45 protein-coding genes and 1 pseudogene are annotated in these 46743 nt (G+C 70.7%); 31 read left to right on the top strand and 15 right to left on the bottom strand.

The window, feature by feature from the left end; all coding sequences use genetic code 11:
• The 7 genes from Tther_RS06000 to cobA form a co-directional block, all read left to right on the top strand.
• Nucleotides 1-439 (top strand): sirohydrochlorin chelatase (locus tag Tther_RS06000; protein ID WP_342781760.1); only part of this gene is annotated, 439 nt, incomplete at its 5' end.
• A gap of 77 nt (nucleotides 440-516) precedes the next feature.
• On the top strand, nucleotides 517-2256 hold the full coding sequence (locus Tther_RS05995; protein ID WP_143901919.1) for a nitrite/sulfite reductase: 1740 nt from the start codon (nucleotides 517-519) through the stop codon (nucleotides 2254-2256).
• An 11-nt stretch (nucleotides 2257-2267) separates the two neighbouring features.
• Complete coding sequence (locus Tther_RS05990; RefSeq protein ID WP_143901917.1) at nucleotides 2268-2753, top strand: DUF934 domain-containing protein; 486 nt, start codon at nucleotides 2268-2270, stop codon at nucleotides 2751-2753.
• Nucleotides 2746-3549: a phosphoadenylyl-sulfate reductase gene (locus Tther_RS05985; protein ID WP_425472809.1), complete on the top strand. Its 804-nt coding sequence runs from the start codon at nucleotides 2746-2748 to the stop codon at nucleotides 3547-3549. Before Tther_RS05990 ends, Tther_RS05985 begins: the two co-directional genes overlap by 8 nt.
• Nucleotides 3546-4505 (top strand): sulfate adenylyltransferase subunit CysD, encoded by a 960-nt coding sequence (gene cysD / locus Tther_RS05980; RefSeq protein WP_143901915.1) that lies wholly within the window; start codon nucleotides 3546-3548, stop codon nucleotides 4503-4505. Before Tther_RS05985 ends, cysD begins: the two co-directional genes overlap by 4 nt.
• Before the next feature lies 1 nt (nucleotide 4506).
• Entirely contained in the window at nucleotides 4507-5799 is a 1293-nt protein-coding gene (locus Tther_RS05975) for a sulfate adenylyltransferase subunit 1 (protein WP_143901913.1), read from the top strand.
• A gap of 1 nt (nucleotide 5800) precedes the next feature.
• The gene (gene cobA, locus Tther_RS05970; protein ID WP_143901911.1) at nucleotides 5801-6553 is read left to right on the top strand and encodes a uroporphyrinogen-III C-methyltransferase; all 753 of its coding nucleotides are present in this window, start codon (nucleotides 5801-5803) and stop codon (nucleotides 6551-6553) included.
• Here the strand turns inward: cobA and Tther_RS05965 are convergent.
• The 3 genes and pseudogenes from Tther_RS05965 to Tther_RS05955 all read right to left on the bottom strand — a co-directional run bounded on the left by Tther_RS05965 (nucleotide 6534) and on the right by Tther_RS05955 (nucleotide 9736).
• Nucleotides 6534-7352, bottom strand: a complete 819-nt coding sequence (locus tag Tther_RS05965) for a sulfite exporter TauE/SafE family protein (protein ID WP_143901909.1) — start codon at nucleotides 7350-7352, stop codon at nucleotides 6534-6536. The two genes, cobA and Tther_RS05965, sit on opposite strands and share 20 nt — an antisense overlap.
• A gap of 56 nt (nucleotides 7353-7408) precedes the next feature.
• A pseudogene (locus Tther_RS05960) lies at nucleotides 7409-8897 on the bottom strand (FGGY family carbohydrate kinase).
• Between the two features lie 29 nt (nucleotides 8898-8926).
• Nucleotides 8927-9736, bottom strand: coding sequence for a DeoR/GlpR family DNA-binding transcription regulator (locus Tther_RS05955; protein ID WP_143901907.1), 810 nt, complete (start codon nucleotides 9734-9736; stop codon nucleotides 8927-8929).
• Between the two features lie 111 nt (nucleotides 9737-9847).
• Here Tther_RS05955 and glpD point away from each other — a divergent pair, with 111 nt between their 5' ends.
• The 6 genes from glpD (at nucleotide 9848) to ugpQ (ending at nucleotide 16436) form a co-directional block, all read left to right on the top strand.
• Nucleotides 9848-11413: a glycerol-3-phosphate dehydrogenase gene (gene glpD / locus Tther_RS05950; RefSeq protein ID WP_143901905.1), complete on the top strand. Its 1566-nt coding sequence runs from the start codon at nucleotides 9848-9850 to the stop codon at nucleotides 11411-11413.
• A 114-nt stretch (nucleotides 11414-11527) separates the two neighbouring features.
• A complete protein-coding gene (gene ugpB, locus Tther_RS05945) occupies nucleotides 11528-12847 on the top strand; it encodes a sn-glycerol-3-phosphate ABC transporter substrate-binding protein UgpB (protein ID WP_143901903.1) in 1320 nt (439 codons plus the stop codon).
• 10 nt (nucleotides 12848-12857) lie between these two features.
• Entirely contained in the window at nucleotides 12858-13739 is an 882-nt protein-coding gene (gene ugpA, locus Tther_RS05940) for a sn-glycerol-3-phosphate ABC transporter permease UgpA (RefSeq protein ID WP_143901900.1), read from the top strand.
• A gap of 7 nt (nucleotides 13740-13746) precedes the next feature.
• A complete protein-coding gene (gene ugpE, locus Tther_RS05935) occupies nucleotides 13747-14601 on the top strand; it encodes a sn-glycerol-3-phosphate ABC transporter permease UgpE (RefSeq protein ID WP_143901898.1) in 855 nt (284 codons plus the stop codon).
• 12 nt (nucleotides 14602-14613) lie between these two features.
• The gene (locus Tther_RS05930) at nucleotides 14614-15630 is read left to right on the top strand and encodes a sn-glycerol-3-phosphate import ATP-binding protein UgpC (RefSeq protein ID WP_143901896.1); all 1017 of its coding nucleotides are present in this window, start codon (nucleotides 14614-14616) and stop codon (nucleotides 15628-15630) included.
• 11 nt (nucleotides 15631-15641) lie between these two features.
• Nucleotides 15642-16436 carry a glycerophosphodiester phosphodiesterase gene (gene ugpQ / locus Tther_RS05925; protein ID WP_143901894.1) on the top strand — a complete coding sequence of 265 codons (795 nt, stop codon included), beginning with the start codon at nucleotides 15642-15644 and terminating at the stop codon, nucleotides 16434-16436.
• 60 nt (nucleotides 16437-16496) lie between these two features.
• Here the strand turns inward: ugpQ and mnmH are convergent, their stop codons facing one another.
• On the bottom strand, nucleotides 16497-17564 hold the full coding sequence (gene mnmH, locus Tther_RS05920; RefSeq protein ID WP_143901892.1) for a tRNA 2-selenouridine(34) synthase MnmH: 1068 nt from the start codon (nucleotides 17562-17564) through the stop codon (nucleotides 16497-16499).
• Between the two features lie 24 nt (nucleotides 17565-17588).
• Here mnmH and selD point away from each other — a divergent pair, with 24 nt between their 5' ends.
• The gene (gene selD / locus Tther_RS05915) at nucleotides 17589-18665 is read left to right on the top strand and encodes a selenide, water dikinase SelD (RefSeq protein WP_143901890.1); all 1077 of its coding nucleotides are present in this window, start codon (nucleotides 17589-17591) and stop codon (nucleotides 18663-18665) included.
• Between the two features lie 35 nt (nucleotides 18666-18700).
• Here the strand turns inward: selD and Tther_RS05910 are convergent, their stop codons facing one another.
• Complete coding sequence (locus Tther_RS05910; RefSeq protein ID WP_185975016.1) at nucleotides 18701-19675, bottom strand: metal ABC transporter solute-binding protein, Zn/Mn family; 975 nt, start codon at nucleotides 19673-19675, stop codon at nucleotides 18701-18703.
• A 91-nt stretch (nucleotides 19676-19766) separates the two neighbouring features.
• Between Tther_RS05910 and Tther_RS05905 the strand changes: the two genes are divergently transcribed.
• A complete protein-coding gene (locus Tther_RS05905; protein ID WP_143901888.1) occupies nucleotides 19767-20273 on the top strand; it encodes a Fur family transcriptional regulator in 507 nt (168 codons plus the stop codon).
• 35 nt (nucleotides 20274-20308) lie between these two features.
• On the opposite strand, the gene Tther_RS05900 is transcribed toward Tther_RS05905, so the two are convergent.
• Nucleotides 20309-20773 carry a rhodanese-like domain-containing protein gene (locus Tther_RS05900; RefSeq protein WP_143901886.1) on the bottom strand — a complete coding sequence of 155 codons (465 nt, stop codon included), beginning with the start codon at nucleotides 20771-20773 and terminating at the stop codon, nucleotides 20309-20311.
• A 65-nt stretch (nucleotides 20774-20838) separates the two neighbouring features.
• Complete coding sequence (gene glmS / locus Tther_RS05895; RefSeq protein ID WP_143901884.1) at nucleotides 20839-22761, bottom strand: glutamine--fructose-6-phosphate transaminase (isomerizing); 1923 nt, start codon at nucleotides 22759-22761, stop codon at nucleotides 20839-20841.
• A gap of 136 nt (nucleotides 22762-22897) precedes the next feature.
• Between glmS and Tther_RS05890 the strand changes: the two genes are divergently transcribed.
• Both Tther_RS05890 and Tther_RS05885 read left to right on the top strand, forming a co-directional pair.
• Nucleotides 22898-23419 (top strand): Lrp/AsnC family transcriptional regulator, encoded by a 522-nt coding sequence (locus Tther_RS05890; RefSeq protein WP_143901882.1) that lies wholly within the window; start codon nucleotides 22898-22900, stop codon nucleotides 23417-23419.
• A 44-nt stretch (nucleotides 23420-23463) separates the two neighbouring features.
• A complete protein-coding gene (locus tag Tther_RS05885) occupies nucleotides 23464-23922 on the top strand; it encodes an SH3 domain-containing protein (RefSeq protein WP_143901880.1) in 459 nt (152 codons plus the stop codon).
• Between the two features lie 34 nt (nucleotides 23923-23956).
• Here Tther_RS05885 and glmU read toward each other — a convergent pair whose 3' ends face one another.
• A complete protein-coding gene (gene glmU / locus Tther_RS05880) occupies nucleotides 23957-25363 on the bottom strand; it encodes a bifunctional UDP-N-acetylglucosamine diphosphorylase/glucosamine-1-phosphate N-acetyltransferase GlmU (protein WP_143901878.1) in 1407 nt (468 codons plus the stop codon).
• Between the two features lie 238 nt (nucleotides 25364-25601).
• Here glmU and Tther_RS05875 point away from each other — a divergent pair, with 238 nt between their 5' ends.
• The 3 genes from Tther_RS05875 to Tther_RS05865 are packed head-to-tail and all read left to right on the top strand — an operon-like array spanning nucleotide 25602 to nucleotide 28324.
• On the top strand, nucleotides 25602-26537 hold the full coding sequence (locus Tther_RS05875; protein ID WP_143901876.1) for a ketopantoate reductase family protein: 936 nt from the start codon (nucleotides 25602-25604) through the stop codon (nucleotides 26535-26537).
• A 54-nt stretch (nucleotides 26538-26591) separates the two neighbouring features.
• Nucleotides 26592-27440, top strand: coding sequence for a formyltetrahydrofolate deformylase (gene purU / locus Tther_RS05870; protein WP_143901875.1), 849 nt, complete (start codon nucleotides 26592-26594; stop codon nucleotides 27438-27440).
• 14 nt (nucleotides 27441-27454) lie between these two features.
• A complete protein-coding gene (locus tag Tther_RS05865; RefSeq protein WP_143901873.1) occupies nucleotides 27455-28324 on the top strand; it encodes a LysR substrate-binding domain-containing protein in 870 nt (289 codons plus the stop codon).
• A 13-nt stretch (nucleotides 28325-28337) separates the two neighbouring features.
• Here Tther_RS05865 and Tther_RS05860 read toward each other — a convergent pair whose 3' ends face one another.
• Nucleotides 28338-28763 (bottom strand): Hsp20/alpha crystallin family protein, encoded by a 426-nt coding sequence (locus Tther_RS05860; protein ID WP_143901871.1) that lies wholly within the window; start codon nucleotides 28761-28763, stop codon nucleotides 28338-28340.
• Between the two features lie 261 nt (nucleotides 28764-29024).
• On the opposite strand from Tther_RS05860, the gene Tther_RS05855 reads away from it, so the two are divergent.
• The 4 genes from Tther_RS05855 to Tther_RS05840 are packed head-to-tail and all read left to right on the top strand — an operon-like array spanning nucleotide 29025 to nucleotide 33651.
• Nucleotides 29025-30524, top strand: a complete 1500-nt coding sequence (locus Tther_RS05855) for an FAD-linked oxidase C-terminal domain-containing protein (protein WP_143901869.1) — start codon at nucleotides 29025-29027, stop codon at nucleotides 30522-30524.
• A 48-nt stretch (nucleotides 30525-30572) separates the two neighbouring features.
• Nucleotides 30573-32303 carry a sensor histidine kinase gene (locus tag Tther_RS05850; RefSeq protein WP_143901867.1) on the top strand — a complete coding sequence of 577 codons (1731 nt, stop codon included), beginning with the start codon at nucleotides 30573-30575 and terminating at the stop codon, nucleotides 32301-32303.
• Between the two features lie 37 nt (nucleotides 32304-32340).
• Nucleotides 32341-33276, top strand: coding sequence for a delta(1)-pyrroline-2-carboxylate reductase family protein (locus Tther_RS05845; RefSeq protein WP_143901865.1), 936 nt, complete (start codon nucleotides 32341-32343; stop codon nucleotides 33274-33276).
• Between the two features lie 30 nt (nucleotides 33277-33306).
• Nucleotides 33307-33651, top strand: a complete 345-nt coding sequence (locus Tther_RS05840) for a RidA family protein (RefSeq protein ID WP_143901863.1) — start codon at nucleotides 33307-33309, stop codon at nucleotides 33649-33651.
• Nucleotides 33652-33694: 43 nt separating this feature from the next.
• On the opposite strand, the gene Tther_RS05835 is transcribed toward Tther_RS05840, so the two are convergent.
• Nucleotides 33695-34114, bottom strand: a complete 420-nt coding sequence (locus tag Tther_RS05835; RefSeq protein WP_143901861.1) for an Lrp/AsnC family transcriptional regulator — start codon at nucleotides 34112-34114, stop codon at nucleotides 33695-33697.
• Nucleotides 34115-34269: 155 nt separating this feature from the next.
• On the opposite strand from Tther_RS05835, the gene Tther_RS05830 reads away from it, so the two are divergent.
• Nucleotides 34270-35334 carry an ornithine cyclodeaminase gene (locus tag Tther_RS05830; protein WP_143901860.1) on the top strand — a complete coding sequence of 355 codons (1065 nt, stop codon included), beginning with the start codon at nucleotides 34270-34272 and terminating at the stop codon, nucleotides 35332-35334.
• Nucleotides 35335-35442: 108 nt separating this feature from the next.
• Here Tther_RS05830 and Tther_RS05825 read toward each other — a convergent pair whose 3' ends face one another.
• The gene (locus Tther_RS05825) at nucleotides 35443-35907 is read right to left on the bottom strand and encodes an Lrp/AsnC ligand binding domain-containing protein (RefSeq protein ID WP_143901858.1); all 465 of its coding nucleotides are present in this window, start codon (nucleotides 35905-35907) and stop codon (nucleotides 35443-35445) included.
• 126 nt (nucleotides 35908-36033) lie between these two features.
• Between Tther_RS05825 and putA the strand changes: the two genes are divergently transcribed.
• Nucleotides 36034-39666 (top strand): bifunctional proline dehydrogenase/L-glutamate gamma-semialdehyde dehydrogenase PutA, encoded by a 3633-nt coding sequence (gene putA, locus Tther_RS05820; protein ID WP_143901856.1) that lies wholly within the window; start codon nucleotides 36034-36036, stop codon nucleotides 39664-39666.
• A gap of 3 nt (nucleotides 39667-39669) precedes the next feature.
• Here the strand turns inward: putA and Tther_RS05815 are convergent, their stop codons facing one another.
• Complete coding sequence (locus Tther_RS05815) at nucleotides 39670-40389, bottom strand: YggS family pyridoxal phosphate-dependent enzyme (protein WP_143901854.1); 720 nt, start codon at nucleotides 40387-40389, stop codon at nucleotides 39670-39672.
• 10 nt (nucleotides 40390-40399) lie between these two features.
• On the opposite strand from Tther_RS05815, the gene Tther_RS05810 reads away from it, so the two are divergent.
• From Tther_RS05810 to Tther_RS05800, 3 genes are read left to right on the top strand one after another with little or no spacing between them, the layout of a single operon-like run.
• Nucleotides 40400-41443 carry a type IV pilus twitching motility protein PilT gene (locus tag Tther_RS05810; protein ID WP_143901852.1) on the top strand — a complete coding sequence of 348 codons (1044 nt, stop codon included), beginning with the start codon at nucleotides 40400-40402 and terminating at the stop codon, nucleotides 41441-41443.
• Nucleotides 41444-41476: 33 nt separating this feature from the next.
• On the top strand, nucleotides 41477-42613 hold the full coding sequence (locus tag Tther_RS05805) for a PilT/PilU family type 4a pilus ATPase (RefSeq protein ID WP_143901850.1): 1137 nt from the start codon (nucleotides 41477-41479) through the stop codon (nucleotides 42611-42613).
• Between the two features lie 23 nt (nucleotides 42614-42636).
• Nucleotides 42637-43560 (top strand): NAD(P)-dependent oxidoreductase, encoded by a 924-nt coding sequence (locus Tther_RS05800; protein ID WP_143901835.1) that lies wholly within the window; start codon nucleotides 42637-42639, stop codon nucleotides 43558-43560.
• Between the two features lie 41 nt (nucleotides 43561-43601).
• Here Tther_RS05800 and Tther_RS05795 read toward each other — a convergent pair whose 3' ends face one another.
• From Tther_RS05795 to Tther_RS05785, 3 genes are read right to left on the bottom strand one after another with little or no spacing between them, the layout of a single operon-like run.
• Nucleotides 43602-44276 carry a BON domain-containing protein gene (locus tag Tther_RS05795; protein ID WP_425472808.1) on the bottom strand — a complete coding sequence of 225 codons (675 nt, stop codon included), beginning with the start codon at nucleotides 44274-44276 and terminating at the stop codon, nucleotides 43602-43604.
• Nucleotides 44273-44878, bottom strand: coding sequence for an SIS domain-containing protein (locus Tther_RS05790; protein ID WP_143901833.1), 606 nt, complete (start codon nucleotides 44876-44878; stop codon nucleotides 44273-44275). The genes Tther_RS05795 and Tther_RS05790 overlap by 4 nt, the downstream gene beginning before the upstream one ends.
• A gap of 21 nt (nucleotides 44879-44899) precedes the next feature.
• A complete protein-coding gene (locus Tther_RS05785) occupies nucleotides 44900-45325 on the bottom strand; it encodes a YraN family protein (protein WP_143901831.1) in 426 nt (141 codons plus the stop codon).
• Nucleotides 45326-45338: 13 nt separating this feature from the next.
• Here Tther_RS05785 and rsmI point away from each other — a divergent pair, with 13 nt between their 5' ends.
• Nucleotides 45339-46274, top strand: coding sequence for a 16S rRNA (cytidine(1402)-2'-O)-methyltransferase (gene rsmI / locus Tther_RS05780; protein ID WP_425472807.1), 936 nt, complete (start codon nucleotides 45339-45341; stop codon nucleotides 46272-46274).
• Nucleotides 46275-46300: 26 nt separating this feature from the next.
• On the top strand, nucleotides 46301-46672 hold the full coding sequence (locus Tther_RS05775) for a DUF502 domain-containing protein (protein WP_143901829.1): 372 nt from the start codon (nucleotides 46301-46303) through the stop codon (nucleotides 46670-46672).
• Nucleotides 46673-46743 lie beyond the last annotated feature (71 nt).

Raw genomic sequence — 46743 nt, 5'->3', positions numbered from 1 at the left:
GTGTCGGTTGCACCGACCAAGCCCACGCGGGTGGTGCGGCGCCGCGGGAAGGACGGCCGGACTGATTTTGTTGGCCCATGGCGCACGCGATGCGGCCTGGGCCGCGCCGTTCGAGCGCGTGGCCGCCGCCGTGCGCGCCGCGCGCCCGGGGCTGGCGGTGGCGCTGGCCTACCTGGAATTCATGGCCCCCGACCTACCCAGCGCCGGTGCCGCCCTGGCGCAGGCCGGCTGCCGCCACGTCACCGTGCTGCCGTTGTTTTTGGGCGTGGGCGGCCATGTGCGCAAGGACCTGCCCGTGCTGCTGGAGCGCCTGCGCGCACAGCACCCCGGGGTGCGCTGGACCCTGGCCCCAACGATTGGGGAGGATGCACGGCTGGTGGCGGCGATCGCCGCCATCGCCCTCGACGCCGCCGACGCTGAATATGACGTCCGGTTATAGATATCAAACAATCTTTTCGTTTGTTTTTTCATAACCAAAACAGAGAATCGCGGGCATCGATGACTTGATGCCACGCGATGTACCGGTACTCCGACTTCGACCGCCGCTTCCTTCGCCAGCGCGCCGCACAGTTTCGCGATCAGCTGCAACGCCACCTGCGCGGCGAGCTCAGCGCCGACGACTTCAAGCCTCTGCGGCTGCAAAACGGCTGGTATGTGCAGCGCCACGCGCCCATGCTGCGCGTGGCCATCCCGTATGGCGAGCTCAGCAGCCACCAACTGCGCACGCTGGCGCGCGTGGCACGCGAGTTCGACCGCGTCCGCGAAGGCCCGTTTGCCGGTCAGGGCGGCTATGGCCACTTCACCACGCGGCAAAACATTCAGTTCAACTGGATCCCGCTGGCGCGCGCGGCCGACGTGATGGACGTGCTCGCCGAGGCCGACTTGCACGGCATCCAGACCAGCGGCAACTGCATCCGCAACATCACCACCGATGCGCTGGCCGGCATCGCCCCGGACGAGGCGGTGGACCCCCGCCCCTACTGCGAGCTGCTGCGGCAGTGGAGCACGCTGCACCCGGAGTTCGCCTTTTTGCCGCGCAAGTTCAAGATTGCGGTCACGGGCGCGGCCGATGACCGCGCCGCCATCGCCTGGCACGACATCGGCTTGCACGTGCACCGCGACGCCCAGGGCGCGGTGGGCTTTCGCGTGCGTGCCGGTGGCGGCATGGGGCGCACCCCGTTGATCGCGCCCGAGCTGCGCGCCTTCGTGCCGTGGCAGGAGATCCTGCTCTACCTGGAGGCGATCCTGCGCGTCTACAACCAGTACGGGCGGCGCGACAACCTCTACAAAGCGCGCTTGAAAATCCTGGTCAAGGCCGAGGGCCAGCGCTTCGTGGACGCGGTGGAGGCCGAATACCAAGCCCTGCGCGACGACGACGCGCTGGGTGCGGCGCTGCGCCTGAGCGATGCGGCCCTGGCCGCGGTGCAGGCCCACTTTGCGCCGCCACCGAGCGCCATACCGTCCGCCGCCGCCAACGCCGCACCGGCCGCGCCCGCCGATGGCGCGCTGCCGGCCGCCTACCACCGCTGGCGCGCGCGGCAGGTGCTGCCGCACCGCATCCCCGGTCTGTGCGCGGTCACGCTCTCGCTCAAACGCGCCGGCCTGCCACCGGGCAACGCCACGGCCGAGCAGCTCGACGCCGCCGCCGAGCTGGCGCAGCGCTACAGCGCCGGTGAGGCGCGCGTGACCCACGAGCAAAACCTGCTGCTGCCCTGGGTGCGCGAGGCGGACCTGCCCGCGCTGTGGCAGGCAGCACAAGCGGCCGGCTTTGGCGCCGCCAACCACGGGCTGCTGACCGACCTGATCGCCTGCCCGGGCGGCGACCTGTGCGCACTGGCCAACGCACGCACGCTGCCGATTGCCGCCGCGGTGCTGGAGCGCTACCAGGACCCGCACGAGCTGGAAGCCATCGGCGAGCTGGCGCTGCACATGAGCGGCTGCATGAACTCGTGCGGCCACCACCACAGCGGGCACATCGGCATTTTGGGCGTGGACAAGGATGGCAGCGAGTGGTACCAGCTCACGCTGGGTGGCTCGGACGGCCAAACGCGCCATGGGTCGGCGCGCGCCGGCCGCGTGGTCGGCCCCGCCTTTGCCGCGGACGAGATCGTCGACGCCATCGACGCGGTGCTGGCCACCTACCTGGAGCAGCGCGCACCGGGCGAGCGCTTTTTGGACACGCTCGCACGCCTGGGGCTGGAGCCGTTTCGCGCCGCCACCGACGCCGTGCGCCAAACCACCGCCACCACCGTTTGAGCGAGCCCCCCATGACGACGCTGCACTTCATCGATCCCCGCACCGATGGCTGGCGGCCCGCGCCGGACGAACCGGTGCCGCACCCAGCACCTGGCCTGCTGCTGCGCCACGACCAGTGGCGCGCGCTGCGCACGCGCTGGCCGGCGGAAGTCCCCGTGGGCGTGGTCTGGCCCAACGACATCGACATCGCCGAACTGGCGCCCGATCTGCACCGGCTGGACCTGATCGCCTTGCAGTTCCCGCGCTGGACCGACGGCCGTGCCTACAGCCAGGCCCGGCTGCTGCGCGGGCGCTGGCGCTGGCGCGGCCAGCTGCGCGCGGTTGGCGACGTCATCGCCGACATGGCGCCGCTGCTGTGGCGCTGCGGCTTCGACGGCGCGCAGCTGCGCGCGGGCGAATCGGTGGCCGTCGCGCAACGCGCGCTGCGCGCCTTCGACGGCCACTACCAGCCCGATGTGCGCACCGCCCCCACCGCAACGGAGACCCCCCATGGCTGACGTCATGTCCCTGTCGATCGACATCCCCCCGCCCCAGCCGGGCCGCGCGATCGCGCTCTACGCGCGCGAAACGCCTGGCCACGCGGCGCGTGTGGCGGCCACGCTGCAACGCCTGCGCGACGCGGCGGCCACCCACCCGGGGCGCATCGTGCAAGCCACCAGCCTGGGCGCCGAGGACATGGTGCTGACCGATCTGATCGTGCGCCACCGGCTGCCCATCGCCATCGCCACGCTCGACACCGGGCGGCTGCACGCCGAAACGCTGGCGCTGATCGAGCGCGTGCAGGCCCACTACGGCGTGGCGGTGGAGGTCTGGCAGCCCGACGCTGCGGCGGTGGAGGCCTTCGTGCGCGAGCACGGGCCGGACGCGATGTACCGCAGCCGCGACCTGCGCCACGCCTGCTGCGCGCTGCGCAAGCTGGCCCCGCTGCAGCGCCTGCTGGTGGGCCGCAGCGCCTGGATCACCGGCCTGCGGCGCGAGCAATCGGCGCACCGTGCCGAGGTGCCGTGGCAAGAGGCCGATGCCCAGGGCCGCACCAAGTTCAACCCGCTGGCCGACTGGTCGTGGGCGGACGTGTGGCATTACATCGCGCGCCACGGCGTGCCCTACCACCCGCTGCACGACGCCTTCATGCCCAGCATCGGCTGCGCCCCGTGCACCCGCCCCATCGCTGTGGGCGAGGACTTCCGCGCGGGCCGCTGGTGGTGGGAGCAGGACGACACCCGCGAGTGTGGCCTGCACCTGCCCACGCGCGCGACCCCCAACCCCCTTGCCACCGAGGAAGGCACCGCATGAACGCCCCCACCGCCCCCCACCATCTGTTACCCGACATCGACTGGCGCCACCTGGACGCCCTGGAGGAAGAAGCCATCTACCTGCTGCGCGAGGCCGTGGCCGCCTTCGAGCGCCCGGCGCTGCTGTTTTCGGGTGGCAAGGACTCGTGCGTGGTGCTGCACCTGGCGCGCAAGGCCTTCCAGCAGCGCCAGCCCGACGGCAGCTGGGCCGGCCGGCTGCCGCTGCCGCTGGTGCACATCGACACCGGCCACAACTTCCCCGAGGTCATCGCCTTTCGCGACGCATGGGTGCGCCGCCACGGCGACACGCTGATCGTGGGGTCGGTGGAGGACTCGATCGCGCGCGGCACGGTGCGGCTGGCCGACCCGCTGGCCTCGCGCAACGCGCACCAAAGCGTCACGCTGCTCGAGACCATCGAGGCGCACCGCTTCGACGTGCTCATCGGCGGCGCGCGCCGCGACGAGGAAAAGGCGCGCGCCAAGGAGCGCATCTTCTCGCACCGCGACGCCTTTGGACAGTGGCAGCCCAAGGCCCAGCGGCCCGAGCTGTGGACCCTGTTCAACACGCGCCTGCAGCCGGGCGAGCACATGCGCGCCTTCCCGATCAGCAACTGGACCGAGCTGGACGTGTGGGCCTACATCGCGCGCGAGGACATCGCGCTGCCCTCGCTGTACTGGGCGCACGAACGCGCCGTGGTACGCCGCCAGGGTCTGCTGGTGCCGGTGACGCCGGTCACGCCAGCGCGCGCGGGCGAGACCGTCGAGACCGTGCGCGTGCGCTTTCGCACCGTGGGCGACATGACCTGCACCTGCCCGGTCGAAAGCGACGCCGACAGCGCCGCGGCCATCGTGGCCGAGACGCTGCGGGTAGCGATCAGCGAGCGCGGCGCCACCCGGGTGGACGACCGCACCAGTGATGCCGCCATGGAGCGGCGCAAGCGTGAAGGGTATTTTTGACATGAACGCCACCACCACCCACCGCACCGAGCACGCGCGCCACGCGGCGCTGCGCTTTTTGACCGCCGGCAGCGTCGACGACGGCAAGAGCACCCTGATCGGCCGGCTGCTCTACGACAGCCGCGCCCTGTTGGCCGACCAGGTGGACGCGCTGCGGCGCCACAGCCGCGACGGCGGCGCGCTGGACCTGTCGCTGCTGACCGACGGCCTGGAGGCCGAGCGCGAACAGGGCATCACCATCGACGTGGCCTACCGCTACTTCGCCACACCGCGGCGCAAGTTCATCATCGCCGACGCCCCGGGCCACGAGCAATACACCCGCAACATGGTGACGGCCGCCGCCGGCAGCCACGCGGCGGTGGTGCTGGTCGATGTGACCAAGCTCGACCTGTCCCAGCGCCCGCTGGTGCTGCTGCCGCAGACGCGGCGTCACGCTCTGCTGGCGCACCGCCTGGGCGTGCCGCACCTGGTGTTTGCGGTCAACAAAATCGACGCCGTCGCCGATCCCGCCGCCACCTTCGCCGCCGTGCGCGCGGCGCTCGAGCATTTTGCCCAGCGCGCCGGGCTGGAGCCGGCCGGCATCGTGCCCGTCTCGGCGCTGCGCGGCGACAACGTCACCCAGCCGCTGCGGGCCGAGTGGTACGACGGCCCGTCGCTGCTGGCGCTGCTGGAATCGCTGCCCGTGCTGCTGCCCGACGCCGACTTGCCCTGGCGGCTGCCGGTGCAATGGGTGGCGCGCGCGGGCGACGGCACCGGACACCAGCCGCGCGTGTACTGGGGCCGGCTGGCCGCCGGGACGGTGCGCGTCGGCGATGCGGTGGCGGTATTTCCCTCCGGCGAGGCGGCCCGCGTGGCGCAGGTGCTGCACCACGGCGGCACCCCGTTGAGCGCCGGCGAAGCCGGTCAGTCGATCGGACTGGTGCTGGATCGGGCGCTGGACGTCTCGCGCGGCGACTGGCTCGCTGCCCCCGGCGCGCTCAGCGGCCAGCGGCGCTTTGGCGCCACCCTGGCCTGGCTGGACACCGAACCCGCCATCGTCGGGCGGCGCTACTGGCTGCGCCACGGCCACCGCTGGGTGCAGGGGCGCATCGCGGCGATCGAGCACCGCCTCGACATCGACACGCTCGCACCCACCGAGGCGCAACAGCTCGGCGTCAACGACATCGGCCAGGTGGTGGTGGAGGCAGCCGAGCCGCTGCCGCTGACCGCGTTCGACGGCAACCCGGACGGCGGCGCCCTGATCGTCGTCGATCCGGCCACCCACCGCACCAGTGGCGCGCTGCTGGTCAACTGAGATGGCGACCGTTGCCTTCATCGGCGCCGGGCCCGGCGCCGCCGACCTGATCACGGTGCGCGGCGCGCGCTGGTTGGCCCAAGCCGACGTGGTGCTGGCCGACGCGTTGACCGACCCCGCGCTGCGCGACTGGGCCCCGCGCGCGCGCTGGATCGACGTGGGCAAGCGCGGCTTTGACCGCGCCACCGGGCAGGAGGTGATCCACGCCCTGCTGCTGCACCACGCCGCCAGCGGGGCGTGCGTGGTGCGCCTCAAAGGGGGCGATCCCAGCGTCTTTGGCCGGCTGGAGGAGGAGCTGGCCGTGGTGCGCGCGGCCGGACACGAGGCGGTGGTGGTCCCCGGCGTGACCGCCGCCCTGGCCGCGGCGGCCGATGCGCAGCGGCCACTGACCCGGCGCGGGCGCGGGCGCAGCGTCGCGCTGACCACGGCCATGACGCGCGAGCACGACCTGGGCGCCGGCCGCCACGCCGACACCGAGGTGTTTTACATGGCGGGCAAGCAGCTGCCCGGGCTGGCGCGGCAGTTGGCGGCGGCGGGCTGGCCGGCCACGACGCCCGTGGCCGTGGTGTCGCGCGCTGGCTGGCCCGACGCCATCCACACCCAGCACACGCTGGCCTTGCTGGCGCAGGCCAGCATGCTGCACCGCGGGCGCCCGACGGTGGTGCTGGTAGGCGTCGGGGCCGAGGACCCCAGCGCCGCCGCGCCGGTGCCGCCCGCTGCGGGCGCGACGGCACTCAGGCCAGCACCAGCTTGAAGCCAACCCAGGTCAACAACAACGACAGCAGCGAGCGCACCAGCGCCACCGGCGCCCACTGCACCAGCCGGCTGCCCAGCCAGATGCCGGGCAGCGAACCCGTCAGCAGCCAGCCCAGCAAGCCCCAGTCCACCGATCCCAGCGACGCATGGCCCAGGCCCGCCACCAGCGTCAGCGGCACGGCATAGGTGACATCGGCGGCCACCAGGCGCGCCAGGGGCAGGTGCGGGTAGAGCAGCATCAGCACCGCGACACCGATGGCCCCGGCGCCCACCGAGGTCAGGGTCACCAGCGCCCCGATCAGCGTCCCCAGCGCCAACGGCGCCCAACGCCAGCGCGGGCGCTGCTGCTCGGCCTCCGGCACATCGGCGTGCACCACGGCGCGTGACCCCGTGGCGGTGCTGCGCCACCACCAGCCGGCGCGGACCACCTTGTAGAGCGTGGCCGCCGCGGTCAGCCACAGCATGATGCCCAGCGTCACTTTCATCGCGGCGTGCACCGCCGGATGGGCCGTGCCCACCTGCGCCAAGGCCAGCAGCATCAGGCCCGCGCCCGCCACACCACCGCCGGTCAGCTGCGCCACCACCCGCCAGGGCACCAGCCGGTGGCGCGCAAACGACACCGCGCCGGCGCTCTTGGTCAAAGCGGCAAACAACAAATCCGTGCCCACCGCCAGATGCGGTTGCACCCCGAAACCGTAGATCAGCAGGGGGGTCATGAGCGAGCCCCCACCAACGCCGGTCAGACCGACGATCAACCCAACGGCCGCGCCGCCCCCGATGTACGCCCATTCGATCATGGGGCACGACTCTAGGCGCGATGCCATCAAACCCCAACGATTTTTTTGCTCTTTCCTTATTCCCTTTGGGCATGTTCATCCACGCCGGCCAGCACCTGCCGCACCGCGCGCTGCCAACGGGCCTGCTCGGCCTGGGCCCATGCGCGCGGGCGCGCCGGATCGAAACGGCGCTGCACCCGCCACAGCGCGCGCAGCTCGTCCACCCCGCGGTACACACCCGCTTGCAGGCCCGCCAGCCACGCAGCCCCCAGCGCGGTGGTTTCGGTCACCTCGGGCCGCACCACCGGTACCCCGAGCAGGTCGGCCTGAAACTGCAGCAGCACGTCGTTGACCGCCGCGCCACCATCGACGCGCAGCTCCTGCAGCGCCCCGGCCCCCGCGGCCCGGGCGTCGGCTTCCATGGCCTGCAGCAGCTCCAGGGTCTGAAAGGCGATCGACTCCAACGCCGCGCGCATGCGGCTGCCAGTGCGGCGCGCCCAGCCCGGTGAAGGCCGGCACCAGCGTCACGCCAGCGCTGTCGGGCACGCTGGCGGCCAGCGCCTGCACTTCGGCGCTGGCGCGGATGGCTTGCAGCCCGTCGCGCAGCCATTGCACCACCGCGCCGCCCACGAAGACGCTGCCCTCCAGCGCAAACGCGGGCTGCCCGGATGGCCACGGCGCCGCCGCCGTGGTCAACAGGCCATGGTGCGACGGCACGGGGTGGCGCCCGGTGTGCAGCAGCATGAAGCAGCCCGTGCCATAGGTGTTCTTGGCCAGCCCGGCATCGAAGCAGGCCTGGCCAAAGAGCGCGGCCTGCTGGTCACCCGCCACGCCGCCGATGGGCAGCGCCGGCGGCAGATCGAGGTCATCGGCCTGCAGCACCGCGGCATCCACCTCGCCAAACGGGTGGGCGCTGGGGTGCACCGTGGGCAGCCAGGCCGCAGGCAGATCGAACGCGCGCAGCAGTTCGTCGCTCCAGGCGCCGGCGCGCAGGTCCCACAACAGGGTGCGCGCGGCATTGCTGACGTCGGTGGCGTGCACCCGGCCCCCCGTGAGGCGGTGCAGCAGCCAGCTGTCCACCGTGCCAAAGGCGAGCTCCCCCGCCTCGGCCCGCGCACGCAGCCCGGGCATGCGGTCCAGCAGCCATGCCAGTTTGCCGGCTGAGAAATACGCATCGAGCCGCAGCCCGGTCACGGCTTGCGCCCGCGGCTCCAGGCCGGCGGCGCGCCAGCGCGCGCAGGCCTCCTCGGCACGGCGGTCCTGCCAGACGATGGCGCGGTGCACGGGCCGGCCCGTGGCGCGCTCCCACACCACGGTGGTCTCGCGCTGGTTGGTGATGCCCAGCGCGCGCACCTGCCGCGCACGCGGGCCAAGCTGGCGCAGCACCGCCACCAGCGTATCGCGTTGCGTGGCCCAAAGCTGCTCGGGGTCGTGCTCGACCCAGCCGGGCTGGGGGTAGTGCTGCGTGATCTCCTGCTGGGCCTGGGCGACGATGCGGCCGTCGAGGTCGAAGGCGATCGTGCGCGAACTCGTCGTCCCTTGATCCAGCGCCAACAACAGGGCCATGGTCGTCGTCCTCGTGTGGCAACGCCGCGCTAGCGCGGCGGCAATGCGTCGGCCACCACGCAGGCCACATCGGCCTCGCGCAGCAAGGCGTCAAAAGGGGGGGGTGGCGGCCGGTCGGTGTAGACGCGCGTGAGCGCGCTGACGTGACCCACCTCCACCATGGCCGCACGGCCAAATTTGCTGTGGTCGGCGCACAGCCACACCTGACGCGCCTGCTCCAGGATGGTGCGCGCGGCCTTGACCTCTCGCACGTCGTAATCGCGCAGCGTGCCATCGGTCTCGATGCCGGAGATGCCGATGAGCGCGATGTCGACGCGAAACTGCCGCAAAAAGTCGATGGTCGCCTCGCCCACGATGCCGCGGTCGCGCGCACGCACCACCCCGCCCGCAATGATCACCTCGCAGTCCGGGTTGTCCGAGAGGATGGCGGCGACATTGAGGTTGTTGGTGATGACGCGCAGGCCCCGGTGCTGCAGCAGGGCGCGGGCCACGGCCTCGGTGGTGGTGCCGATGTTGAGGATGAGCGAACAGCCCGCCGGCACGTCGCGGGCGACGGTGCGCGCAATGGCCTCCTTGGCGGCGGCGTTGAGGGTCTGGCGCTGGCGGTAACCGAGGTTTTCGACCGTGGACACCGGCATGCGCACCCCGCCGTGGTAGCGCGCCAGCAGCCCCTGCTGTTCGAGCTCGCGCACATCACGCCGCACCGTCTGCAGCGTCACGCCAAAGCGCTGGGCCAGGGACTCGATGGTCATGGCCCCGGCCTGCCGCACGGCGGCCAACAGCGCGCTTTGGCGCGGATTGAGCGCGCGCCGGCGGCGCGCAACGGGGCTGTCGGGCATGCGCGAATGGTAACGCCGCCGGTGCGCGCAACCATGCGGGAAATCCCGCCAAACAACACAAACGATCATAAACGAATACAATCAAACGTAAACCGACAGCTTCGCTTTGCCATGTCCGCGCCCACAGCCCCGTCCGAACCCGCCCCGGCGTTGGCCGTCGATGTGCTGATCGTCGGCGGAGGGATCAACGGCTGCGGCATCGCGCGCGACCTGGCCGGCCGGGGCGTGCGCGTCCTGCTGTGCGAGCAGGACGATCTGGCCGCGCACACCTCGTCGGCCTCCTCCAAGCTGATCCACGGCGGCCTGCGCTATCTGGAATATGGCGAGCTGCGCTTGGTGCGCAAGGCGCTGGCCGAGCGCGAAGTGCTGATGCGCATGGCCCCCCACCTGATCGAGCCGCTGCGCTTTGTGATGCCGCACGACGCGGCGATGCGCCCGGCATGGATGATCCGCACGGGCCTGTGGCTGTACGACCACCTGGCGCGGCGCGCGTGGTTGCCGGCGTCCCAGGCCCTCGACCTGGCGCGCGACCCGGCCGGTGCGCTGCTGCAGCCCCAGTGGCGGCAAGGCTTTGCTTATGCCGATGGCTGGACCGACGACGCGCGGCTGGTGGTGCTCAACGCGCTGGATGCGGCCCAACGCGGCGCGCAGGTGCGCACCCGCACGCGCTGCGAGCGGCTGCAGCGCCACGGTGCGGGCTGGATCGCCACGCTCACCGACGCAGCCGGGCAGCCGCTGACGGTGCAGGCGCGCGTCGTGGTCAACGCCGCCGGCCCCTGGGCCGAGCGGCTGCTGCGCGAGCGCGCCGGCTTGCCGCCCCGGCGCCACCTGCGGCTGGTGCGCGGCAGCCACATCGTCGTGCCACGACTGCCCGGGCACACCGACGCCTACCTGCTGCAGGCGCGCGACCGGCGCGTGGTGTTCGTGCTGCCGTTCGAACAGCGCTTCAGTCTGATCGGCACCACCGACGTCGAACACACCGACGACCCCGGGCAGGCCAGCATCGCCCCGGAGGAGATCGACTACCTTTGCCGCGAGGTCAACCGCTACCTGCGCACCCCCATCGCCGCCAACGACGTGGTGTGGCACTACAGCGGGGTGCGGCCGCTGTTGGACGACGGGGGCGACGCCGCCGCCGTCACGCGCGACTACCGGCTCGAGCTCGACACGGTCGACGGCGCTGCGCTGTTGACGGTGTGGGGTGGCAAGATCACCACCTACCGCACGCTGGCGCGCGAGGCGGTGCAGCGGCTGCAGCCGGTGCTGGGCCTGGCGCGCGTGGACGACTGGACCGCGCACACCCCTTTGCCCGGTGGGGACATGGACCGCGTCGTCGGCCCCTGCGCCACCCCGATGGCGGCGCGCCAGCGCCTGCTGCAGCACCTGCGGGCGCGTTGGCCCTGGCTGGACGCCGCCACGGCGGCGCGCTGGGTGCGCGCCTATGGCACGCTGGTGTTGCCATGGCTGCAGGACGCGCGCGGCGCGCACGATTTGGGCCGCGAGGTCGCGCCCGGCCTGTACGAGGTGGAGCTGCAGCACGGGGTGGAGCACGAGTGGGTGCACAGCGCTGACGACGTCCTGTGGCGGCGCAGCAAGCTGGGCTTGCACCTGACGCCCCGCGCGACGGCAGCGGTGCAGGACTGGCTGCAGCGGCACGGCCGCGCCACCCTGGGATAAACCCCAAGGGGGGTGGGCACGCGCACCACGTGTCACTAAACTGTCACCATGCGTTCGGATACTCGCGGAGCGTTTCTGGTCTTTTCGTATCCGTTCCCATTTCAAGGAGTCGCGATGAACAAGCCCCTCAAGCGCTGGCTGGCGGCCAGTGCCCTGGCGCTCGGCGTCACCAGCGCCCATGCGCAAACCGAAATCGTCTGGTGGCACTCGATGGGCGGCGCCCTGGGCGAGTGGGTCAACGATTTGGCCAAATCGTTCAACGACAGCCAGAAGGACTACAAGGTGGTGCCCGTCTTCAAGGGCAGCTACGACGAGTCGATGACGGCCGCCATCGCGGCCTTTCGCGCCGGCAACGCGCCGCACATCCTGCAGGTGTTCGAAGTCGGCACCGCCACCATGATGGCCAGCCGCAACGCCATCGTGCCCGTGGCCGAGGTGATGAAAAAAGCCGGTGTGACCTTCGACCCCAACGCCTACGTGGACGCGGTCAAGGGCTACTACACCGCGCCCAACGGGCAGATGCTGAGCTTCCCGTTCAACAGCTCCACCACGGTGCTGCACTACAACAAGGACGCTTTCAAGGCCGCCGGGCTGGACCCGAACAAGCCGCCCAAGAGCTGGCCGGAAGTGGCGCTGGCAGCCGCCAAGCTCAAGACCGCGGGGCATCGCTGCCCGTTCACGACGAGCTGGCAGAGCTGGACGCAACTCGAGAGCTTTTCCGCCTGGCACAACGTGGAGTTCGCCACCAAGAACAACGGCTTCGGCGGCCTGGACGCGCGGTTGGCGTTCAACAGCCCGCTGCACGTGCGCCACATCGAAAACCTGGGCAACATGGCCAAGCAGGGCCTGTTCGTCTACAAGGGGCGCGGCAATGCGGCCGACGCCACCTACGTCTCGGGTGAGTGCGCGATGATGACCGGCAGCTCCGCGCTCTACGGCAGCGTCAAGCGCAACGCCAAGTTCGACTTTGGCATCTCCACGCTGCCCTACTACCCGGACGTGCCCGGCGCACCGCAAAACACCGTCATCGGCGGCGCCAGCCTGTGGGTCATGGCGGGCAAAAAGGACGCCGACTACAAGGGCGTGGCGCAATTTTTTGCCCACCTCTCCAAACCCGAGGTCGCCGCCGCCAGCCACCAGCGCACGGGCTACCTGCCGGTCACCCGGGCCGCCTACGAGCTGACCGAAAAGTCCGGCTTCTACAAACAAAACCCCGGCACCGACGTCTCGGTGGAGCAGATGATCCGCAAGACCACCGACAAGTCGCGCGGCATCCGGCTGGGCAATTTCGTGCAAATCCGCACCATCGTGGACGAGGAGCTCGAGCAGGTCTGGGCCGGCAAAAAGAGCGCCAAGGAAGCGCTGGACGAGGCGGTGCGCCGCGGCAACGAACAGCTCGAGCGCTTCCAGCGCGCCAACCAGGGCCGTCTGTAAGCGCCCCCGCATGGACAAGCGTGTTCACTTCCGGTCGCGCGGGCTGCCCTGGTTGCTGGTGGCCCCGCAACTGGCGATCGTGGCGGTGTTCTTTTTCTGGCCCGCCGGGCAGGCGTTGTGGCAAAGCGTGCTGGAGCAAGACGCCTTCGGCATGAGCACCACCTTCGTCGGGCTGGACAACTTTCGCCGCCTGTGGGACGACGCGTCGTACCTGCAGTCGTTTCGCGTCACCGCGGTGTTTTCGGTGCTGGTGGCCGCCATCGGGCTGTCGGTGTCGCTGCTGCTGGCGGTGATGGCCGACCGTGTGGTGCGCGGCACGCACGTCTACCGCACCCTGCTCATCTGGCCCTATGCGGTGGCGCCGGCGGTGGCGGGCGTGCTGTGGATGTTCCTGTTTGCCTCGCCCATGGGGGTGGTGGCGTGGGCGCTGGAGTTCGTCGGCGTGCCCTGGAACCACCGGCTCAACAGCGACCACGCGCTGGCCCTGATCGTGTTGGCGGCGGTGTGGAAGCAAATCTCCTACAACGTTTTGTTTTTCCTGGCCGGGCTGCAGTCGATCCCGCGCTCCCTGATCGAAGCCGCCACGCTCGACGGCGCCAGCCCCTGGCGGCGTTTTTGGACCATCGTCTTCCCGCTGCTGTCGCCGACCACCTTCTTTTTGCTGGTGATCAACGTCGTCTACGCCTTTTTCGACACCTTTGCCATCGTCGACGCCACCACCCAGGGTGGGCCGGGCAAGGACACCGCGATCCTCGTCTACAAGGTCTACCACGACGGCTTCAAGGCCATGGACATGGGCGGCTCGGCCGCGCAGTCCGTGATCCTGATGGTCATCGTCATTGCGCTGACGGTGGTGCAGTTCCGCTTCGTCGAGCGGCGCGTCCAGTACTGAATCCACCATGGTCGAACGACGTCCCTGGCTCGACATCCTGGCGCACGCCATCCTCATCATCGGCGTGGCCATCGTCGCCTTTCCGGTGCTGTTGACGCTGGTGGCCTCGACGCAAAGCGCGGCCGACATCACCACCAGCCGGCCGCTGTCGCTGCTGCCGGGCGGCCACCTGCTGGACAACTACCGCCTGGCGCTGCTGGGCGGTGAAACCAGCGTGGGCAGCCGCTTTGCCCCGGCGCTGCCGATGCTGGGCGTCAGCCTGGTGATGGCGCTCACGATCGCCGTGGGCAAGATCGTCATCTCGCTGCTGTCGGCGTTTGCCATCGTGTACTTCCGCTTCCCGCTGCGCGGGCTGGTGTTTTGGGCCATCTTCGTGACGCTGATGCTGCCGGTGGAGGTGCGCATCGGCCCCACCTACGAAGTCATCGCCCAGCTGGGCCTGCTCAACACCTACGCCGGGCTGACCGTGCCGCTGATGGCCTCGGCCACCGCGACGTTTTTGTTTCGGCAGTTTTTTCTGACCGTGCCCGACGAGCTGGTGGAAGCCGCGCGCGTCGATGGAGCCGGGCCGATGCGGTTTTTTTGGGACGTGCTGCTGCCCATGTCGCGCACCAGCATCGCCGCGCTGTTCGTGATTCAGTTCATCTACGGCTGGAACCAGTACCTGTGGCCGCTGCTGGTCACGACCGATGAAGCGATGTATCCGATCGTGCTGGGCATCAAACGCCTCATCGCTGGCGAGTCGTACACCGAGTGGAACATCGTCATGGCCACCGCCATGCTGGCCATGCTGCCGCCAGCGGTGGTGGTGCTGGCCATGCAGCGCTGGTTCGTCAAGGGCCTGGTCGACAGCGAAAAATAACCCCATCCCCTCATGGCATCTCTGCAGTTCGAACACGTCGTCAAACGCTACCAGACGGCGCGCCACCAAACCTATACCGCCATCCACGGCCTCAGCGCCGCGATCGCCGACGGCGAGTTCGTCGTCATCGTCGGCCCCTCGGGCTGCGGCAAATCCACGCTGCTGCGCATGGTGGCGGGGCTGGAGACCATCAGCGCTGGCACGATCCGCATCGGCGAGCGGGTGGTCAACACCCTGGAGCCGGCGCAGCGCGACATCGCGATGGTGTTTCAGAACTACGCGCTCTACCCGCACATGAGCGTGTTCGACAACATGGCCTATGGGCTCAAGCTGCGCGGCTTGCCCAAGGACGAAATCCGCCGCCGCGTCGAGCAGGCGGCACGCATTTTGGAGCTGGGGCATTTGCTGGAGCGCAAGCCGTGCCAGCTTTCGGGCGGACAGCGCCAGCGCGTGGCGATGGGGCGCGCCATCGTGCGCCAGCCGCAGGTGTTTTTGTTCGACGAGCCGCTGTCCAACCTGGACGCCAAGCTGCGCGTGCAAACGCGGCTGGAAATCCAAAAACTGCACCGCGAGCTGGGCATCACCAGCCTGTTCGTGACCCACGACCAGGTGGAGGCGATGACCCTGGCGCAGCGCGTCATGGTGATGAACGGCGGGCGCATGGAGCAATTTGGCACGCCCGAGGAGGTCTACCACCGGCCGGCGACCACGTTCGTGGCGACCTTCATCGGCTCGCCGGCCATGAACCTGCTGCGCGACGTGCCGGGCAGCACGTCCGGTCAGCTGCTGGGCATCCGCCCCGAGCACTTGCTGCTCGCCGACGACGGCGGCGGCTGGCCGGTGGCGGTGGATGCGCTGGAGCTGCTTGGCGCCGAGCGCCTGATCCACGGACGCACGCACGGCCAACCGATCACGGTGCGGCTGGCCGAGAGCCACCCCTGTCACCCACGGGTGGGTGACACCATCCACGTGCGCCCCATGCCCGACCGGGTGCACGCCTACGACGCCGCCACCGGGCAACGTGTGTGAGCGGCCCCGCCATGACCACGCACCGCCCCACCCCCGCTGCCGACTGGCCCTTCCCGCGCTGGATCGCGCACCGTGGCGCCGGCAAGCTCGCCCCGGAAAACACCCTGGCCGCCTTCGAGCTCGGCTGGCGCCTGGGCTGGCGCGCGTTCGAGTGCGACGTGAAGCTCTCGGCCGACGGTGTGCCGTTTTTGCTGCACGACGCCACGCTGGAGCGCACCACCAACGGCCAGGGGCGCGCCGGGGACCTGCCCTGGGAGGTGCTCGCGCCGCTCGATGCCGGCGGCTGGCACAGCCCCGCCTATGCCGGCGAGCGGCTGCTGCGGCTGGACGCGCTGGCGGACTGGGCCGTGCCGCGTGGCGCGCTGCTGAACCTGGAAATCAAGCCGACGCCGGGCACGGAAGCCGCCACCGGGGCGGCGGTGGCGCAGGCGGCCGACGCGCTGTGGCGCGCGCACGGCGCCGGGCAACCCGGGGGACCGGCGTGGCCGCTGTTGACCTCGTTTCAGCCGGCGGCGCTGCAAGCGGCGCAACAGACCTGCCCGCACCTGCCGCGCGGCCTGCTGCTGGACAGTCTGTGGCCTGGGTGCTGGGCGGTGGCGGCCGCCCTGGACTGCGTGGCGGTCGTCCTCAACCACACGCTGTGGACCGAGGCGCTGATCGCGCAGCAACGCGCCGCCGGCCGGCGCACCCTGGCCTACACCGTCAACGATGCCGCGCGCGCGCGCACCCTGCTCGACTGGGGGCTGGACGCCGTCATCACCGATCGCGTGGACCGCTTGGGGCCGGCAACGCGCCGTCCGGGGTGAGCGCTTTCACTCCACCGCGTGCGCCGTGCCGTTGACGGGCGGCGCCACGTCCGCACCCCGTCATCGGACACAGCCGGACATCCCGGCGTCGTCGAGCAGCTCGGCGGCGGCGCGGCCGAGTCCGGCTGGATCCAGCCCCTCCAACGGCAGCACGCGCCACGGTGCCGCGGCGCGTGCCTGCGCGCGCCGGTACAGCGGATCGTAGTGGTGCGTCATCAGCTCGGCAAACAGGTCGGTCAGGTTCCCGGCCAACGCCCAGTCCTGCCAACGCGCCAGCGTGTCGTTGGCTTGCAGGCCGCGCAGGGCCATCAGCCGGCGCGCCAGAGCCTGCGGGTCGCGCCCCAGCCAGGCGTAGTCCTGCAACACCAGCGCCAGCCGCGCCGCAAACGGCACCTCCAGTTGCACGCGCGGGGCCTGCTGCAGCGCCAGCGTCAGCACGGCGGGCAGCTGCACCTGGCCGATCTTGCGGCTTTCCGCCTCCACCCACACCGGCTGTGCGGGGTCCAAGCGGCGCAGCGCGTCCACCAGCGCGGTGTCAAAGGCCTTCTGACTCGGTTGCGGCTGGCCATCGGGCCACGCCCCCAGGATGGAGCCTCGGTGGCGCGCCAGCCCTTCCAGATCCAGCACCTGCGCGCCCGCCGCCGCCAGCGCGTGCAGCAACCGGGTTTTGCCACTGCCGGTGGGGCCCGCCAGCACGCGCCAGCCCAGGCGCGGCGGCAGGGCGTCGAGCTGCTCGACCACCCAGCGCCGGTAGGCCTTGTAACCCCCTTGCAACTGGGCGGCGGCCCAGCCGATCTGGCGCAGCCACAGCACGAAGGCACCGCTGCGCTGCCCGCCGCGCCAGCAATAGACCAACGGCCGCCAATGTGCGGGCTGGCCTTGCCACAAGGTCTCGACATGGCGGGCGATGTTGCGCGCCACCCAGACGCCGCCCAGGCGCCGCGCCTCGAACGGGCCGCGCTGCTTGTACAGCGTGCCGACGATGCGGCGCTCGTCGTTGTCCAGCACCGGGCAGTTGATGGCGCCGGGCACGTGGTCCTCGGCAAACTCGGCGGGACTGCGCGCGTCGATGCGCGCATCGAACGCGTCGAGCTGGTCCAGGGTGACAATATCGGGCTTGGCCGCCATGGCCCGTACTGTAAGGGACCTTCGATGAACGAGCATGCACGCGACCCGCAGCGCCTGACCCAGTGGGCCCACGGGGGCGGCTGCGGCTGCAAGATTGCGCCCGCGGTGCTGCAGGAGCTGCTGGCCCGGGTGCCAGCGCACCTGGCGCCCCCTGAGCTGCTGGTGGGCACCGCCACCAGCGACGACGCCGCCGTGTACCGCCTGCGCGACGACCTGGCGCTGGTGGCCACCACGGACTTTTTCACGCCGGTGGTGGACGACGCCTTCGACTTCGGCGCCATCGCCGCCACCAACGCCCTGTCGGACGTCTACGCCATGGGCGGCCAGCCGCTGGTCGCACTCGCCTTGGTGGGCATGCCCATCAACCAACTGCCCCAGCCGGTCATCGCACGCGTGTTGGAAGGCGGGGCCACCGTGTGCCGCGACGCCGGGGTGGCGCTGGCCGGCGGGCACTCGATCGACACGGTGGAGCCGATCTACGGCCTGGCCGCAATCGGCACCGTGCACCCGGATCACGTCAAGACCAACGCCGGCGCACAGGTGGGCGACGTGTTGGTGCTGGGCAAGCCGCTGGGGGTGGGCGTGCTGTCGGCTGCGCTCAAAAAAGGGTTGCTCGACGCCGACGGCTACGCCCCAATGCGGCGCTGGACCACGCTGCTCAACCGCGCCGGGGCCACGCTGGGGGCGCTGCCGGGTGTGCACGCCATGACCGATGTCACAGGGTTTGGTCTGGCCGGGCATCTGCTGGAGATGTGCCGCCCCGCCGGGCTGCTGGCCCAGGTGGACACGCGTGCGCTGCCGGTGCTGGACATCGCCCGCGCGCTGGTGCGGCAGGGCATCTGGACCGGGGCCTCGGGGCGCAACTGGGCCAGCTACGGCGATGCGGTGGACCTGTCGGCACTGCCAGAGGCCGAGCGAGCGCTGTGGCAGACCTTGGTGAGCGACCCGCAGACCAGCGGCGGCCTGCTGGTAGCGTGCGCGCCGGATGCGCTGGACGCGGTGCAGGCGGCCTTTGCCGCTGCTCAAGGGACACCGGGCTGGGTGATCGGCCGCATGCAGGCCCCGCCCCCTGAGGGGGCACCGGGGCTGGTGCTGCGCTAGCCGCCGTACACGTTGGCCGTGTCCCGGTCGCCCCCTTACGCGCCGCTGCGGATGGCCGCCACCAGCGCCTGCGTGTTGTGGCGCATGAGGGCGATGTAGTCCGGCGCTGGCCCTGCGGGCGCGGACAGCGCATCCGAATACAGCGGCACCGCCGACGGCCGCACACCGGCTTCTTTGGCAATGCGCTCGATCAGGCGCGGATCGGTGAGGCGCTCGATGAACACCGCGCGCACGCCCTCGGCGCGAATCAGGCGGATCAAGCGCGCCACCGTGGTGGCGGAGGGCTCGCTGGCGGTGCTCACCCCTTTGGCCGCCAGGAAGGTCACGCCATACGCGCGGGCGTAGTAGCCAAACGCGGCGTGCGAGGTGACAACCTTGCGGCGCGCTGGCTCGATGGCCTGCCAGGCGGCCACGATGTCGTCGTGCAACGCCTGCAGGCGCGCCCGGTAGTCGGCGCCACGCTGGCGGTAGTGCGCGCAGCCATCGGGGTCGGCGGCGCACAAGGCGGCTTCGATGCGCTGCACCGCGTGCATGGCGTTGCGCACATCTTGCCAGGTGTGCGGGTCCCAGTCCCCGTGGTCGTGGACGTGGGCGTGGTCGTGCCCGCCATGGCCGTGCTGCCCCCGGGCCGGCAGCGGATCGGGCAGGCCATCGCTGACGCGCACCAGCGCGCCTTGGTAGGCAGCGTTGCGCAGCAGGCGCTCCAGCCATCCCTCAAACCCCAGGCCATGGGCCACGACCAGCCGCGCCGCGGTCAGGCGACGCGCATCCGCCGGGCGCGGCTGAAAGACGTGGGCATCCGCCTCGGGCCCCACCAGCGCATCCACCTGCACCCGATCGCCCCCCACCTGACGCACCAGGTCGGCCAAAATACTGAAACTGGCGACGACGGGCAAAGCCCCTTCCGCCCGGACCGCCGACACCCTTGCCAGCATCGACACGGCCACCCCACCAGCCCAGCGCATCAGCCCGCGCCGCGACCACCCCTCGATACCCACGGATTGCGACATGCACACACTCCTTCGACCTGCCGGCCACGACGGACGGCGGCATTGACAGACAATGGTGAGCACCCGATCATAATGCAACTTTGTGGCGTTTATGACTGACCCCCTACCCGCCCCCTTGACGGACCGCCTGCGTGCGCATGGCCTGCGGCTGAGCCGCGCGACCCGGGCAGCCGTGGCTTTGCTGGCGCAGCCCCCGCGCCGCGTGTGGCGCCACGCCACCCTGCAGCAGGCGCTGCAGGCGCAGGGGATCGTGGTGGACCGGGTGACGCTGTATCGGCTGCTGGAGCGCCTGCATGCCGCCGGTTTGGTGCGCTGTCTGGCGGGTGACGACCCCCAGCAGCGCGCGCGGGCCTGGGTCTGGTGCGACGACGGCGCACACCCCGCGCTGCATGCGGTCTGGGCGTGCGACACCTGCCAGCGCCGGCTGGATCTGGACGAACTGCCCGAGGCTTTGCAGCAAGCCGCGCATCTGTGGCAGGCGCAACTCGAGGCGCTGGGGCACCAGGGGGCGCGGCTGGACCTCGCCTGGCATGGCGTCTGCCGGGACTGTGCCCCGACCGACTCCGCCCCGGGCGCGACAGGGCACACTGCCCCCTGAGAGAGCGACCGTCCCCGCCGGCAGACAGCGACGAATCAGTGGCGCGCAGGCGCTGTGGCCTTGGCGGCAGCGTCGAATCCGCCCTTGGCCTTCCACTCCTCCATGCCGCCCTGAAGGATGCGCACGTTGTCCCAACCCGCTACCCGCAGCGCAAAGCCCGCCTGCGCCGACAGGGAGCCGGTGTTGCAGTAAATCAGCACCATGCGGTCGCGGGGGATTTCGCTGCGGCGTGCCAGCACCTGGCGCCACTCCATGTTGATCGCACCGGGGATGTGCCCCTTGGCGTACTGGGCCGCATCGCGGGCATCGATGACCAGGATGCGGGCCCACGCCTCCTTCGGAATCTGCTCGGCGAAGATCACCCCGCCGCCGTAGTCAACGAAGTCCAGATAGGCCGCCATATCGTCGATCACGGCGGCCTTGGTGTCGGCGTGGGCCTTGGGAGCCAGCGTCAGGCTGGCCGCCACGGCGGCGGCAAGGGCGTAGAGGCGTAGGGTCATGCGGGGCCTTGATTCGATCCGTTTATCAGCAAGGATGGATATCGTAACCTCGCCCACATCCCTGCTCACTCCACCGTCACGCTCTTGGCCAGGTTGCGCGGCTTGTCCACGTCCGTGCCGCGCAGGCAGGCGGTGTGGTAGGCCAGCAGCTGCAGCGGCACCACGTGCAGGATGGGGCTCAGGGTCCCGTAGTGCTCGGGCATGCGGATCACATGCAGCCCCTCGCCGCTGGTGATGTGGGTGTCGGCATCGGCCAGCACGTACAGCACCCCGCCGCGTGCGCGCACCTCCTGCAGGTTGCTCTTGAGTTTGTCGAGCAGCGCGTCGTTGGGCGCCACGGCCACCACCGGCATCGCGCTGGTCACCAGCGCCAGGGGGCCGTGCTTGAGCTCGCCGGCCGGATAGCCCTCGGCGTGGATGTAGCTGATCTCTTTGAGCTTGAGCGCGCCTTCGAGCGCAATGGGGTAATGCGGCCCGCGCCCCAGAAACAGCGCATGCTCCTTGGCGGCAAAATCCTCGGCCCAGCGGATGATTTGCGGCTCCAACGCCAGCACCGCCTGCAGCGCCAGGGGCAGGTGGCGCATGGCGCGCAGGTGGCGCGCCTCGTCCTCGGCGCTCAGCCGGCCCTTGGCTTGCGCGAGCACCAGCGTCAGCAAAAACAGCGCGGCCAGCTGGGTCGTGAACGCCTTGGTGCTGGCCACACCAATTTCCACCCCCGCGCGCGTGACATACGCCAGCTCGCATTCGCGCACCATGGCGCTGGTGGCCACGTTGCAGATGGTCAGCGTGTGGCTCATGCCCAACGACTGGGCGTGCCGCAGCGCGGCCAGGGTGTCGGCGGTCTCGCCGCTTTGGCTGATGGTGACGACCAGCGTGCGCGCATCGGGCACGCTGTCGCGGTAGCGGTACTCGCTGGCGATTTCCACCGTGGTGGGGACGGCTGCGATCGACTCCAGCCAGTAGCGCGCGACGCAACCGGCGTAGTAGCTGGTGCCGCAGGCCAGGATGAGCACGCGGTCCGTCTCGCCAAAGACGCGCCAGGCCGCGCGCGAGCGGATGCCGTGGTCGTCGAACAGCTCGGGCACGATGCCTTCGACCCCTTCGAGCGTGTCGGCCAGCGCGCGCGGCTGCTCGAAGATTTCCTTTTGCATGTAGTGCCGGTAGGGCCCCAGCGCCACATCCTGGCTGCCCAGCTCGACCACGCGCACCGGCCGCGCGGCGTCGTCGAGCGCGCGCCCGTCGGCGCCGACGACGCGGTAGCGGCCCAGGGCCATGTCCACCAGATCCCCCTCGGCCAGGAAGACGATGCGGTCGGTCACGCCCGCCAGCGCCAGCGCGTCGCTGGCCAGGTAATGCGGCACGGGGCCGTCCGTGGCGGAGCCTATGCCCAGCACCAGGGGCGAGCCGGCGCGCGCACCGACCAAGCGCTGGGGTTCGTCGTGGTGCAGCACCGCGATCGCGTAAGCGCCGTGTAGGCGGGCCGTGGCCGCGCGCACCGCCGCCAGCAGGTCACCGTCGTAGAGGCTGTCGATCAGGTGCGCGATGACCTCGCTGTCGGTCTGACTCTCGAACACGTAGCCGCGTGCTTGCAGTTCCGCGCGCAGGGCCTCGTGGTTTTCGATGATGCCGTTGTGCACCAGCGCCACGCGCGGCGCGCGCTGCGCGGCGTCGGGCCCCGGCCCGCGGCTGACGTGCGGGTGGGCGTTGTGCACGGCCGGCGCCCCATGCGTGGCCCAGCGCGTGTGGGCGATGCCGGTGGCCGCCCGCAAGCCGTCGGCCTGCACCTGCGCCTGCAGCTCGGCCACGCGCGCGGTGCTGCGCGCGCGCACCAGACCGCGCTCGGACGGCCACGGCGCATCGGCCAGCGGCGCCCCGCGGTGTACCGCCAGCCCGCACGAGTCGTAGCCGCGGTACTCCAGCCGCTGCAAGCCCTGCAGCAACACGCCCACCACGTCCGTGGTTCCTACTGCCCCCACGATTCCGCACATCGATCTGTCCTCCAAATGCCGATGAGCGCGAGCGTACGGTGGCGCAAAAGCAATCGGGTTACATTTATAAACTGTTTACGAAATTTTTTTCTACACCCATCCAAGCAAAAAATTTTCTTTCAAAATTCTGGTCTTTATGAGTGATCTTTCTATCGACGATCTCGACCTGTGCCTGCTCGACGCCCTGCAGACGGACGCCAGCCAGTCGCTGCAGGTGCTGGCGGCGCAGTGCGGCGTGTCGGCACCCACCGTCCTGCGGCGCCTGCGGCGGCTGGAGGCAGCGGGCGTGATCGAGCGCCGCGTGGCCATCCTCCAACCGCAGCGGCTGGCTGCCGCGCTGGGCGAAGGCCTGACGGCCATCGTCGAAATCGGCCTGGACCACCAGGGCGAGGAGCACCTGCGCGCGTTCGAAGCCCGCGCGGTGACCGAGCCCGCGGTGCAGCAGTGCTACCGCGTCAGCGCCGGGCCAGACTTCGTGCTCGTGGTGGCGGTGCGCAGCATGGCCGACTACCACGCCCTGGCGCAGCGGCTGTGGACCGAACAGGGCAACGTGCGCCAGGTCAAGGCCTACTTCAGCATTCGTCGTGCCAAATTCGACCCGCGACTGCCGCTGCCACGCCACAAAGGGGCAGACAAGCGCCCCGTGGCTGGCGTATGATTTTTTCCGTTCATCGCTCCCTTTGCCACGAGAGGAACCGCCGCATGGTCCATGTCCCTTCAGCCGTCGCGCGTGTCCTGGCGCTGTTGGTCTTGCTCGTGGGGGCCTGGAGCGCCCACGCCCAAGAGCTGGTGAGCGTGCGCAGCCCGGTCGTCAACCTGCGCGCCGCCCCCGGCACCGAGGCCGAGGTGCTCTGGCAGCTCAAGCGTGGCTACCCACTGCTGGTGCTCGAACGCCGCGGCGACTGGCTGCGGGTGCGCGACTTCGAAGGCGACGAGGGTTGGGTGGCCGCGCGCGTCACGTCTGACGCACGCTACCACGTGGTCAAGGCACGCACCCTCAACCTGCGCAGCGGCCCCGGCCTGGAGTGGCAGGCGGTGGGCACGGCCCGCTATGGGGACGTGCTGGCCACGGTGCGCCGCCAGGGGGACTGGGTGCAGCTGCGCTCGCCCGACGGCAACGGCACCGTCTGGGCCGCCAGCGACCACCTGTGGGGGTGGTGACCATCCCCCAGATCCGCACCCGCACGGGGCGCATTCAGGCAGATGGTTTGGTCGGCCGCCGCCAGCCGGGCACGGTCACGGCTTTGGCCCGCGCCACCGTCAGCGCCCCGGCAGGCGTGTCCTTGGTCACGGTACTGCCCGCGCCCACCGTGCCACCCGCCCCCAGCGTGACCGGGGCAACGAGCACGCAGTTGCTGCCCACGTGCACATCGGCCTCGATGACCGTGCGGTGCTTGCGCGCACCGTCGTAATTGGCAGTAATGCTGCCGGCGCCGTAGTTGACGCGCTCGCCCACGGTCGCATCGCCCAGGTAGGCCAGGTGGTTGGCCTTGGCCCCGGCGCCCAGGGTCGAATTCTTGACCTCGACGAAATTGCCGATGTGCACTTCCGGCCCCAGCCAGGTACCCGGGCGCAGGCGCGCAAACGGCCCCACCCGCGCGTGCGCCCCCACGGTCACGCCGGCGGCGTCACCCTCGATGTGCGTAAACGGGTGCAGGACGGCGCCGGCTTCGACCGTGGCGTTGGCGATCACGCAATGGGCGCCCACGCGCACACCGTCGCCCAACACCACACGCCCTTCGAACACGCAATTGACGTCGATCTCCACGTCCTGTCCGCACACCAGCTCGCCGCGCACGTCGATACGGGCCGGGTCGGCCAGCCGCACGCCGTGTGCCAGCAGCGCCTCGGCCGTGCGCCGCTGGTAGGCCCGCTCCAGCGCCGCGAGCTGCGCCGGGCTGTTGACGCCGGCCACCTCCACCGCATCGGCCACGCGGTGCGTCAGCACCAGCACCCCGTCGTTCACGGCATGGCGCACCACGTCGGTCAGGTAGTACTCACCCTGGGCATTGCGGTTGTCGAGCCGCTGCAGCCAGCCGCGCAGGCGTGCCGTCGGCGCGGCCAAGATGCCGCTGTACACCTCGGGGATGCGGCGCTGCGTGTCGTCGGCGTCCTTTTCCTCGACGATGGCCTGCACCCGCCCGGCGGCGTCGCGCACCACGCGGCCGTAACCGTGCGGATCGGCCAGCTCCACGGTCAACAGCGCCAGCGCGTCGGGGCCGCCTGAGGCCTGCGCCGCCAGCAGCGCGGCCAAGGTCTGCGGCTGCGTCAGGGGCACGTCACCGGAGAGCACCAGCGTCACGCCATCGTCGGCCAACAGCGGCATGGCCTGCTGCACCGCGTGCCCGGTTCCCAGTTGCGGCGCCTGGCGCACCGCCTGCCACGCCAGCCCCTCGGCCAGGGCCGGCAGCGCCGCCTCGACCGCCTCGGCCCCATGACCGGTCACCACCACGGTTTGGCGCGCGGCCAGCCCCCGCGCCACGGCGAGCACATGCCCCAGCAGCGCACGCCCGGCCAGGCGGTGCAGCACTTTGGGAAGCGCGCTTTTCATGCGGGTGCCTTTGCCGGCAGCCAGTATCACGACGTCCACGGGACGGGGCATGGGTTCCTCCAAACGGTGGGGGTGGGATCAAACGTTGACCGATTATCCTGCCGCCCTCGTGCCGCGTGGCCGTTGGCTGCCCGGGTGGACAGTGCCGGGGCGAATGGTGCTACGCTAGGCGCTGGCCCGGGGTGAACCCACGTGGGCGCCGTGGCGGGCGCCTACGTGCGTGGGTGCCACAGATGGTGGCCCACCCCGAGCTGCGGCTTTGTTGCGTCACTGCCAACCCTGCTCCACCATGACCCCTGCATCCACCCCCATGCCCGCAACGCCACCCCGTTTCGCCGTGTTGGGCGCCGGCGCGGTGGGCGGCTATTACGGTGGGCTGCTGGCCCGCGCCGGGGTGCCGGTGGTCCTGATTGGCCGCCCGGCATTCGTGCAGGCGGTGCGCGCGCAGGGCTTGCGGCTGCAAACCGCAGCGTTCGACGAGCGCATCCGCGTGGCGGCGGACACCGACGCCGCAGCCGCCGCGGGCGCGGACGTGGTGCTGGTGTGCGTCAAGTCCGGCGACACCGAGGCCGCCGGTGCCGCGCTGCGCCCCCACCTGGGGCCGCACACCGCGGTGCTGAGCCTGCAAAACGGCGTCGACAACGCCGAGCGGCTGGCCTGCGTGCTCGGGCGCCCCGTGGTGCCGGTGGTGGTGTACGTGGCCGCCGGGGTGGAGGCTCCGGGCCATGTGCGCCACCATGGCCGCGGCGAGCTGGTGCTGGCGCCCTTTGCGCAGGCCGCGCGCGTGCAGGCTGCCTTTGCCCAGGCCGGCGTGGCGACGACGGTGTCGGACGCGGTGCCCCAGGCGCTGTGGACCAAACTGGTCATCAACTGCGCCTACAACGCGCTGTCGGCCATCACCGCCCGGCCCTATGGCTGGCTGTGGGCGCAGTCCGGCGTGCCAGAGCTGCTGCGGCAGGTGGTGCGCGAGTGCGTCGCCGTGGCGGCAGCCGATGGCATCAACCTGGACGCGGCGGCGCTCGAGGCGGACGTGGCCCGCATCGCCACCAGCATGGCCACGCAACTGTCGTCCACCGCGCGCGATCTGTTGCGCGGCCACACGACGGAGATCGATCACCTCAACGGCTACGTGGTGGCGCGCGCCCGCGCGCACGGCCTACCGGCCCCGGTCAATCAGGCGTTGCAAACCCTGGTGCACCTGTTGGAGTCGGGCCGCGGCGCCTGAACACGCACCCCGCGCGCACGCGCCGGCCGCAGCCAAGCTGCGACAATCGCCCCCATGCGAGACACCTACGTCCTGACCCTGTCCTGTGCGGACAAGCCCGGCATCGTGCACGCCGTCTCCGGCTTTTTGCTGGAGCTGGGCGGCAACATCGAAGAGGCGGCCCAGTTCAACGACCGCGACAGCGGGCGCTTTTTCATGCGCGTGCAGTTCACCTGCCCCGGTCGCGACACCGACGCGTTGCGCGCGGCGGTGCAGGGTTTTGGCGCCGCCCAGGGCATGAGCTGCAGCCTGCACCCCTGGCACGAGCCGATGCGCACCGTCATTTTCGTGAGCCAGCAGGGGCACTGCCTCAACGACTTGCTGTTCCGCTGGAAAAGCGGCCTGCTGCGGCTGGACATCCGCGCCATCGTCAGCAACCACCGCGACTTCTATCAACTGGCTGCCGGCTACAACGTCCCCTTTCACCACATCCCGGTCAGCGCCGCCACCAAGGCGCAGGCCGAGGCGCGGCAGCTCGACATCATCGAGGCCGAAGGCGCCGAGCTCGTGGTGTTGGCGCGCTACATGCAAATCCTCTCCGACGGCATGTGCGAGCGGCTGGCCGGGCGCGCGATCAACATCCACCACAGCTTCCTGCCCAGCTTCAAAGGCGCGCGGCCGTACTACCAGGCGCACGAGCGCGGCGTCAAGCTCATCGGCGCCACCGCCCACTACGTGACGGCGGACTTGGACGAGGGACCGATCATCGAGCAGGACGTGGCGCGCGTGGACCACAGCATGACGGTGGACGACCTCACCGCCATCGGGCGCGACACCGAAAGCCAGGTGCTGGCGCGCGCCGTCAAGTGGCACAGCGAGCACCGCGTGCTGCTCAATGGGCAGCGCACGGTGGTGTTCCGGTAATCCCACGGCTGACCATGGCGCCGCGCATCCCCCCCATCCAATGCCTGCTGACCTTCGAGGCGCTGGCGCGCCTGCGCAGCGTCACCCAGGCGGCGGACGAGCTGTGCGTCACCCCCAGCGCCGTCAGCCACCGCATCCGCCAGCTCGAGGAGCAGCTGGGGGTCAAGCTGTTTGGACGGGCGGATTTTTCCCTCACCACCGAGGGCAGCGAATACCTGGCGCAGGTGCGCGAGGCCCTGGCCGCGCTGCAGCGCTTCCCGAGCCGGCAGGCCACGCCGGGGCGGCGCAAGTTGCGGCTGGCGGTCACGCCGACGTTTGCGCGCTCGATCCTGATGCCGCGGCTCAAGCACTTTGCCGAGGCCTACCCCGAGATCGACCTGACGCTGCAGGTCAGCATCCCGCTGCTGGACGTGGTGGCCGAGGATGCGGACCTGACGATCCGCTTTGGCACCGGGCGCTACCAGGACGTGGAATTCACCTGCATCCTCAAAGACGAGGTCACGCCGCTGGCGTCGCCGGCGTTTGCGCGCGAGCACGGACCGTTCGAAAAACCCGAGGATCTGGAAGGTCTGCCGCTGCTGCGCAGCCCGCTGGAGCCGTGGCGCACCTGGTTTGCCGCGCACCACCTGGATTGGCCCGAACCCAGCGACGGCTCGCAGTTCAACGACATCGGCCTGATGTGCGACGGCGCCGCCGCGGGCATGGGCGTGGCGCTGGTGCGCCTGAAATTGGGCGCCCCGTGGCTGGACAACGGTACGCTGGTGCGGCTGTACCCGCACAACGTACCCAGCCCCCACGCGCACTACCTGTGCTGGCGCGCGGGGGCGATGGAGCGCTGGGAATGTGCCACGTTCGCCGAATGGCTCAAACAGGCCGTCCGGTGAACGCGCCCGCGCCTCACTCGACGCGGATGCGCTTGCCCGCCACGGCCGCCTTCTTCGGCAGGGTCAGCGTCAGCACGCCGTTTTCGTAGCGGGCGCTGGCCGTGGCCTCATCGACGTCGCTGGGCAAGGCAAAGCTGCGCGACACCTGGCCGTAGTAGCGCTCGCTGTGCAGCACCTTGTCGCCGTCGCGCTTGACGTCCTCCTGGCGCACCTCGGCGCTGAGTGTGACGACGTTGTTTTCGACGGTGACGTGGATGGCGTCCTTGCTGACACCCGGCAGTTCGGCCGAAATCGTGTAGGCCTGGTCGGACTCGCTGATGTCGACCTTGATTTGCTGCGGCAGCGGCTCGCCGTGCAGCGGCCGGATGTAGAAGCCCGGCGCCAGATCGCGGAAAAATTCGTCGAACAGGCTCATGCGGCGCGGAATCAGGTTGCTCATCGTGACCTCCTTGGGGATGTGGAGAACCGTTTGGCAGCCCCGCCAGCGCCTCCACCCCCGCAGGCGGGACCGTGCATCGATACCTCCAACATAGGGACACGCGCGGCAGGCTTCAAGACCCCCGCCATGGGCCTTTGACACAGGTCAAAACCGCCCGGCCCGCACGGGCTTCACAGCGCGATCAAGGATTTTTCAGCCACCGGCGTGCACACTGGCCTACACTGTTTGCCAACGCCGCCGCGCGCCACCCGTGCCCCGACCATGACCGCTTCCGACACGCCCGAATCCCGCGCCGTGCAGCGCGCCGACCGCCAGGCCGAGGTGGTGCGCGCCCTGTCGCTGGTGCTGCCACCGCACGCGCTGCTGTGGACCGCCGAGGACACCACCCCATACGAATGCGATGGCCTGACCGCCTACCGCGAGCGCCCGCTGGCCGTGGCCCTGCCCGAGACCGAGGAACAGGTGCAAGCGGTGCTGCGCACCTGCCACCTGCTCAAGGTGCCGGTGGTCGCGCGCGGCGCCGGCACCGGGTTGTCGGGCGGCGCGCTGCCACACCCGCTGGGCGTGACGCTGTCGCTGGCCAAGTTCAACCGCATCGTCGCCATCGACCCGCTGGCGCAAACCGCGGTGGTGCAGGCGGGGGTGCGCAACCTGGCCATCAGCGAGGCCGCGGCGCCCTACGGCCTGTACTACGCGCCCGACCCCAGCAGCCAAATCGCCTGCACCATCGGTGGCAACGTCGCCGAAAACTCGGGTGGCGTGCACTGCCTCAAGTACGGCCTGACGCTGCACAACGTGCTCAAGGTGCGTGGCTACACGGTGGAGGGTGAGCCCATCACGTTTGGCGGCGACGCGCTGGATGCGCCGGGGCTGGATCTGCTGCCCCTCGTCGTCGGCTCCGAGGGCATGCTGGCGGTGACGCTGGAGGTCACCGTCAAGCTGACGCCAACGCCGCAGCTGGCGCGCTGCATCATGGCCAGCTTCGACGACGTGCGCAAGGCCGGCGATGCGGTGGCGGCGGTGATCGCAGCCGGCATCATCCCCGCCGGGCTGGAGATGATGGACAGGCCCATGACCGCCGCGGTCGAGGACTTCGTGCACGCCGGCTACGACCTCGACGCCGAGGCGATTCTGCTGTGCGAATCGGACGGCACGCCCGAGGAGGTGGCCGAGGAAATCGAGCGCATGAGCGCGGTGCTGCGCGCGGCGGGCGCCACGGCGATTGCCGTCAGCCGCGACGAGGCCGAACGGCTGCGCTTCTGGAGCGGGCGCAAGAACGCCTTTCCGGCCAGCGGGCGCATCAGCCCCGACTACATGTGCATGGACTCGACCATCCCGCGCAAACGGCTGGCCGACATTCTGCTGGCCATCCAGGCCATGGAAAAGCGCTACGGCCTGCGCTGCGCCAACGTCTTTCATGCAGGCGATGGCAACCTGCACCCGCTGATCCTGTTCGACGCCAACGACCCCGACCAGCTGCAGCGCGCCGAGCGCTTTGGCGCCGACATCCTGGAGACCAGCGTCGCCATGGGGGGCACGGTCACCGGCGAGCACGGGGTGGGGGTGGAAAAGCTCAACAGCATGTGCGTGCAGTTCAGCGCCGAGGAGCGCGAACAGATGTTCGCCCTCAAACGCGCCTTCGACGAGCACGGCCTGCTCAACCCCGGCAAGGTCATCCCCACCCTGCAGCGCTGCGCCGAATACGGCAAGATGCTGGTGCGTGGCGGACGGCTGGCCCACCCCGATTTGCCGCGCTTTTGACGCCGCCGTCGCCCGGCGGCGGGCGGGGCTTGCGCTACAGTTGCTGGCATGCAACCGCCGCCACGCGACCCCTGGCCTGAACACCTGCCGCCGTCGTTCTTTGCGGCCCTGGCGGGCGACGCTGCGGAGCCGCCGCCCGACGATGCGGCACCGGTCGCCGAAGACGACGCGCTGCGCCTGCTGCGCGCGTTGCCGGACGGGGTGCTGAGCCTGGACGCCACGCTGCGCTGCCGCCACGCCAACCCGGCCATCCAGGCGCTGCTGCGGCCACACCTGACCTGGGATCAGATCGACGGCCTGCCCTGGCACGAAGCGGTGGACGACGACTGGATCGACACCCTGCTGCCGTGGGTGGCGCCGGCACTGCGCGGCGAGCCGGGGCGCATCGCGGTCGAGCGCAACCGCGACGGCAGCGCCACCCATTGGGAGCTCGTGCTGCTGCCCGACCGCTGCGGCGACACCGTGGTCGGCTTGTTCGTGCTGCTGCGCGACGACACCGACCGCCAGCGCCAGCAAGCCGCGCTGCGCGAGCAGCAGCAGGATTTGCAGCAGCGGCTGCAGCGCCAAGACACCCACCTGGCGCTGCAACAGGCGCGCTGGCAGGCCCTCACGGCGGGGTTGCGCGACGCCGCGATTTTTTTTCTCGACCCCCATGGCGCCATCCAGGACTGGCCCGCCAGCGCCGAGCGCCTGCTGGGCTACGCCGCGCAGGACGTGCTGGGCACCACCGGGCCGGATGCGCCGCAGCGGCCGTACCCGCTGCCGCCCGACACCGCGCAGGCCCTGGAGCGCGCCGGTCTGCTGGGGCAGAGCGAATCGACCGGCTGGCTGCGCCGCGCCGACGGGTCGCGGCTGTGGGCGCACATGGTCTACGCCACGCTCAACGGCCCGGATGGCGAGGCCCTGGGGACGGCCTGCCTGGTGCGCGACATGACCGAGCTGCGCCGGCTGGAGGAGCTGCTGCGCGAACTCAACCAGGCGCTGGAGCGCAAAGTGGAGGAGCGCACGCGCCAACTCCAGGCGCTCAACCAGGACCTGGAAGCCTTCTCATACTCCGTCTCGCACGACCTGCGCGCCCCACTGCGGCACATCAACGCGTATGTGCAGCTGCTGCGTGAGGACCTGGGCGAGCCGCTGTCGCCCGACGTGGCCGAGGACCTGCGCACCATCGAAGGCGCTGCGACCCACATGGGACAGCTCATCGAGGGGCTGCTGGCCTTTGCGCGGCTGGGCCGCGCCGACCTCAACCGCCAGCCCGTGGACATGCTGGACCTGCTGCGCAGCAGCCTCAACCGCGTGCGCCACGACCCCGCCCTGCGCCGCCCCGATGGGGCATGCGAGGTGCAGCTGCCGGCGGCGCTGCCGGCCGTCGAGGGCGACCCGCTGCTGCTGTCCCAGGTGTGGGACAACCTGCTGGGCAATGCCTTCAAGTACAGCCGGCCGCGGCAGCCCGCGGTGATCGCCATCGGGGGCGAGGTGCGCCCCGGGCCCGATGGCGCCCCCGAGGCGGTGTTTTGGGTGCGCGACAACGGCGTCGGCTTCGACAGCACCCGGGCCACGGGGCTGTTTGGCGTCTTTCAGCGCCTGCACCGCGCGCAGGACTTTGAAGGCACCGGCATCGGCCTGGCGCTGTGCCGCCGCATCGTCGAGCGGCACGGCGGCCGCATCTGGGCCGACAGCCGTCCGGGCGCCGGCGCCACCTTTGCCTTCGCGCTGCCGCTGCCGCGCAACGCCAGTGCCGCGTCGGAGCCTCCGTTGGACACCGCACCGACCGCCTGAGCACGCCCTCCTGGGCGCCCACCCCGCCCCTTCGACCATGCCACCATCGACCGTGCTGGACGCCGCTGCCACCGCTGCCGCGCTGCCCTATCCCGCCCTGGCCGACGCCATCGCGTCGCTGCTGCACGACGACGGCGTCACCGTGCCGCCGCGCCTGGTGCAACCGCTGCCCGGTGGCGGCAGCCTGTTCGTCATGCCGGCCAACGACGCGGCGGTGGCCATCACCAAGCTCATCACGTTCGTCCCCGACAACCCGGCGCACGGACGCCCCGCCATCCAAGGCGACATCGTCGTCTTTGACGTGCGCACGGGGACGCGCCGCGCGCTGCTGGACGGCCCCACCGTGACGGCACGGCGCACGGCCGCGGTGACGCTGCTGGCGGCGCGGCACCTGGCGCGCCACCGCGAGGGGCCGCTGCTCATCGTGGGGGCCGGCGTGCAGGGCCGCGCGCATCTGGAGGCGCTGGCCACCGGGCTGGGCGTGCGCGCGGTGCGCATTGCGTCGCGCACGGCCGCCAGCGCCGACGCGCTCGTCGCCCATGCGCGCGCGCTGGGCTTGCACGCGCAGCGCGTCGACGACGCCAACGCCGCCCTGGCCGCCTGCCCGCTGGTGGTGAGCTGCACCTCGGCACAGGCGGTGGCGCTGCACGCCCGCCCGCGGGCGGATGCCTTCGTGGCCGCGGTGGGGGCTTTCACACCGCGCATGGTGGAGTGGGCACCCGACGTGTGCCAGCACCTGGCCGCCACCGGCACGCTGGTGGTGGACACGCGCGACGCCGACCACGAAGCCGGCGACTTGCTGCAGGCCGGGCTGGACGTGGCCGCCTTGCCCACGCTGGCCGACGTCGTGCGCAACACCCCGGCATGGCAGCGGGCGCGCCGCCCTGACGGGCCGGTTTTCTTCAAAAGCTGCGGCTGGGCCGGCTGGGATCTGGCCGCCGCGCGCTGCGTGCTCGCCGGCTTGGCCGGCTGATCCCCGTTGGCATTTTTCAGGAGTTTTTTTATGGTGCAACGCTTCGACGTCGGACCGCGCCTGTCCGAGATGGCCATCCACAACGGCACGGTGTACCTGGCCGGCCAGGTGCCCGACGATGCCACCCAGGACATCGAGGGCCAAACGCGCCAGGTGCTGGGCATGATCGACGCCCTGCTGGCGCGCGCCGGCACGGACAAAACCAAGCTGCTCATGGTGCAGATCTTCCTGGCCGACCTGGCCGACTACGACGGCATGAACCGCGCCTGGGACGCCTGGGTGCCCGCTGGCCACACGCCACCGCGCGCCACCGTCCAGGCCCGCCTGGCCAAGCCAGCGTGGAAGATCGAAATCGTCGCCACCGCGGCGCTGTGACGCCAACCGTCGCAGCGCGTGCGCCCACGCCGCCTGCGCACGCTCAGCGGTAGGTGCGCAGGTGGATGCTGGTCTCGGTGCTGTGGATGCCCTTGATCAGCCGGATGCGCTCCAGGATGTCGGACAACTCGTTCATCGAGGTCGCCTCCAGTTCCGCCAACAGGTCCCAGCGGCCGTTGGTGTCATGCAGCTTGACCACGCCCGGCTCGCCCAGCAGGCTGGCGATCACCGCGCGCGTCTGGTTGCCTTCCACCAGCACGCTCATCCAGGCGCGGATGCGCTCGGGCTCGGACTCCGGGCGCAGCCGCACCGTGTAGCCCAGGATCACCTGCGCGTCTTCCAGCCGGCGCAGGCGGTTGGTCACGGTGCCGCGCGACACCTTCAGTTTGTACGCCAGATCGGCCACGCTCAGGCGCGCATTGCGCCGCAGCAGCGCGATCAGGGCCTGGTCCAGTTCATCCATGGCCACCCCGGATTTTGACGATTTGACAATTTACTCCTGACATTTCGACAGACTTTCGCCAAAACGTCAACATTTTGCCGTTTTACATTGACTGCGGGGCGGTGGACACTCTGGGCCTGATCCGCAATATCGCCAAACAAAACCGGAGACCCCGTATGACGACCCGTTCCACCCCCCGCCTGGCCACCCGCTACCTGAGCGCCCCCACCCTGGTGCACCTGGTGCAGACGCTGGGGGTCGAGACCTGCCTGCGCGGCATCGCCGAGCACATCCGCGCCGACTTTTTGCGCTGGCCCGACTTTGACAAAAGCGCGCGCGTGGCCAACCACTCGGCCGTCGGCGTGATCGAGCTCATGCCCATCGCCGACGACGCGCTCTACAGCTTCAAGTACGTCAACGGCCACCCCAAAAACACCCGTGAGGGGCTGCCCACGGTGATGGCCTTTGGCGTGCTCGCCGACGTGGCCACCGGCACCCCGCTGCTGAGCGAACTGACGCTGACCACCGCGCTGCGCACCGCGGCCATGTCGGCCGTGGCGGCGCAGGCGCTGGCCCGCGCGGACAGCCGCGTCATGGCGCTGATTGGCAACGGCGCGCAAGCCGAATTTCAGGCGCTGGCCTTTGCGCACCTGCTCGGCATCCGCGAACTGCGCCTGTTCGACACCGACCCGGCCGCGACCGACAAGCTCAGCGCCAACCTGCGCGACAGCGGCCTGGTGCTGACGCGCTGCGCCAGCACGGCCGAAGCGGTGCGCGGCGCCGACATCGTGACCACGGTCACGGCCGACAAGACCAACGCCACCATCCTGACGCCGGACATGATCGCACCTGGCATGCACATCAACGCCGTCGGTGGCGACTGCCCCGGCAAGACCGAGCTGCACCCCGACGTGCTGCGCGGCGCGCGCGTGTTCGTCGAATACGAGCCGCAAACCCGCATCGAAGGCGACATCCAGCAGCTGCCGGCCGACTTTCCGGTCACGGAGCTGTGGCAGGTGCTGGCCGGCCAGGCCCCCGGCCGGCGCAGCGCCGACGAGGTCACGGTGTTCGACTCGGTCGGTTTTGCGCTGGAGGACTTCGCGGCCCTGCGCTTCGTGCACGCGCAGGCGCAGCGCCTGGGCCTGGGCGAGACGCTGGACCTGATCCCGGACCTGGACGACCCCAAGAACTTGTTCGGCCTGCTGCGTCCGCGCACCGCGTCGCTGCGCCGCGCCGCGTGAGGTGGCCTGAGACGACGTGATGCAACCCGGGGCGGCGGCGCCTGGCCACAGGCACTGGCCCCAGACACCCGGCACCCGGCGCATGCCGGCCCCCGATGCCCACCGCCGTCAGAACAACGGCAGCCGGTGGGTGTGCTTGACCTCCTCCATCACCGCATAGGTGCGCGTCTCGCGCACCCCCGGCAACTGCCACAGCACGTCGCCGGCAAAGCGCCGGTAGTCGGCCATGTCGGCCACGCGCGTCTTGACCAGGTAGTCAAAGCCACCGGCCACCATGTGGCACTCCAACACCTGCGGCGCAGCCTGCACCGCCGCCTTGAACTGCTCGAACACGTTGGGCGTGGTGCGGTCGAGCAACACCTCCACGAACACCAACAACCCACCGCCCAGCTTGGCGGGGTTGAGCCGCGCCTCGTAGCCCAGGATGTAGCCCTCGCGCGTGAGGCGCTGCACGCGCGCCAGCACCGCTGTCGGGGACAGGCCGACGGCTTCGGCCAGCTTGAGGTTGGCGATGCGTCCGTCACGCTGCAGCGTGTCGAGGATGCGCAGATCGATGCGGTCGAGGTCGTGCATGGCAATACCGTCCCATTCGCGTCAGCGTGGTATTTTTCACTATTTTTACCTATAAATACGAAATTTCATTTTTCTTTTTTGCCATCAAACTTGATGCATCGACTGCTTTGCTGACCTCGATGCGCCATGAACGCCCCCGTCGCCTCCCCCTGGCTGCAAGCCGCCGCCTCCGCACCGTTTGCCGACCCCGTACCGCCACGCGCGGCCACCATGGGCGCGCTGGCACCGTTGCAGCGCGCACCGGAAACCGAATGCATCCCGGCACTGCTCGAACAGGCCCGCCTCGGCGCCGCGCAGCGCGCCCGCGTCACCGAGCGGGCCCAGCGCCTGGCCGCGGGGCTGCGTGCGCGCGCCCCCCAGGCCGGGCGCGAGGGGCTGGTGCAGGCCCTGTTGCAGGAATACGCCCTGTCCTCGCAGGAGGGCGTGGCGCTGATGTGCCTGGCCGAGGCGCTGCTGCGCATCCCGGACGCGGCCACGCGCGATGCGCTGATCCGCGACAAGATCGGCCGCGGTGACTGGCGCGCCCACCTGGGCCGCAGCCCATCGCTGTTCGTCAACGCTGCCACCTGGGGTCTGCTGCTGACCGGCAAACTCACCGCCACGCACAGCAAAGCGGGGCTGGGCGGTGCGCTGGCGCAGCTGCTGCGCCGCGGCGGCGAACCCCTGGTGCGCCAGGGGGTGGATTTGGCGATGCGACTGCTGGGCGAGCAGTTCGTCACCGGCCAGACCATCGCCGAAGCGCTGCAACGCGCCCGGCGGCGCGAGGCGCAGGGCTTTCGCTACTCCTATGACATGCTGGGCGAGGCCGCGCTGACCGCCGCCGACGCGCAGCGCTACTTCGACGCCTACCGCGCCGCCATCGACGCCATCGGCGCTGCCAACGATGGGCGCGGCGTCATCGACGGCCCCGGCGTGTCCATCAAACTGTCGGCGCTGCACCCGCGCTACAGCCGTGCCCAGGCCGCGCGGGTGATGGCCGAGCTCTACCCGCGCCTGTTGGCGCTGGCGCAGGCGGCGCGGGCGGTGGACATCGGGTTGCACATCGACGCCGAGGAGTGCGAACGGCTGGAGCTGTCGCTGGACCTGCTCGAGCGGCTGTGCCACGAGCCGTCGTTGGCCGACTGGCACGGCATCGGCTTCGTCATCCAGGCCTACCAAAAGCGCGCGCCAGCCGTGGTCGACCATGTGATCACGCTGGCGCGGCGCAGCGGCCACCGCCTGCTGGTGCGCCTGGTCAAGGGCGCCTACTGGGACAGCGAGATCAAGCGTGCCCAGCTCGACGGGCTGGACTACCCCGTCTACACGCGCAAAGCCTACACCGATGTGTCCTACCTGGCCTGCGCGCGGCGCCTGCTGGCCGCGCCGGAGGCGGTGTTCCCGCAGTTTGCCACCCACAACGCGCAGACCCTGGCCGCCATTTACGAAATGGCCGACCCCGCCACCTGGCACCCGCACCAGTACGAATTTCAGTGCCTGCACGGCATGGGCGAGCCGCTGTACGAGCAGGTGGTCGCGCCGGTCGAAGCCGGCGGTCTGGGCCGGCCCTGCCGCATCTACGCGCCGGTGGGCACGCACGAGACGCTGCTGGCCTACCTGGTGCGCCGCCTGCTGGAAAACGGCGCCAACACCTCGTTCGTGCACCGCATCGCCGACGCCAGCGTAGCGCTGGAAGCGCTCACCGAAGACCCGGTCGAGACGGTTCAGGCGTGGGCGCGTGCCGAGGGTGCGCTTGGCCTGCCGCACCCGCGCATCTCGGCGCCCGCGACCCTGTACGGTGCCGTGCGCGCCAACAGCACGGGGCTGGACTTGACCGACGAGGGCGCGCTGCAATCCATCGCCAACGCCCTGGCGGCCAGCCGCGCCGCGCCGCTGTGCGCCGGCCCGCTGCTCGCGCCCGAGGCAAACGCCACGCCAGCCGCCAGCGCGCCTGGCCCCGAGCGGACGATCGTCAACCCCGCCCAGCACGCCGAGCGCGTGGGCACGGTGGTGGACGCCACGCCGGCCCAGGCCGACGCCGCGGTGGCTGCCGCCACGGCGTTTGCCCCCGCATGGGCGGCCACCCCGGCCACGGCACGCGCCGCCGCGCTGGCCGGCGCCGCCGATGCGCTGCAGACCGAGCTGCCGGCTTTCGTGGCGCTGCTCATGCGCGAGGCCGGCAAGACCGCCGGCAACGCCGTGGCCGAGGTGCGCGAGGCCATCGACTTTTTGCGCTACTACGGCGCCCAGGTCAGCGACGCGCGCTGGCCGCAGGACGCCGCGCCGCTGGGCCCCGTGGTGTGCATCAGCCCGTGGAACTTTCCGCTGGCCATCTTCACCGGGCAAATCGCCGCCGCCCTGGCGGCGGGCAACCCGGTACTGGCCAAGCCGGCCGAGCAAACGCCCCTGGTGGCCGCGCGCATGACGGCGCTGCTGCACGCCGCCGGCGTCCCGCGCGCCGCGCTGCAACTCTTGCCCGGCGCGGGCGAGACGGTGGGGGCGGCGCTGGTGGCCGATGCGCGCATCGCTGGCGTGGTGTTCACCGGCTCCACCGAGGTGGCGCGCCTGCTGCAACGCGCGCTGGCGGGGCGCACGCGCACCGGCTCCGATGGTCGCGTCCACCCGCTGCCGCTGATCGCCGAAACCGGCGGCCAAAATGCCATGGTGGTGGACACCTCGGCGCTGCCCGAGCAGGTGGTGCAGGACGTCATCACGTCAGCCTTTGACAGCGCCGGACAGCGCTGCTCGGCCCTGCGCGTGCTGTGCGTGCAAGAGGAAGCGGCCGAGCGCCTGCTGACCCTGTTGCGCGGTGCCATGGACGAGCTGCGCGTGGGCGACCCGGCGCGGCTGGCCACGGATGTCGGCCCTGTGATCGACGCCGAGGCGCGCGCCGCCATCCTGGCGCACATCGAGGCGATGCGCGCGCGCGGCTGCCGCATCTGGCAAACCGCGCTGCCACCCGAGGCTGCGGCAGGCACCTTTGTGCCGCCGACGGTGATCGAAATCGACGATCTGTCGCTGCTGCAGCGCGAGGTGTTTGGTCCCGTGCTGCATGTGCTGCGCTGGCGGCGCGCGGCGCTGCCCGCCCTCATCGAGGCCATCCACGCCACCGGTTATGGGTTGACCTTTGGCGTGCACAGCCGCATCGACGAGACCATCGCGCAGCTGACGCAGCGCGTGCGCGCGGGCAACCACTACGTCAACCGCAACCTGGTGGGGGCGGTGGTGGGCGTGCAGCCCTTTGGCGGCGAAGGCCTCTCGGGCACCGGCCCCAAGGCAGGCGGCCCGCTGTACCTGTACCGGCTGCTGGCGCAGGCACCGGCGGATGCGGTCGAGCGCGCCCTGGGTTTTGCCGGCGCGCCTGCGCCCAGCGACTGGCGCGCCCCCGTGGTCCTGTGCGGCCCGACGGGGCAGCGCGACGAATACCGCCTGCTGCCACGCGAGCGCGTGTTGTGCGTGGCGGCCGACACCGCCACCCGCGCGGCCATGGTCGCGCGCGTGCAGGCCCTGGGCGCGCAAGCGCTGACGCTGCCCGGTGACGGGCCTATCGCGCCGGCGTTGGCGCAGCTGCCGGCCCCACCGCAGGTGGCGTGGTTTGCCGGCGATGCCGCGGCACTCATCGCGCTGCAGCAGGCCTTGGCCACCCTGCCCGGCCCCGTGGTGCCGGTGATCACCGGCGCGCCCGATGCAGCGCTGCCGCCAGCCGGGCTGCTGGTCGAGCGCAGCCTGAGCATCAACACCGCCGCCGCTGGCGGCAACGCCACGCTGATGGCGCTGGACTGACGCTCACGCCGGGGCGGCGGCGTAGGCGCGCCGCCCAAAGATCGCGCTGCCAACGCGCACCATCGTGCTGCCGGCGGCGATGGCCAGCTCCAGGTCGTCGCTCATGCCCATCGAGAGCGTGTCGAAAGCGGGCGGATCGCCCAACGCGGTGCGCACGCGCGCAAACAGCGCCGCGGCGTCAGCAAACACCGCCAGCATCGCCGCCGGGTCGGGCTGGGGGTCGGGGATGCACATCAGCCCGCGCAGGCGCAAGCCGGGCAGTTCGGCCACCGCCTGCGCCAGCGCCACGGCCTGCTCGGGCGCCACACCGGCCTTGGTCGGCCCGCCGTCGACATTGACCTGGATGCACACCTGCAGCGGCGGCAACTGGGCCGGGCGCTGCGCGCTCAGGCGCTGGGCGATTTTGAGGCGATCGACCGACTGCACCCAGTCGAAGTGCTCGGCCACCGGCCGCGTTTTGTTGCTCTGCAGCGGGCCGATGCAGTGCCACTGCAGCCCCGTCACCCCCGCGGCGCGCAGCGCGACGATCTTCTCCACGCCCTCTTGCACGTAGTTCTCGCCAAAGGCGCGCTGCCCGGCTGCGGCGGCCGCTGCCACCGCCTCGGGCCCAAAGGTTTTGGAGACGGCCAGCAGGGTCACGCTGGCGGGCTCGCGTGCGGCGGCGCGACAGGCCGCGTCGATGCGCGCACGCACGGCTTGGAGCTTGTCGGCAATCGTTGCCATAATGGGCTGCATGGACGTGACTCAACTGCTCGCTTTCGCGGTCAAGAACAAGGCGTCGGACCTGCACCTGTCCGCTGGGCTGCCGCCGATGATACGGGTACACGGCGACGTGCGCCGCATCAATGTCGAGCCGCTGGACCACAAGCAGGTCCACGCGATGGTCTACGACATCATGACCGACGCGCAGCGCAAGGCCTACGAGGAGTTTTTGGAGTGCGACTTCTCGTTCGACATCGCCGGGCTGTCGCGTTTTCGCGTCAACGCCTTCAACCAGCACCGCGGGGCGGCGGCGGTGTTTCGCACCATCCCGTCCAAGGTGTTGACCCTGCAGGACCTCAACTGCCCGCGCATCTTTGCCGACTTGGCCATGAAGCCGCGCGGTCTGGTGCTGGTCACCGGCCCCACCGGCTCGGGCAAATCCACCACCCTGGCGGCCATGGTGGACCACCGCAATGAGCACGACCCGGGCCACATCCTGACCATCGAAGACCCCATCGAATTCGTGCACGAATCCAAAAAGAGCCTGGTCAACCAGCGCGAGGTGGGGCCGATGACGCACTCCTTCGCCGCGGCGCTGCGCTCGGCGCTGCGCGAGGACCCGGACGTGATCCTGGTGGGCGAAATGCGCGACCTGGAAACCATCCGCCTGGCCATGACGGCGGCGGAGACCGGCCACCTGGTCTTTGGCACGCTGCACACCTCCAGCGCGGCCAAGACCATCGACCGCATCGTGGACGTCTTTCCGGCCGAGGAAAAGGAGATGATCCGCGCCATGCTGTCCGAGTCGCTGGTGGCGGTCATCTCACAAACGCTGCTCAAGACCGCCGACGGCCGCGGGCGCGTGGCCGCGCACGAAATCATGATCGGCACCCCTGCGATCCGCAACCTGATCCGGGAAAACAAGGTGGCGCAGATGTACTCGGCCATCCAAACCGGCCAGCAATACGGCATGCAGACGCTGGACCAGGCGCTCATCGACCTCGTGCGGCGCAACGTCGTCACGGCCCAGGAAGCCCGCAGCAAGGCCAAAAACCCGGAAAATTTCCCCGTCTGACGGGCAGCGCCAGCCGCCGCCAAGGAGCGCGCCATGGAACGCGATCAAGCCAGCCAATTCATCCACGAGCTGCTGCGGCTGCTGGTCAGCCGCAACGGCAGCGACCTGTTCCTGACCGCCGACTTTCCCCCGGCGATCAAGGTCGATGGCGTCATCACCAAGGTCTCGCCGCAACCCCTGACCGGGCAGCACACCCAGGCGCTGGCGCGCGCCATCATGAACGACAAACAGGCCGCGGAGTTCGAGCGCACCAAGGAGTGCAACTTCGCCATCGCACCGGCGGGCATCGGGCGCTTTCGCGTCAACGCCTTCGTGCAGATGGGCAAGGTGGGGCTGGTGCTGCGCACCATCCCGGCGCGCATCCCCACCATCGACGAGCTGGGCCTGCCGCAGATCCTCAAGCAGCTGGCGCTGTCCAAACGCGGCATCTGCATCGTGGTCGGCGGCACCGGCACCGGCAAATCGACCACCCTGGCGGCGATGGTGGACTGGCGCAACGAACACACGCACGAGCACATCGTCACCATCGAAGACCCGGTGGAGTTCGTGCACCAGCACAAAAACTGCATCATCACCCAGCGCGAAGTCGGCATCGACACCGACGACTGGCAAATCGCACTCAAAAATTCGCTGCGCCAGGCGCCCAACGTGATCCTGATGGGCGAAATCCGCGACCGCGAGACCATGGAGCACGCGATCGCGTTTTCCGAAACCGGCCACCTGTGCCTGGCCACGCTGCACGCCAACAGCGCCAACCAGGCCATGGAGCGCATCATCAACTTCTTTCCGCAGGACCGGCACGCCCAGCTGCTCAAGGACGTCTCGCTCAACCTGCGCGGCATGGTGGCGCAGCGGCTGCTGCCACGCGAAGACGGCAAGGGCCGCGTGGCGATCGTGGAAGTGCTGCTCAACAGCGCCCTCATCGCCGATCTCATCATGAAGGGTGAGATCAACGAGATCAAGGAGGTCATGAAGCGCAGCACCGAAGTCGGCATGCAAACCTTCGACCAGGCGCTGTTCGACGCCTTCGAGGCGCACCAGATTTCCTACGAGGACGCGGTGCGCAATGCCGACTCGCAAAACGACATCAAGCTGCGCATCAAACTCGAGAGCCAGCGCGCGCGCAACAGCGACCTCGCCGCCGGCACCGAACACCTGCAAATCGTCTGACCCCCACCACGCACCGCCCCACCATGCCAACCGTTCACCCCAAGACCGCGTACGCATCCACCCCCGCCCAGCGCGTGGCCTTTTTGGGCCTGGGCGTGATGGGCTGGCCCATGGCCGCGCATGTGGCGCTGGCCGGACACGAGGTCACGGTCTACAACCGCACGGCCGCCAAGGCCGACGACTGGGTACAGGCCATGCACGGGCGCGGCCTCACGCGCGTGCGGCAGGCCGCCACGCCACGCGCGGCGGCCGAGGGTGCGGCGTTCGTCATGGCCTGCGTGGGCAATGACGACGACCTGCGCAGCGTCGTGCTCGGCCCCGATGGGGCGCTGGCGGGCATGGCGCCCGAGGCGGTCTTCGTCGACCACACCACCGCCTCGGCCGAGGTGGCGCGCGAGCTCTACGCCGCCGCGCGCGCGCACGCCTGCCACTTCGTCGATGCGCCGGTCTCGGGCGGGCAGGCGGGTGCCGAAAACGGCCAGCTCACCATCATGTGCGGCGGCGACGCCGCACCTTTTGAGCGCGCCCGCCCTGTGATGCTGGCCTACGCGCGCGCCGTCACCCTGCTGGGCGACAGCGGCTGCGGGCAGTTGGCCAAGATGGTCAACCAAATCTGCATCGCCGGCTTGGTGCAGGGGCTGGCCGAGGGCATTGCCTTTGGCCAACGCGCCGGGTTGGACATGAAGCGGGTGCTGGAGGTGATCGGCAAAGGCGCGGCGCAGAGCTGGCAGATGGACAACCGCGGCGCGACCATGATCGACGACCGCTTCGACTTCGGCTTTGCCGTGGACTGGATGCGCAAGGATTTGGGCCTGGTGCTGGACGAGGCGCGCCGCAACGGCGCGCGGCTGCCGGTCACGGCGCTGGTGGACCAGTTTTACGCCGACGTGCAGGCCATGGGCGGCGGTCGCTGGGACACCTCCAGCCTGATTCGCCGCCTGCGTTGACGCAGCGGCCGCGCTGGGGCGCGCGGGCAGCCGCAAGCGCGTCAGCGGCTGGCCGGGGCCGCTTCGCTGGGCGCCGGGGCCGCCTGCAGGCGCGCCAGCTCGGCCTCGCTGATGATTTCGAACACGCGCACCACCCGCTGCACGCCCGGCACCACGCGCGCGACCTCGGCCGCCCGGTTGGCCTCGCGCTGCGTCACCCGGCCCATCAGGTAGACCGTGCCACGCTCGGTCACCACCTTGATGGCGTTGGCCGAGAGGTCCTGGGCATCGACGAACGCCGCCTTCACGCGCGCGGTCACCAGCGCGTCGGCGGAGCGTGCGGTCAACGACGGCGACCCCATCACGGCCAATTCGTCCACCAGGGCGGCGACGTTTTCCACGCCCTGCACGATGCGCAGCACCGTTTGGCGGTCGGCTTCGGAGGCCACCTCGCCCGTCAGCAACACGCGCCGGTTGAAGCTGGTCACCGTCACGCGCGCGCGCTCGCCAAGCTGCTCGCGCAGCCGGTTGCCCGCCTTGAGTTCGATGGTCTGGTCTTCGAGTTGGGTGGCAGCGGTGCGCCGGTCGGTGGCCACGAGCACCGTACCACCGACCGCGGCGCCTGCCACGATCGGCGCACAGCCGCTCAACGCACCCAGCGCGGCGGCCAGCGCCAGCGCGGCAAGCCCCACGCGCACGGCGCTGGGGGTGGGCGATTCGTCTGAGGTCATCGTCATGGTTCGAGGTTCTCCGTTTCGGTTTCTTCACCCAGCAACTGCACGTCGATGGCGTCGCACAGCGCGTGCAGGGCCACCAAGTGGGCCTCGTACACGCGTGCCGGTCGCTCGGTCGGTACGGTCACCAGCACATCGGTGTCTTTGAGGACGTCGGGCAGCTCCCCCGGGCGCGCCCCGGTCAGCGCCACCACCACCATCTCCCGCTCGTGCGCCGCGGCAATCAGCGCCAGGGCATCGGCCGTCGGGGCAGCGGCAATCACCACCAGCACATCCCCCGGCACGCCCAGGGCGCGCAGCTGCCGCACCACGGCCGGGCCCGCGCCGTCGACACCCGCGGTCACACCCGCCAGCGGGTGGCCCCCCAACGCCAGCGCCGGCAGCTCGGGGCGCTCCCGCTCGAAGCGGCCCACCCACTGCGCCACGAAGGCCTGCGCCAACACGGCCGACACCCCTGCGCCCCAGACCAGCGCCTTGCCGCCGCCGGTCAGGCCCGCCAACAGCGCGGCCGCGGCCGCCTCCAGCGCCGGGCCGACGGCCTGCGCACACTGGTACTGCAGGTCGGCCCCATCGACGAAATGCTGCTGGATCCGGTGCAAAAGCATGGGCGCAATCTTATCGGTTCGTCAATCCCAGCCGCTGGCGTCGAAGGCGCCGCGCAGCCATTGGATGCGAGGCGGCTGCGCCGCGCCGAGTTCCCCGTCCACCACCACGGCGTCGAACCGGCAGGGTGGCACCTGCGGCAGCCGCGCCAAAAAGTGCCGCGCCGCAAACACGATGCGCCGCTGTTTGCGCAGACCGATGCTGGCGGCCGCCCCGCCGTGGTCCGCGCGGCTGCGCTGCCGCACTTCGACGAATACCAAGGTGCCGTCGGCGTCGGCCATAATGAGATCGACTTCGCCACCCCCGCGCCCGGGGCTGCGCAGGTTGCGCCGTATCAGGCGCAGGCCGTGGGCCTGCAGGTACTGCAAGGCCAGCGCCTCTGCCGCATCGCCGCAGGCCTTGGTGCTGGGGCGCGCGCCCGCAAGCCGGCCCGCCTTGTCTGTTGCCATCCCCGTTGCCATCGTGAACGTTCCTCCCCCGCCTGCGGCGGCCCTGGCCGCCGAAACGCACGGCCACAGCCCCGAACTGGCAGCCAGCCAGCATTATCCGGCGGGCGCGCTCTACGTCGTGGCCACCCCGATCGGCAATCTGGCCGACATCACGCTGCGCGCGCTGCACGTGCTGCGCCTGGTCGATGCCGTGGCCTGCGAAGACACCCGCCACACCGCCCACCTGCTGCACACCTACGGGGTGCAGGCCAGTCTGGTCGCGGTGCACGAACACAACGAGGCCCGTGCGGCGGCGGCCATCGTCGAGCGGCTGCGCGCCGGGCAGCGCATCGCCTACGTCAGCGACGCCGGCACCCCGGGGGTGAGCGACCCCGGCGCCCGGCTGTGCGCAGCGGTCTGGGCGGCCGGGCTGCGCTGCATCCCGGTGCCGGGCGCCAGCAGCGTCACCGCGTTGCTCAGTGTGGCCGGCATCGTCGGCGCGGAAACGACCATCATCGGCTTTTTGCCGCCCAAGGGCCGCGCGCGCCAGCAGGCCTGGCAGCGCTGCGCGGCGCTGCCCACCGCCCTGGTGCTGCTGGAAGCGCCGCACCGCATCGACGCTCTGGCGGCCGAACTGGCGGCCTGGGGCAGCCGCCCGGTCACCGTCGGGCGCGAGCTGACCAAGCGCTTCGAGGACATCGTCACCCTGCCGTGCGCGCAACTGGCGGCATGGCTGGACGCCGACGCCCACCGGCGCCGCGGCGAGTTCACGCTGGTGGTGCACCCCCCCGCCGCCGACGCTGCCGGTGAGAGCGACGCGCTGCCCGCCGAAGCCCAGCGGGTGCTGGACCTGCTGCTGCAGGAACTGCCCGTCAAGACCGCGGCGCGGCTGGCCAGCGCCATCACCGGCGCGCCCAAGGGTGCGCTCTACCAGGCGGCGCTGGCGCGGCGCCCGCCGTCACCCGACTGACACCCACGCCTGCTACACCGCACGCCATGAAACGCCTGTCCCAGTACTTTGTGCGCGGCCTGCTGGCCGTGTTGCCGATGGGCGTGACGCTGTACCTGCTCTATGCGCTGGTGGTGTGGTCGGAGCGGCTGGCCCTGACCCTGCCGCGCGCGGTGATCGGCGACGTTTACGTGCCCGCCCTGGGCCTGCTGCTGGCGGCGGCCGTGGTGTTGCTGGCTGGCTTTCTCGTGTCCACGCCAACCACGGCACGCCTGCTGAGCTGGGTGGAGCTGCCCTTGACCAACCTGCCGCTGGTCAAAAGCATTGATTCCTCGCTGATCGCCTGGCTGGCCACCGACCCGACCGCCGATCCGGCCTGGGACGGCATCCGCGACCGGCTGCAGCGGGCGGCCGCCTAGCGCCAACCCCATGATGGGGCTTCATGCCATGACCAACCCCAACCTCTACAGCCTCTTTCAACAGACGTTTT

Origin of the sequence: Tepidimonas thermarum, assembly GCF_007556705.1 — a bacterium.
GTDB lineage: Bacteria > Pseudomonadota > Gammaproteobacteria > Burkholderiales > Burkholderiaceae_C > Tepidimonas > Tepidimonas thermarum.
Note: the sequence above shows the minus strand (reverse complement) of the source record. Positions and strands in the feature narration are given on the sequence as shown.

Coding starts and splice junctions, on each gene's coding strand:
- ugpB (WP_143901903.1), top strand. CDS start 11,528: ATGAACAAGCCCCTCAAGCGCTGGCTGGCGGCCAGTGCCCTGGCGCTC.
- Tther_RS05795 (WP_425472808.1), bottom strand. CDS start 44,276: ATGACGATGACCTCAGACGAATCGCCCACCCCCAGCGCCGTGCGCGTG.
- Tther_RS05815 (WP_143901854.1), bottom strand. CDS start 40,389: ATGGCAACGATTGCCGACAAGCTCCAAGCCGTGCGTGCGCGCATCGAC.
- ugpQ (WP_143901894.1), top strand. CDS start 15,642: ATGACCACGCACCGCCCCACCCCCGCTGCCGACTGGCCCTTCCCGCGC.
- Tther_RS05805 (WP_143901850.1), top strand. CDS start 41,477: ATGGAACGCGATCAAGCCAGCCAATTCATCCACGAGCTGCTGCGGCTG.
- Tther_RS05995 (WP_143901919.1), top strand. CDS start 517: ATGTACCGGTACTCCGACTTCGACCGCCGCTTCCTTCGCCAGCGCGCC.
- selD (WP_143901890.1), top strand. CDS start 17,589: ATGAACGAGCATGCACGCGACCCGCAGCGCCTGACCCAGTGGGCCCAC.
- Tther_RS05860 (WP_143901871.1), bottom strand. CDS start 28,763: ATGAGCAACCTGATTCCGCGCCGCATGAGCCTGTTCGACGAATTTTTC.
- Tther_RS05910 (WP_185975016.1), bottom strand. CDS start 19,675: ATGTCGCAATCCGTGGGTATCGAGGGGTGGTCGCGGCGCGGGCTGATG.
- ugpE (WP_143901898.1), top strand. CDS start 13,747: ATGGTCGAACGACGTCCCTGGCTCGACATCCTGGCGCACGCCATCCTC.
- Tther_RS05990 (WP_143901917.1), top strand. CDS start 2,268: ATGACGACGCTGCACTTCATCGATCCCCGCACCGATGGCTGGCGGCCC.
- Tther_RS05800 (WP_143901835.1), top strand. CDS start 42,637: ATGCCAACCGTTCACCCCAAGACCGCGTACGCATCCACCCCCGCCCAG.
- glpD (WP_143901905.1), top strand. CDS start 9,848: ATGTCCGCGCCCACAGCCCCGTCCGAACCCGCCCCGGCGTTGGCCGTC.
- glmU (WP_143901878.1), bottom strand. CDS start 25,363: ATGCCCCGTCCCGTGGACGTCGTGATACTGGCTGCCGGCAAAGGCACC.
- Tther_RS05885 (WP_143901880.1), top strand. CDS start 23,464: ATGGTCCATGTCCCTTCAGCCGTCGCGCGTGTCCTGGCGCTGTTGGTC.
- mnmH (WP_143901892.1), bottom strand. CDS start 17,564: ATGGCGGCCAAGCCCGATATTGTCACCCTGGACCAGCTCGACGCGTTC.
- Tther_RS05900 (WP_143901886.1), bottom strand. CDS start 20,773: ATGACCCTACGCCTCTACGCCCTTGCCGCCGCCGTGGCGGCCAGCCTG.
- purU (WP_143901875.1), top strand. CDS start 26,592: ATGCGAGACACCTACGTCCTGACCCTGTCCTGTGCGGACAAGCCCGGC.
- Tther_RS05830 (WP_143901860.1), top strand. CDS start 34,270: ATGACGACCCGTTCCACCCCCCGCCTGGCCACCCGCTACCTGAGCGCC.
- Tther_RS05905 (WP_143901888.1), top strand. CDS start 19,767: ATGACTGACCCCCTACCCGCCCCCTTGACGGACCGCCTGCGTGCGCAT.
- Tther_RS05975 (WP_143901913.1), top strand. CDS start 4,507: ATGAACGCCACCACCACCCACCGCACCGAGCACGCGCGCCACGCGGCG.
- Tther_RS05985 (WP_425472809.1), top strand. CDS start 2,746: ATGGCTGACGTCATGTCCCTGTCGATCGACATCCCCCCGCCCCAGCCG.
- Tther_RS05790 (WP_143901833.1), bottom strand. CDS start 44,878: ATGCTTTTGCACCGGATCCAGCAGCATTTCGTCGATGGGGCCGACCTG.
- cobA (WP_143901911.1), top strand. CDS start 5,801: ATGGCGACCGTTGCCTTCATCGGCGCCGGGCCCGGCGCCGCCGACCTG.
- glmS (WP_143901884.1), bottom strand. CDS start 22,761: ATGTGCGGAATCGTGGGGGCAGTAGGAACCACGGACGTGGTGGGCGTG.
- Tther_RS05775 (WP_143901829.1), top strand. CDS start 46,301: ATGAAACGCCTGTCCCAGTACTTTGTGCGCGGCCTGCTGGCCGTGTTG.
- Tther_RS05840 (WP_143901863.1), top strand. CDS start 33,307: ATGGTGCAACGCTTCGACGTCGGACCGCGCCTGTCCGAGATGGCCATC.
- ugpA (WP_143901900.1), top strand. CDS start 12,858: ATGGACAAGCGTGTTCACTTCCGGTCGCGCGGGCTGCCCTGGTTGCTG.
- Tther_RS05955 (WP_143901907.1), bottom strand. CDS start 9,736: ATGCCCGACAGCCCCGTTGCGCGCCGCCGGCGCGCGCTCAATCCGCGC.
- putA (WP_143901856.1), top strand. CDS start 36,034: ATGAACGCCCCCGTCGCCTCCCCCTGGCTGCAAGCCGCCGCCTCCGCA.
- Tther_RS05835 (WP_143901861.1), bottom strand. CDS start 34,114: ATGGATGAACTGGACCAGGCCCTGATCGCGCTGCTGCGGCGCAATGCG.
- Tther_RS05965 (WP_143901909.1), bottom strand. CDS start 7,352: ATGATCGAATGGGCGTACATCGGGGGCGGCGCGGCCGTTGGGTTGATC.
- Tther_RS05890 (WP_143901882.1), top strand. CDS start 22,898: ATGAGTGATCTTTCTATCGACGATCTCGACCTGTGCCTGCTCGACGCC.
- Tther_RS05810 (WP_143901852.1), top strand. CDS start 40,400: ATGGACGTGACTCAACTGCTCGCTTTCGCGGTCAAGAACAAGGCGTCG.
- Tther_RS05930 (WP_143901896.1), top strand. CDS start 14,614: ATGGCATCTCTGCAGTTCGAACACGTCGTCAAACGCTACCAGACGGCG.
- Tther_RS05855 (WP_143901869.1), top strand. CDS start 29,025: ATGACCGCTTCCGACACGCCCGAATCCCGCGCCGTGCAGCGCGCCGAC.
- Tther_RS05850 (WP_143901867.1), top strand. CDS start 30,573: ATGCAACCGCCGCCACGCGACCCCTGGCCTGAACACCTGCCGCCGTCG.
- Tther_RS05875 (WP_143901876.1), top strand. CDS start 25,602: ATGACCCCTGCATCCACCCCCATGCCCGCAACGCCACCCCGTTTCGCC.
- Tther_RS05865 (WP_143901873.1), top strand. CDS start 27,455: ATGGCGCCGCGCATCCCCCCCATCCAATGCCTGCTGACCTTCGAGGCG.
- Tther_RS05845 (WP_143901865.1), top strand. CDS start 32,341: ATGCCACCATCGACCGTGCTGGACGCCGCTGCCACCGCTGCCGCGCTG.
- cysD (WP_143901915.1), top strand. CDS start 3,546: ATGAACGCCCCCACCGCCCCCCACCATCTGTTACCCGACATCGACTGG.
- Tther_RS05785 (WP_143901831.1), bottom strand. CDS start 45,325: ATGGCAACAGACAAGGCGGGCCGGCTTGCGGGCGCGCGCCCCAGCACC.
- Tther_RS05825 (WP_143901858.1), bottom strand. CDS start 35,907: ATGCACGACCTCGACCGCATCGATCTGCGCATCCTCGACACGCTGCAG.